The organism is Yersinia alsatica (assembly GCF_025133195.1).
Classification (GTDB): domain Bacteria; phylum Pseudomonadota; class Gammaproteobacteria; order Enterobacterales; family Enterobacteriaceae; genus Yersinia; species Yersinia alsatica.
Genome location: NZ_CP104006.1, coordinates 4,604,924 through 4,662,594, shown reverse-complemented (window position 1 = coordinate 4,662,594; position 57,671 = coordinate 4,604,924). Strand labels below are relative to the sequence as shown.

Below are 57,671 nucleotides of genomic sequence, written 5' to 3'. Positions count from 1 at the left end.
TCGGCCATCGAGATGCCACTCTTTTTCTACCTGAAGCAAAAAGTTATCGGCCAATTTACTGACACGCTTGGCTTGCTCGGTATCAAGTAAATAGCGGCGCTGCAAATTTCGTACCGTTCGGCTACGGATATCTTGCTCAACCGGTAAATGAAGCATGCCATAGACCAGCCCTTCACGCAGCGCGCCGCCAGCCAGTGTCATGCTTTCAATTGCCAATTCCTGGAATATCGCGATTAAAATAGAGAGGCCGCTGGGGAAAACCAGCGCCCGTTCCAGAGTTAAACCCGGAATTTCCAGTTCTTCTAACTTGCCGCACTGAATGGCCCTTTGCTTAAGTTGTTGCAATTTAGCTAAGGTGATCAGCTCGTCCATCCCCTGAGCGACCATGATCTCTTGCAGCGCCTGGACGGTACCTGAGGCTCCGACACAGATTTGCCAGCCATGATCCCGAAAACGTTTGGCGACGGGTTTGAGCATCTCACGGGCAGCCAGTTCAGCACGTTCAAAATTGTCTTTTGCCAGATTGCGGTCACTAAAGTAACGCTCCAGCGAAGTGACACAACCCATTGATAAGCTGACCAGAATATTCGCTTGCGCGCCATTGCCGGTCACGAGCTCAGTGCTGCCCCCGCCAATATCAACCACCAGACGCTGTTCTGGACCGCCGGTGGTATGGGCTACACCGTGATAAATTAGGCGGGCTTCTTCTTCACCACTGATAACCTGGATCGGGCAACCGAGGATCTCGGTTGCAGTTTGCAGGAACTCTTCAGCATTCGAGGCCAGACGCAGAGTGGCTGTCGCAACCACACGGATCTGATCCAGAGGAATATCCTGCAAACGTTCTGAAAAAAGCTTCAGACATTGCCAGCCACGCTCCATCGCTTCTTGCGACAGGTGATTCTGGGTATCCAAACCGGCAGCCAAACGGACTTTTCGCTTGATGCGGGCCAATGTTTGGATACTGCCTGCCACCTCACGTACCACCAACATATGGAAACTGTTGGAGCCAAGATCGATGGCAGCATAAAGTGAGGTGGAACTTAGCATCATTTATCAGCTCGGTCGCTTACGGTTATTCCGTGGTGCACCACTGCGGCGTGGGGCAGAGTTACGGCGTGGGCCATTCCCGGTACGGGTACGGGCCAGACGTTTTGGCGCCGGCAAATCTGTTAATAGCGCATCGCTATTATATTTGCTTACCGGAATGCTATGACCGGTGTAGGTCTCAATAGCCGGTAAGTTTAATGCATACTCTTCACATGCCAGACTGATGGAATGGCCACTTTCGCCAGCACGACCGGTACGGCCAATGCGGTGAACATAGTCTTCACAGTCATCTGGTAAGTCATAGTTGAAGACATGGGTCACCAGTGGAATATGCAGACCACGGGCGGCAACATCGGTCGCAACCAGAATATCCAAATCACCTTTAGTGAAATCTTCCAAAATACGCAGACGTTTTTTCTGCGCGACATCACCGGTCAACAGACCGACACGATGACCATCAGCAGCCAAATGGCCCCAGATCTCTTCGCAGCGATGTTTCGTGTTCGCAAAAATAATGCAGCGATCTGGCCACTCTTCTTCAATCAACGTCTGAAGCAGACGCATTTTTTCTTCATTTGAAGGATAGAACAGCTCTTCCTGAATGCGGTGGCCGGTTTTTTGTAACGGTTCCACTTCAACATATTCTGCGTTATTCATCTGCTCGAATGCCAATTCACGTACCCGGTACGAGAGAGTGGCAGAGAACAACATGTTTAAGCGCTTATCAACAGAAGGCATGCGGCGGAACAACCAGCGGATATCTTTAATAAAGCCTAAATCGTACATCCGATCCGCTTCATCCAAGACCACAACCTGAATTGCGCCAAGATTAATGTAATTTTGTTTTGCGTAGTCGATTAAACGGCCAGTGGTGCCGATCAGAATATCAACGCCACTTTCCAGCACCTTAAGCTGTTTGTCGTAGCCGTCACCACCATAAGCCAAGCCTAATTTCAGCCCGGTCATCTGGGAAAGTGATTCTGCATCGGAGTGAATTTGCACTGCTAATTCACGCGTTGGTGCCATAATCAATGCGCGTGGTTGATTAGTCTGGCGACCCTCTTCTGCCGGGTGAGAAAGCAAATAATGGAAAGTAGACGCTAAGAATGCCAGCGTCTTGCCGGTTCCTGTTTGCGCCTGACCCGCTACATCACGCCCGGATAGGGTGAGTGGCAATGCTAACGCCTGAATAGGCGTACAATATTGAAACCCTTTGTTTTCAAGGGCTTCAACAACTAGCGGGTGCAGGGCGAAGTCGGAAAACTTCTGTTCGGTCAAGTGTGTTTTGCTCATAGTGTGGTAGAATATCAGCTAACTATTGCTTTACGAAAGCGTATCCGGTGAAATAAAGTCATCCTATTGTTGGTTAATGCTACACCAACGAGGTAGACACAATCCTTTGGAGTAGAACATGAGCGATAAAATTATTCACCTGAGTGACGACAGCTTCGACACTGACGTGCTGAAAGCCAGCGGCCTGGTTCTGGTCGATTTCTGGGCTGAATGGTGTGGTCCGTGCAAGATGATTGCTCCGATTTTGGATGAAATTGCTGAAGAGTACGAAGGCAGACTGACCATCACTAAGTTGAATATTGATGAAAACCAGGGCACGGCACCAAAATATGGTATCCGTGGCATCCCTACGTTGTTGTTATTCCGTGACGGTGAAGTTGTGGCCACCAAGGTTGGCGCCTTGTCTAAAGGTCAGCTCAAAGCATTCTTGGATGCAAATCTGTAAGCGGCGTTAAATCGCCTACACCCTACGTCATTGGCGTTACAGGAAGGCAGCAGACAAGCAAGTTCCGATAAGCTGATTGTGGTCGGTGATTCGAGCGAGTAAGAGCTGCTGACAGCGCTGTAGCTTCAAGGCCGTCGGGTGTGTCTAGCGGCAGTTGTGATTTCTCACACTGACCGCTAGACGCCTGCAAAGAAGCGTGTTAAGTTTACCTCACTGCGTATAGAACATTCCTGTGTATTGAGTCCGGGTTTGTAGCATCTAGCTTATTCTTTAGTATCTAAGAAATAGTCTGTAGCATCTAAATAGTTTGAATCTAAAGTTTTACTCTATGTCGAAATAATTTGTGTTGAGAATATGTATGAACTCAATCGGTTTTTGACAGTCTAGTGTTTTACAAAATCAGTCTAAGGCACCTTCAATCTGTATACCGTTGTGTCGCGCAAATCTCGCGTAAGTGATTACTTGCGTAGTTTGTCCAAGGCCGGTGATTGAATGTCCCGTTAAACAGGCACGGATGACGCTGCCATACCATTCACGACCATAGTTCGAGACATACCCCGAGTTTAAGAACCCACCATTATGAATCTTACCGAATTAAAGAACACGCCGGTTTCTGATCTGATAACACTTGGCGAAAATATGGGGCTGGAAAACCTGGCCCGGATGCGTAAACAAGATATTATTTTCTCTATTCTTAAGCAGCATGCGAAAAGTGGAGAAGATATCTTCGGTGACGGTGTGTTGGAGATATTGCAGGATGGATTTGGTTTCCTCCGTTCAGCAGACAGCTCCTACCTCGCCGGTCCCGACGACATCTATGTATCCCCAAGCCAAATTCGCCGTTTCAACCTCCGCACTGGTGATACCGTTGCCGGTAAGATTCGTCCACCGAAAGAAGGTGAGCGTTATTTTGCATTGTTGAAAGTTAACGAAGTTAACTACGACAAACCGGAAAACGCCCGTAACAAAATCCTGTTCGAAAACTTAACCCCATTACATGCCAACTCTCGTTTGCGCATGGAACGCGGTAATGGTTCGACTGAAGATTTAACCGCTCGTGTACTCGATTTGGCATCGCCAATCGGTCGCGGCCAACGTGGTCTGATTGTGGCTCCGCCAAAAGCGGGTAAAACCATGCTGTTGCAGAACATTGCGACCAGCATTGCTTATAACCACCCTGATTGCGTACTGATGGTATTGCTGATTGACGAGCGTCCGGAAGAAGTGACCGAGATGCAACGTCTGGTGAAAGGTGAAGTTATTGCTTCTACTTTTGACGAACCAGCATCCCGTCACGTGCAAGTAGCAGAAATGGTTATCGAGAAAGCTAAACGTCTGGTTGAGCATAAAAAAGACGTTATCATTTTGCTGGATTCGATTACCCGTCTGGCCCGCGCATACAACACCGTGGTACCTGCTTCAGGCAAAGTATTGACCGGTGGTGTCGATGCTAACGCCTTGCATCGTCCTAAACGTTTCTTTGGTGCCGCACGTAATGTTGAAGAGGGCGGTAGCCTGACCATCATTGCCACCGCATTGGTTGATACCGGTTCTAAAATGGATGAAGTTATCTATGAAGAATTTAAAGGTACCGGCAACATGGAACTGCATCTGTCGCGCAAAATTGCCGAAAAACGTGTGTTCCCAGCGATTGATTTCAACCGTTCTGGTACTCGTAAAGAAGAGCTGTTGACCACCACTGAAGAACTGCAAAAAATGTGGATCTTACGTCGTATTCTTCATCCAATGGGTGAAATCGATGCAATGGAGTTCCTCATCAGCAAACTGGCAACAGCAAAAACCAACGATCAGTTCTTCGATAACATGAGACGTTCGTAAGTTTATACCCAATAGATTTCGAGTCGCAGGGAGGTGGCAACTGAGTGAACTCAAAGCGTTGAGATAATTCAATGGTTTGAGTGAATGATGGCTGCTAATAATGTTGCGGCTTGAAAGATGACGGGTATAGCTTATTTTGTTAAAACGCCACGCTCAGCCGTGGCGTTTTTTGCATTTGGAATATACGATAGCCGGGTTTGTTATCAATCATATGGATAAAAAGATCGAACTTACCTCTATTTTTGGACTTATTCTCACTACCAATGAGAAAATACCAAAAATAGAGTTGGGAATAACAAGCAAGGCTGTCATCATATTCAGAAATAACTGAAAGCATGGGGAATGCATGGTATACGCCAAGCCACATGCTAAGCTGTCGTATCTTTTTGCAGAGAGCGGTTAAACGTGAACTTACTCACTATGAGTACTGAAATATTTGTTATTTTCCTGTTTTCTCTGGCATTTTTATTTGTTGCTCGCAAAGTTGCCAAGAAAATTGGATTAGTCGATAAACCTAATTATCGTAAACGCCACCAAGGGTTGATCCCATTAGTGGGCGGAATATCCGTGTTTGCGGGTATTTGTTTTACCTTCCTGATTACTAACCAGCAGGTTCCCCATTTCCGTCTATACCTCGGTTGCGCCGGTTTATTGGTGTTTGTTGGCGCTTTAGATGATCGCTTTGATATCAGTGTAAAAATCCGGGCTTTTGTCCAGGCGCTGGTCGGTATTGCCATGATGGCAATCGGCGGGCTTTATTTGCGCAGCTTAGGCCATGCTTTTGGCCCATGGGAAATGGTGTTAGGGCCGTTCGGTTATGTTGTCACACTGTTTGCGGTATGGGCGGCAATAAATGCGTTCAATATGGTGGATGGTATTGATGGCTTGCTGGGCGGGCTGTCTTGCGTCTCCTTCGGTGCCATGGGTATTTTGCTGTACCAAAGTGGGCAGATGGCATTAGCACTGTGGTGTTTTGCGATGATTGCTGCCATTTTGCCGTATATCTTGCTGAACCTTGGATTATTAGGGCGCCGCTATAAAGTCTTTATGGGGGATGCTGGCAGTACACTGATTGGTTTCACGGCTATTTGGCTGCTGTTGCAAAGCACTCAAGGGAATGCTCATCCGATTAATCCAGTGACCGCATTGTGGATTATTGCCATTCCATTGATGGATATGATTGCCATCATGTATCGGCGTTTACGCAAGGGTATGAGTCCTTTCTCTCCGGATCGTCAGCATATCCATCATTTGATTATGCGTGCCGGTTTTACTTCTCGGCAGGCTTTTGTCTTAATCACTCTGGCTGCGGTGTTGCTGGCGGCAGTAGGTATTATCGGCGAACGGCTGGCATTTGTCCCTGAATGGGCCATGTTGGCACTATTCTTGCTTGCATTTCTGTTGTATGACTACTGCATTAAACGGGCATGGCGAGTGGCGCGTTTTATCAAACGTCTCAAGCGTCGGATGCGCCGTGCATCGCAAAATAAGCATGAATCTTAACCAGAGGCTTTTAGGCAGTGATGAAACCAGAATCTATATCGACTGATAAAACAGGGTCTACCAATAATGAGCCTGCTGTGGATAACGAATTAGACATCCGTAGCCTGTGCCGCACGCTTTGGCGCGGTAAGGTATGGATTATCGGTATGGCAATTCTTTTTGCTGCAATAGCGCTGGGTGTTTCCTATTTGGTGAAACAGCAGTGGAGTGCGACAGCCATTACAGACAGGCCAACTGTCAATAATTTAGGTGGTTATTATTCTCAGCAGCAGTTTTTGCGCAATTTGGATACGCGCATTAATAGTGGCGCGGCTAGTGAGCAGCCAGGTATTTCTGATGAAGCCTACAGCGAGTTTATTACTCAGTTAGCCGCCTACGATACCCGTCGTGATTTTTGGCTGCAAAGTGATTACTACAAACAGCGTCTGGAAGGTGATGCTAAAGCGGATGCCGCATTATTGGATGAGCTGATAAACAATATTGTTTTCACGCCACGTGATGACAAAAAAATACTGAATGACAGTATTAAATTGACGGCAGAAACCGCCAGTGACTCAAATAAATTACTGCGCAGTTATATTGAGTTTGCCAGCCAACGTGCAGCCAGCCATTTGAATGACGAAATTCAGGGCGCTTGGGCAGCCCGGACTCAGTCAATGAAAGCACAGGTTCAGCGGCAAGAAGCGGTAGCTCAAGCGGTGTACAACCGTGAAGTTGCTGCGGTTCAGCAAGCATTGAAAGTGGCGAGTCAGCAAGGGATTAATCGTAATCAAACAGATACCCCGGCGGAACAGTTACCTGACTCCAAAATGTTTATGTTAGGTAAACCGATGCTTGAAGCTCGTCTGGAAACCTTGCAGGCTACCGGCCCAAGTTTTGATATTGATTACGATCAGAACCGTGCAATGCTGGCAACATTGAACATTGGTCCAACGCTGGATAAAACATTCCAAGCTTATCGTTACTTACGTACACCAGAAGATCCGGTAACCCGTGATAGCCCACGTCGTGTATTCCTGCTGATTATGTGGGGTGCCATTGGGGCATTAGTTGGGGCTGGCGTGGTGTTGGTTCGTCGTACCAGTACGCAAGCGTAAGTTCGTACTGTAGAAGAATATTAATTGCTAATGGGCGCATTGTGCGCCCAACTTGCAGGCGTCGTCTGCGGCTAACTGACCTTAAAGAGATTCACTGTGAAAGTGTTGACTGTTTTTGGCACCCGGCCTGAAGCCATTAAAATGGCTCCTCTGGTGCATGCTTTGGCTCAGGATGAAGCCTTTGAATCAAGAGTTTGTGTCACTGCTCAACATCGTGAGATGTTGGATCAGGTGCTGCGTTTATTTGAGATTCAGCCGGATTATGATTTGAATATCATGAAACCGGGACAGGGATTAACGGAAATAACCTGCCGTATTCTGGAAGGGTTGAAGCCTGTTCTGGCGGAGTTTAAGCCAGACGTTATCTTGGTACACGGTGATACCACGACAACGCTGTCGACCAGCCTCGCGGCATTCTATCATCGTATCCCTGTTGGCCATGTTGAAGCAGGCTTACGCACTGGGAATCTCTATTCTCCGTGGCCGGAAGAAGCCAACCGTCAACTGACGGGCCATCTTGCCATGTACCATTTTGCGCCGACAGAAAACTCGCGGCAAAATCTGTTACGTGAAATGGTGCCGGAGAACCGTATTTTTGTCACGGGTAATACCGTGATTGATGCGCTGTTCTGGGTTCGCGATCGGGTGATGAACAATGCAGATTTGCGAGCAAGTTTGGACCAACGTTACCCATTCCTTGATGCCAATAAAAAGATGATTCTGGTCACTGGCCACCGCCGTGAGAGTTTTGGTGGCGGGTTTGAGCGGATCTGTAGTGCATTGGCTGAAATTGCGCGTAAACACCCTGACGTTCAGGTGGTTTATCCAGTACATCTTAATCCGAATGTCAGTGAGCCGGTTAACCGCATCTTGAAAGGGATTGATAATATCATTCTGATCGACCCGCAAGATTATCTGCCATTTGTTTACCTGATGAACCACGCGTATCTGATCTTGACGGATTCCGGTGGTATTCAGGAAGAGGCGCCTTCATTAGGTAAGCCAGTATTGGTCATGCGCGATACCACAGAGCGCCCGGAAGCTGTCGATTCCGGTACAGTTTTGTTGGTTGGCACTAATATTAATAAAATTGTCGATGCAGTGACCCGCTTACTGACTGATGAAACTGCCTATCATCAAATGACACGGGCGCATAATCCTTACGGTGACGGGCACGCCTGTCAACGCATCCTTGAAGCTTTAAAGAATCATCAGGTGACGCTATGAGTTTTGAAACTATTTCTGTTATCGGTCTTGGGTATATTGGCCTGCCAACTGCTGCTGCTTTCGCGTCGCGCAAGAAGAAAGTGATTGGTGTTGATGTCAACGCCCATGCAGTTGAAACCATTAATCGCGGTGCTATCCATATCGTGGAGCCGGATTTAGATAAAGTGGTGAAGATTGCTGTCGAAGGGGGTTACCTACAAGCAGTAACCAAACCACTGGCAGCAGATGCGTTTCTTATTGCCGTCCCGACCCCATTTAAAGGCGATCATGAGCCAGATATGGTTTTCGTCGAATCAGCCGCTAAATCTATCGCCCCGGTGCTGAAAAAAGGCGATTTAGTGATTTTGGAGTCGACTTCTCCGGTCGGCGCGACTGAACAAATGGCGCAATGGCTGGCCGAAGCTCGCCCTGATTTGAGTTTCCCGCAACAAGCGGGTGAAGATGCTGATATCAATATCGCCTACTGCCCTGAACGTGTGTTGCCGGGTCAGGTGATGGTCGAGCTGATTCAAAATGACCGTGTTATCGGTGGTATGACGCCAAAATGTTCTGCCCGAGCCAGTGAGCTGTACAAAATCTTCCTCGAAGGTGAGTGTGTGGTGACTAACTCCCGCACCGCTGAAATGTGTAAGTTGACTGAAAACAGCTTCCGCGACGTTAACATTGCTTTTGCCAATGAGCTATCACTGATTTGTGATGAGCAAGGCATCAATGTATGGGAGCTGATTCGCCTAGCGAACCGTCATCCTCGGGTGAATATCTTGCAGCCGGGACCAGGTGTCGGTGGTCATTGTATCGCTGTTGACCCATGGTTTATCGTTTCTCAAAATCCACAGTTGGCCCGCCTGATTCACACCGCACGTCTGGTGAATGATGGCAAACCACTGTGGGTTGTTGACCGAGTTAAAGCCGCCGTGGCGGATTGTCTGGCGGCGACTAACAAACGTGCATCTGAAGTGAAAATTGCCTGCTTCGGCTTGGCATTTAAGCCCAATATTGATGATCTGCGTGAAAGCCCAGCGGTTGAGATTGCTCATTTGATCGCAGAATGGCATGCCGGCGAAACATTGGTGGTTGAACCCAATGTGGAGCAATTGCCGAAGTCTCTGGCGGGTCACGTGACTCTGAAAGACACAGCAACAGCCTTGCAGCAAGCTGATGTGTTAGTGATGTTGGTAGATCACAGCCAATTTAAGGCAATTAAACCGGAAGATGTGAAGCAATCATGGATTGTTGATACCAAAGGAGTATGGCGTTGAAACGTATTTTAGTGACAGGCGGAGCCGGTTTTATTGGCTCCGCAGTGGTAAGACATATTATCAATGGCACCTCAGATAGCGTGGTGGTGGTTGATAAACTTACCTATGCCGGCAATTTGGAGTCACTGGCTGTAGTCGCGCAAAGCGAGCGCTACGCTTTTGAACAAGTTGATATCTGTGACCGCGCAGAGCTGGATCGAGTTTTTGCGCAGTATCAGCCAGATGTCGTGATGCATCTGGCGGCAGAAAGCCATGTTGACCGCTCTATTGATGGCCCGGCTGCTTTTATCGAAACTAACATCGTGGGTACTTATCAGATGTTAGAGGCAGCGCGTCATTACTGGCAGCAACTGAGCGCTGAGGCAAAACTGACGTTTCGCTTCCACCATATCTCGACAGATGAAGTCTATGGCGATCTGCACGGTACCGATGATCTCTTTACTGAAACTACTCCTTATGCGCCAAGTAGTCCCTATTCAGCCTCTAAGGCATCCAGTGACCATTTAGTGCGCGCCTGGTTGCGAACTTATGGCTTACCCACCTTGGTGACCAATTGCTCAAATAACTATGGCCCGTATCATTTCCCAGAGAAATTGATACCACTGGTTATCTTGAATGCATTGGCGGGCAAACCTCTGCCAGTTTATGGCAATGGCGCGCAAGTTCGTGATTGGTTGTATGTTGAAGATCACGCGCGCGCTCTGTATCAGGTAGTTACTGAAGGCGTGGTGGGTGAAACTTACAATATCGGTGGTCACAATGAGCGTAAGAATATTGAAGTAGTTGAAACCATCTGCACCTTATTGGATGAATTGGTACCTGAAAAACCTGCCGGGATTGCTCACTATCGTGACTTGATTACCTATGTCAAAGACCGGCCAGGGCATGATATGCGTTATGCCATTGATGCTGACAAGATTGAACGGGAATTGGGTTGGAAGCCACAGGAAACGTTCGAAAGTGGCATTCGCAAAACTATTGACTGGTATTTGAGTAATGAATCATGGTGGCGTCGTGTTCAGGATGGTTCTTACGCCGGTGAGCGTTTGGGCTTGAGTGACTGAGTCAATTGGTTCTGACCTATTGTAGGTCGTCCCGTGATAGGCAAGAAATCTATTAATCATTGGAATGACGTTATTGTTTGATTTTAATAACGTCTTGTCCAATGGTTTCAGGAGTGAGTATGAAAGGCATAATTCTGGCTGGTGGCTCAGGCACAAGGCTGCACCCCATCACCCGTGGCGTCTCTAAGCAGCTGCTTCCCGTCTACGACAAACCGATGATTTACTATCCGCTGTCAGTGCTGATGCTAGCAGGGATTCGCGATATTCTGGTTATTTCTACTCCAGAAGATTTGCCATCATTCCAGCGTTTACTGGGCAATGGCGATGAGTTTGGTATAAAGCTAAGTTATGCCGTACAGCCTAGCCCTGATGGGTTGGCACAGGCATTTCTTATTGGCGAAGAATTTATTAATGGTGAATCGTGCTGCTTGGTGCTTGGCGATAATATCTATTTTGGCCAGTCTTTCAGTCCAAAACTAAAAGCGGTCGCTGCTCGTCCGCATGGTGCGACAGTCTTCGGTTATCAGGTCATGGATCCTGAACGCTTTGGTGTGGTGGAGTTTGATGACAACTACCGCGCATTATCTCTTGAAGAAAAACCCAGTCAGCCGAAGTCCAACTGGGCGGTGACTGGGCTTTATTTTTATGATAGTCAAGTGGTTGATTTCGCTAAACAAGTTAAGCCATCCTCTCGTGGTGAGCTGGAAATCACCAGTATCAACCAGATGTACTTAGATCGCGGTGAGCTAACGGTTGAATTGCTAGGGCGTGGTTTTGCCTGGCTGGATACCGGTACCCATGACAGTTTGATTGAAGCCAGTACCTTCGTACAAACCGTTGAAAAACGTCAAGGTTTCAAGATTGCCTGTCTGGAAGAGATCTCTTGGCGTAATGGCTGGTTAGATAACGACGGTTTAAAACGCGCAGCAATTGCGCTGGCAAAAACCGGTTATGGCAAATACCTTTCGGATTTACTTAATGTTCATCCACGCCAATATTGAGCCTCTGGCTTGGGAAAGTGAGTTTTTCCAACGGCCGAGTGCAAAACTTCATTTCTCCGACTCAGCCCCGCAAGTTAGCCCGGCTGAGTTGGACGCTTTTACCCTTACCCAAGCTAAAGTTCCGACCCATCGCCTTGATCTGATTGATGCCCTCGGCCAGCTTGGTTTCAAGCTAGTTGAAGGGGAAGTCGATCTGTCGCTGTCAGTAGAAGATACGATTGGCACGGAAAATGCTTCCTTTAAGGTTGATGCTGGAGCCTATCAACATCGAGTTGCAACCACAGAGGATATTCCACTGTTGCGCAATGTGGCTGGCGCTGCTTTTGCATTGAGCCGTTTTCGTGCCCCGTGGTATGACCCACAGGATAGTGGACGATTTTATGCATTGTGGGCTGAAAAGGCGGTGCTAGGTACATTCGACCATCAATGTTTATTGGTGATGGATTCGTCAAGGCAACCGGCGGGTTTTGTCACATTACGTGACCTGCAAGATGGTAGCGCACGTATTGGTCTGTTGGCGGTATTCCCCGATGTGCAGGGGAAGGGCATAGGTTTGTCATTAATGTCGGCGGCGAAGCAGTGGTGCCAGAGTCACGGGTTACACCGGTTACATGTGGCCACACAAATGAGCAATATTGCTGCTTTACGCCTTTATATTCGCAGTGGTGCCTCGGTTGAGAGCACCGCATATTGGTTATGCAGGGGATGAGATGATTCCATTTAATGCTCCACCGGTAGTCGGTACAGAACTGGGCTATATGCAGGCCGCGATGAGTAGCGGCAAATTATGCGGCGATGGTGGGTTTACCCGTCGCTGTCAGCAGTGGATGGAAAAATATTTCGATTGCCCGAAAGTGTTACTGACCCCGTCTTGCACTGCGTCACTGGAAATGGCTGCGTTGCTGCTGGATATCAAGCCCGGCGATGAAGTGATCATGCCAAGTTTCACCTTCGTCTCTACCGCCAATGCCTTTGTATTGCGTGGAGCGAAAATGGTGTTTGTTGATATCCGTCCAGATACCATGAATATCGATGAAACTAAGATTGAAGCGGCGATTACCGACAAAACCAGGGTTATCGTGCCAGTCCACTATGCGGGTGTTGCCTGTGAAATGGATACCATCATGGCGCTGGCGAAAAAACATAATTTGTTTGTGGTAGAAGATGCTGCTCAGGGCGTGATGTCGACTTACAAAGGCAAGGCGTTGGGGACTATCGGCCATATTGGCTGTTTCAGCTTCCATGAAACCAAAAACTACACCGCCGGTGGCGAAGGTGGTGCGACGCTTATTAATGACCCGTCATTGATTGATCGCGCAGAAATTATCCGTGAGAAAGGCACTAACCGTAGCCAGTTCTTCCGCGGCCAGGTAGATAAGTACACTTGGCGTGATATTGGTTCCAGCTATTTGATGTCTGATTTACAGGCCGCGTACCTGTGGGGCCAGTTAGAAGCAGCAGAGCAAATTAACCAACGTCGTCTGGCGCTGTGGCACACTTACTATGATGCTTTCAAACCCTTGGCGGATGCTGGTCGCATTGATTTGCCGGTCATTCCTGGCAATCTGGCACAAAATGCGCACATGTTTTATATCAAACTGCGTGATATCGAAGAGCGTTCAGCTTTCATCAGCTATTTAAAAGAAGCTGAGATTATGGCGGTATTCCACTACATTCCGCTACATGCTTGCCCGGCAGGTGAAGAGTTTGGCCGCATGGATGGCGAAGACCGCTTTACCACTAAGGAAAGTGAACGTCTGGTTCGCTTGCCAATCTTCTATAACCTGACTGATGTTAATCAGAGCACGGTCATTAATACTGTTCTCAGTTTCTTCGCCTGATATGTCTCTGGCAAAAGCATCGATTTGGACTGCTGGCTCTACGCTGATTAAGATCGGCGTAGGGTTGTTAGTGGTTAAACTGCTGGCGGTGACCTTTGGCCCCAGTGGTGTTGGGCAGGCGGGTAACTTCCGCCAGCTAATTACGGTATTAGGCGTGCTCTCTGGCGCAGGTATCTTTAACGGTATTACTAAGTATGTTGCTGAATATCATCAGCAACCTGAACGTCTGCGGGCCGTGTTGGGGACGTCATCAGCGATAGTGCTGGGGTTCTCTACTTTGCTGGCATTGATTTTCCTGTTGGCGGCCAAGCCCGTCAGCATGGCGCTATTTGGTCACAGTGATTACCAGAATGTGGTGCGAGCTGTTGCACTTATTCAGATGGGCATTGCTTACGCCAACCTGTTTCTGGCCATCCTCAAAGGTTATCGCGATGCCATGGGGAATGCGCTGGCGGTGATCGGCGGCAGCCTGATTGGTGTGGTGGCGTATTATATCTGCTTCCAGATTGGGGGCTATCCTGGTGCCTTGGTAGGGCTGGCGTTGGTTCCTGCGCTGGTGGTTATCCCTGCGGGAATAATGCTCATTCGTCGCAAGACTATTCCCTTAAGTTATCTTAAACTTAGCTGGGATAAAGCCTTGGCGAGCCATTTGGGTAAGTTTACCATTATGGCGCTGATTACGTCGGTGACCTTGCCGGTTGCGTATGTGATGATGCGTAACTTACTGGCTGACCGCTATGGCTGGGATGCGGTCGGGATTTGGCAAGGGGTGAGCAGTATTTCAGATGCTTATCTACAATTTATCACAGCGTCATTTACCGTCTATTTGCTCCCTACGCTGTCGAGACTCAAAGATAAAGCGGCGATTTCCCGAGAAATCCTGCGCTCATTGACGTTCGTCTTGCCAGCAGTGGCAACCGCCAGCTTGATGGTTTGGCTGTTACGTGACTTTGCGATCTGGCTGCTGTTTTCTCACCAGTTCACCGCAATGCGTGACCTCTTCGCCTGGCAGTTAGTGGGCGATGTGTTGAAAGTCGGGTCGTATGTATTCGGCTATTTGGTTATCGCCAAAGCCTCTTTGCGTTTTTATATTTTGACGGAAGTAAGCCAGTTCTTACTGTTGACTGGGTTTGCCCATTGGTTAATCCCAATGAATGGCTCCTTGGGCGCGGCACAGGCCTATATGGCGACTTATATCGTTTATTTCGCACTCTGTAGCTGCGTATTCCTTATGTATCGTAGACATTCATCACCGTAAACACTCTTTACAGTAGAAAAAAATGACAACCCTGATTCATGTACTGGGATCTGATATCCCGCACCATAATCTAACTGTGCTGCGCTTCTTTAATGACGTGCTGGCCACTCGTGTGCCAGCAGAGCAGGTGCGGCATTTTATGGTTGCGGCCAAAGAGACAGCGGCTTTTTCATCATTCCCTCAGTTAGATATCGAGACGCACAGCAATAAGAAAACTTTAGCTGAGGCAGTTATTGCCCGTGCGCAAGCTGACCGCAGCACTCGATTCTTCTGGCATGGGCAATTTAATGCCACTTTGTGGCTAGCCTTGCTGAGCGGGAAAATCAAACGGCACCAAGTCTACTGGCATGTTTGGGGGGCTGATTTATATGAAGATGCCAAAAACTGGAAGTTTCGCCTGTTTTACATCCTGCGCCGCATGGCGCAAGGGCGCGTCGGCCATGTTTTTGCCACGCGTGGCGATTTAATTCATTTCCAACAACGTCATCCGCGGGTGCCAGCATCACTGCTCTATTTCCCAACGCGTATGGACCCGACATTAACGGGCATCAATATTGAAAAGCCTCTTGCTGGGCCAATGACGATTCTGGTTGGCAACTCTGGCGATACCACCAACCGCCACATTGAAGCACTAAAGGCGATTCATCAGCAATTTGGTCCTGATGCCCGCGTGATTTTACCGATGGGGTATCCGGCTAACAATCAGCTGTATATTGAGCAAGTTAGGCAAGCTGGTCTGGCGCTGTTTGCACCAGAGAATTTGCGCATTCTGACGGAGCAGATCCCGTTTGATGATTATCTGAATATCTTGCGTGAATGTGATCTGGGCTACTTTATTTTCAATCGCCAGCAAGGAATCGGCACTCTGTGCTTATTAACCCAGTTTGGGGTGCCTTTTGTCCTAAGCCGCAAGAATCCGTTCTGGCAAGATTTAGCCGAGCAGCATATTCCAGTGCTTTTCTATGGCGATTCATTAGACGAGCCTTTGATTCGTGAAGCACAACGCCAATTAGCTGGATTGGATAAGCACGCTATTGCATTCTTTAACCCTAATTATATTGAGGGCTGGCAACAAGCGCTGGCACTTGCCGCAGGAGAACACCCATGACGCTGGGCCAATTTGGCGGTCTTTTCTGTGTCTATCTGATGGCAGTGATTTTTATCCTGACGTTGACGTATCAGGAGTTTCGGCGTGTTCGCTTTAACTTCAATGTGCTGTTTTCCATGCTCTACTTGCTGACGTTCTATTTTGGTTTCCCACTCACCTGCATGTTGGTGTTCCAGTTTGGGGTCGAGGTGGTGCCGGTTGAGTACTTACTGTATGCCATGCTCTCTGCCACGGCGTTCTACGCTATTTACTATGTGAGTTATAAGACTCGCTTGCGTAAGCCGCGCAGCCAGCCACGGGCGCCGGTATTTACCATGAATCGGGTAGAAACCAATCTGACCTGGATACTGTTGGCGCTGGTGGCCATCGGTACCGTCGGTATCTTCTTCATGCAAAATGGTTTCCTGCTATTTAAGTTGGATTCTTACAGCAAAATCTTCTCCAGTGATGTCTCTGGTGTTGCTCTGAAGCGCTTTTTCTACTTCTTCATCCCGGCGATGTTAGTGGTCTATTTCCTGAAACAGGATATGCGCGCCTGGTTCTTCTTTCTGGCCAGCACCGTCGCATTTGGCATCCTGACCTACGTTATCGTCGGCGGGACTCGCGCGAATATCATCATCGCGTTCTCATTATTCCTGTTCATTGGTATTGTCCGTGGTTGGATAACCCTGTGGATGCTGGCGGCAGCTGGCGTCTTTGGGATTGTCGGCATGTTCTGGTTGGCCCTAAAGCGCTATGGTTTGGATGTTAATGGCGCAGAGGCGTTTTATACCTTCCTGTACCTCACGCGAGATACGTTCTCGCCGTGGGAGAATCTGGGCTTGCTGCTGCAAAATTACGACAAAATAGATTTTCAGGGGTTAGCACCGATTATCCGTGATTTCTATGTGTTTATTCCCAGTTCCCTGTGGCCTGCTCGTCCTGATTTGGTACTGAATACCGCCAATTACTTCACTTGGGATGTGCTGGATAATCACTCTGGGCTTGCCATCTCACCCACCCTGATTGGATCTTTGGTGGTAATGGGCGGCGTGTTGTTCATCCCGCTGGGCGCCATCGTGGTGGGGTTAATCATTAAATGGTTTGATTGGCTGTACGAGCAAGGTAAAGCAGAAACTAATCGCTACAAAGCGGCCATTCTGCAAAGTTTCTGTTTTGGGGCGGTATTTAACATCATCGTGTTGGCACGAGAAGGATTAGATTCCTTTGTCTCGCGGGTGGTGTTTTTCTGCGTGATTTTTGGTGCCTGTCTGGTACTGGCAAAATTGTTGTACTGGTTGTTCGATACGGCGGGTTTGATAACGCAGCGGGTACAGCGCGGCGTTGGTAAATCTAAGAGTCTATCTGGGCCTCAAGTGGGCAGCCAACTGTAAGGATCGTAATGGAACCGAATACTGCTACTCCAAAAGAGATTGAGATTGCTAAAGAACCCGGCATTGCTAAATATAATGTTCGGGGCTTCGACATCTGGGGTTTTCGTGACATGGCCCAGACGCTGGATCATCTGCTGAGCAGTGGCCCGGTGAAGACCGGTACGTTGGTGGCAATGAATGCAGAAAAGCTGCTGAAAGCTGAAGATGATGCCGCGCTGCGTGAACTGATCTGTGAGGCGGAATATCTGTATGCCGATGGTATCAGTATGGTGCGAGCTATTCGGCGTAAATACCCGCAGGCGAAGCTCTCAAGGGTTGCGGGAGCTGACTTATGGGAAGCTCTGATGCAGCGCGCGGGCCAGCAAGGGACGCCGGTATTTTTAGTCGGTGGCAAACCTGACGTTCTGGCAGAAACCGAAGCTAAACTGCGCGCGCAATGGAATGTCAATCTGGTGGGAAGTCAGGACGGTTACTTTACTCCCGAGCAACGTGACGCTCTGTTTGCTCGGATCGCGGCCAGTGGTGCGGCGATAGTTACTGTGGCCATGGGGTCGCCTAAGCAGGAAATGTTTATGCGTGACTGCCGTAAAATACACCCGAATGCGCTGTATATGGGCGTAGGCGGCACTTACGACGTCTTTACCGGCCATGTTAAACGTGCGCCTAAGGTATGGCAGAATCTGGGGCTGGAGTGGCTTTATCGCCTGCTGGCTCAGCCAAGCCGCATTCGCCGTCAGTTCAAACTGCTCAAGTTTGTTGGCTATTATTACAGCGGCCGTCTGTAATCATGTGCCCAAAGCAGGGTCATTCTGGCCCTGCCGTTATAAAACTTCCTCTAGCTATTTCCTCGATCAATACCAACCTGTCTTAATTCCATTATGGAATCAATTTTTATATTTTTATTCCATAAAGTTTTAGTTTCTTGTTTGCTAATCTAGCTCAGATACGGAACGATACGCGCCGGCTAGGGTTTTATGGACATTATTGCTTTTTATTATGAGCTGTTTCCCTATGCTTTAGCCTGCAATCGCTAATGTATTAATTATTAGGCTGGATACTTTAATTCGGCTTTTTTGCATCGCGGCATTCTATTAATAAAAACAACCGGGAATCCGGAACGGACACACACCAGTAAGTTTACAGAGGATATATGGCAGATAACGAAGAGAAAAAAGGATTACACCGAGGGCTGGAAGCCCGGCATATCGAACTAATAGCATTGGGTGGAACTATTGGTGTCGGGTTGTTTATGGGCTCTGCCAGTACATTGAAGTGGGCTGGGCCGTCAGTATTACTGGCTTATATTATTGCCGGTTTGTTTGTGTTCTTCATTATGCGCTCAATGGGTGAAATGCTGTATCTGGAGCCAGTTGCGGGCTCTTTCGCCGTGTATGCACATAAGTATCTCAGTCCCTATTTCGGCTATCTGACCGCTTGGGGCTATTGGTTTATGTGGATAGCCGTGGGAATCTCTGAAATCACCGCTATTGGGGTATATGTCCAGTTCTGGTTTCCAGAGATACCGCAGTGGTTACCCGCCATTGCCGGGGTCGCCATCGTGGCGCTGGCTAACCTGGCCGCAGTCAGATTGTATGGCGAGCTGGAGTTCTGGTTTGCGATGATCAAAGTGACAACCATCATTGTGATGATTCTGGTGGGGCTGGGGGTAATCTTCTTCGGCTTTGGTAATCATGGTCAAGCTATTGGTTTTGATAACCTGACCGCCCATGGCGGCTTCTTTGCTGGGGGTTGGAAAGGCTTCATGTTTGCGCTGTGTATTGTGGTGGCGTCTTATCAAGGGGTGGAGCTAGTGGGGATTACGGCAGGTGAAGCCCGGAATCCTAAAGTGACATTGAAGCGCGCCATCAATAATATTCTCTGGCGTATCCTGATTTTCTATGTCGGGGCCATTTTTGTCATCGTCACTATCTTCCCGTGGGACGGTATTGGGACCACAGGCAGCCCGTTTGTCCTGACCTTTGCCAAGATCGGGATAGTTTCAGCCGCAGGGATTATCAACTTTGTGGTACTTACCGCCGCCCTGTCGGGGTGTAATAGCGGTATGTATAGCGGTGGGCGCATGCTGTATGCCTTGGCGAAGAATCGCCAGCTACCTGCTTGCCTGACAAAACTGTCGGCCAGTGGTGTTCCGGTTTATTGTATTGCCGTTACGATCATCTGTCTGATGGTGGGGTCTAGCCTCAATTACATTATTCCTAATCCACAGCAGGTGTTTGTTTACGTTTACAGTGCCAGCGTATTACCAGGCATGGTGCCGTGGTTTGTGGTGTTGGTGAGCCAGCTGCGTTTTCGTCAGGCACATAAAGAGGCCTTGAAGCAGCATCCGTTTAAATCCATCATGTTCCCGTATGTAAACTACCTCACTATCGCTTTCCTGATTTGTGTCTTGGTCGGCATGGGGATTAACCCGGATACCCGCTTATCTTTATTAGTCGGGATTATTTTCCTTGGATTAGTGACGGCATGCTATTTTGCGCTGGGAATGCATAAAAAGGCTCCGCTCGAAGCAAAACGGCTATAAAACCAGCGAACAAGGCGGAGTGGGGGCTAGTAATAGCTGACTTTTGTGGCAGAGTGAGCAAAGCGTAAGCAAACGCATCATTTCTTCTAAAAAAGCACTAGACAGCCAAGCATTAAAACCGTAGTATCCCCACCCGCAACGGCGCTAAGCGCCCGTAGCTCAGCTGGATAGAGCGCTGCCCTCCGGAGGCAGAGGTCTCAGGTTCGAATCCTGTCGGGCGCACCATTAATTTTGTGTGCAAGAGCTGCGGTGGTAAGATTGCCGCGTAGGACGAAGTAAGCTGTATGAAGTGATGGTGGCTATAGCTCAGTTGGTAGAGCCCTGGATTGTGATTCCAGTTGTCGTGGGTTCGAGTCCCATTAGCCACCCCAAATTTTTGTGGAACATGCGATGGTGGCGGAATTGGTAGACGCGCTAGCTTCAGGTGTTAGTGTCCTTACGGACGTGAGGGTTCAAGTCCCTCCCTTCGCACCACACAAAACATGTAGATTTTATTAAGATTTACATGGACATAGGTCGAGAGACCATGTAGAGTGAACAGTAAGAAATCGGCGAGTAGCGCAGCTTGGTAGCGCAACTGGTTTGGGACCAGTGGGTCGGAGGTTCGAATCCTCTCTCGCCGACCAATTTCAGAAGAAACCCCGCAATGCGGGGTTTTTTTTCGTCTGCATTTTGTCTCCATCACCGTGATTTACGCGGTATGCCCGTTGGGGTCTCTTTCCTTGTTAGCGACTATCCACAATCTCTTGCCAACCCAAAATCCTGACAGCCACAAGCCATATTGGCACCCTTTGATCAAATTGGCCTGATGGCATGAGCAAAGCTGCGGTTTATTGGGCCAAAGTGTGGGTGTTGGCTTTTTGCGACAAAGGATGAATACTTTGTCTCTGATAGGTGACATATAACCAACTGATAAATATTAAGAAAATAATCGGTCAGTTATAACGTCGTTTTGTAGCGACAGATCACTCTAGATGTCGATGTCTTGGTACCGTAGGTGAGGTGCCTAGGGTGGTGGGGAAAAGTAAAAATAAAATTATTATTTATCAGTCAATTAAAAGTCTGTTGATGTTTAGTTGAGTGAAACTCCTGTGTAAGATGCGATTTGGCACGCTAAGTGCAATATCTATTATGTAGATGCTCATCCCACTTATTATGACAGCCTGGTTTTTATAACCAATTGTGCTTCATAAACCCAGGGATGATGCAGAGCCGATTTTAGGGTGCCTATTGTCCATGTAAACGATGTTGAATATCTTCATCACATACCGGGCATAACGTTGAGTGAGGCACCGACATTGTTGTCTGTAGACCTGAAAATTTTAGACGCTTGCCCATATCGGCAAGCGTTTTTTTTTGCAAAAAATAAATAACATAAAGGCCCCCGAAGGAGCCTTTATATTGCAGTTTAAGTTGAACCAAGGAGAAACGTGCTCTTAGGTGCGCTCACTCCTTGGCTCACCGCGGGTTAGCAATCAAAGAGATTCGCCATTTTGCTTTAGTGTCAGCAATAACCCTTCACGGCGAGCCTGTGCGGCATTCTCAGGGCGGTGCAGTTTATCCAAGGCATCTGCCAGCCATGCATAATCATACCCGTCTGGACGCTGTGCAAGCGCAGCTTTGAAGGCTTCACAGGCTTTCTCCCACTCACCGTGTTTGAGCATCAACTGCCCCAAGGTACTGTTGAGCAGCGGTGTTGCACCATGCTGTTTGATTTGCTGGCGCAATGATTTCTCTAACGGATCTGGATTACCAGACTGGAGACGCGGGATCAGCAGCACCAAGCGCTCATCATACTGGCGTTTCAGACTGTCCAGAATGATCTGCTGGGCGACATCGTGATCATCACATTCAATCAAATGCTCAGCCAACGCGACTTGCAGCGGGATCTCATTGCGTACTTTACGGCTTTGATCTTTCCACCAACGTTTTAGGCCATCACTGCCTTCTTCCGCCATACATTGATTCATAATGCCGATATAGGCTTGCTGCTCCAGGGCGGCAATCTCATCTGGGGTATGTACCTGAACCTTGCCCATTGCCGGTAGAATTTCCAACAGTGAGCTGTAAGCTCCAGAACGCAAGTAAGCAAGTTCGGCCAGACGCAGCACTTCAGGATGGCGCGGTGCCTGATCTAATAGACGGTCAACACCGTGGCGTGCCGCGTGGACATGCCCTTGCGCCAGTTGAATTCGCACTCGGGTAATATCCACTGGCAACTGCTCAGTATCGGCGACTTCTGCCGCGCGTTCGAGATATTGATTAGTGCGGAATTCATCACCACGTTGCTGAGCGGCTTCAGCCGCCAGTAAGTAGTTCACCATTGGCTGCTCAGCATGGTCGGCATTGCGGGTCAGTAACTTCTCAACCTGTTTGAAATCACCTTCGGCCAGTTTAATCAATGCCGCTTTGGTCTGCTTGCGGGCGCGGGTACGTTTGCGGCCCATAAACCAGCCACGGGTGCGCGCACCGGTACGGAAAATACGGCGCAGTATCCATTCAATGATCAGGAAGGCTACCAATACCAATATCAGCATGATGACCAAGCCGGTCACACTGGTTTCAACGTTATAGTTGTCGGTTTGGATCAGCACATAGCCCTGATGCCCGGCGAGCATTGGGCCCAGCACTATTCCGGCGGTCAGAATGAGGAATAACAGTAACACTCGCAGCATACTTATTCCCCCTGAGCAGCAACTGGCGTTTGTGCCAGTAAGTTACGGACCCGGGTTTGCATCAATTTTTCCAGCATTGGCTGGCTCTTCAATTGATCAGGCACGTCCATTGAGATTGATTGCTGACTTAGACTCTCCAGTTCATCCAGGAAAGCCTTGGTACTCGGGTCGTTTACATCAAAATAAGCGCGAACCCAGGTGGAGATGGTCTCCAGCGACTGTTTATACACTTCATCTTGGTGGCGGGGCACCGCTTGTGCTGCAACCAGCAGGCGGGAGCGAATATTTTCCCGCAAATAAACGTCCTGATTCGGTGCCAACAGCGGCTCCGCGCTACTATCACGGCGGCGAATAGTAATAAAGTCAGCTATAAAGCTGTGCCAGCTTTTGGCTAGATTCTGACGCCATTCAGATAGCGAGCTGGATAATTCGTCGCTATTGGCATCCATGGGTGAATCATCAATGTTGTTATCTGCCAGGCGTAGGTTATCCACCTGATTCGATAACTGGTTAAGTTTGAGGATGATGCCGTCAAAATCGACCTGACTGACCGCAGAAAGGGCACTGATATCCTCGGTCAATGCTCGGCGAACCTCGATAAGGCTTGGGTCATTCATGTCTGCCAAACTGGCATCAGCACTTTTCAGTAAGGTCGCTGCGGTGGTGACGTCTTGATCACTCCACAGTTTGCGCCCGGCCATTTTTACCAGAAAATCAGCTTGTGCCAGCAGCCAGGTTTTAGCATCGCTACCTGAAATCGTGGCGACTTTCTCCTGCAACTCATTAAGTTGGCGGATCAGCGAAGTCTGTTGGCGATCGGCGGCTTCCAGCGCTTTACCCTGCTGTTGCAACAATGACTCAAGCTGCTGCTTTTCTTGCAATTGGCTCTGTTTAAGTTCCGCCAACTGTTCTTGCAACGCGAGCGTTGCGGCATCTTGTAACTGAGCCTGTTGGTGTCCGTGATAATAAAGCCCGGCACCTAGCGCGATGGCCAGTGCAATAGCAATGGCACCCAGAATGGGGCCGGTTCGTTTCTCCCGGCGGACTTCTGGTGCTGGCTGTTGGTGCCTCTCAGCCGCGGTGGTTGTCTCTTCCACTGGTGCGGATGGGGTATTTTGTTCCGTCATATTGGGCATCCCATAGTCAGGTTTCAGGTTTATTGAAATTCTTGTAGCGCGCGGATCAGCGCGTCATTATCAGCATTCTCTGCTACCCGGATATCACTCCAGCCCATTTGGGCCGCTAAGGCAGCCAAGCGATCACTCACTACCACCAAGCGGCAGCGTAGCAACCAGGAAGAACGATAATAATCAGGAACTAAAGTATAGATCTGTTGCAACATTTCGCCGCTGGTTACCACCAGAATATCGACGCCGGAGCGTTGCCAGTGCGCACTCTGTTCACTGCCATCATAAAAGATCGGGCTGCGCTGATAACATTCACAAAAAGTGACGGTTGCTCCCCGCTCAGCCAAGCTTTCACCCAGTAGCTCGCGCCCACCATTCCCGCGCAATAACAGTGCCTTTTTACCGGACAGTTTTTGCAGGTCGGGCAATGACAGCAGCATCTCGCTGGTCTCTCCCGTTGGTGGGAAAGTGACGTGCAAGCGGCTGGCGGTATGCAGTGCTAATGCAGTGTTACGTCCAATAGCATAATAAGATAACTGCGCGGGCCATGACAGGTTATTTCTTTTTAACAGCGGGTTAGCGTAGCGGATGGCATTCTGTGATAGGGCAAAAACCAAGTCGCCAGCCTGCATTTCTTGCAGTAATGCTGGTAATTTGGGTAGGTCATCACCGGGTGAGAAATCAATCAATGGCGCATGATAGGCAACCCGGCCCAGCGCACGCAGGCGGCTGACTAACTGCTCTCCGGAAGGGGATGGGCGGGTGACCAGAATCGTCATAGCGGCGCATTATCCTGATAAACTTCAGCTAGTATTTCCCGCGCGCCCCGAGATAGCAGCTCATCGGCCAGTTCAATACCCATTTGCTCTGCATTTTCAGCCGGGCCTCGGCGTTCGCCACGAATAATTTCACTGCCGTCGGGTGCTCCCACCAGTGCGCGAAGCCACAATATATCGCCTTCCAACTCAGCATAACTGCCAATTGGCACCTGACAACCGCCTTCAAGACGAGTATTCATCGCCCGCTCTGCACAAACCCGTAATTCAGTTTCGCGGTGATTCAGTGGCGCCAGTAGCTGGCGTGTAAAATCATCATCCAGACGGCATTCAATACCGACCGCACCCTGACCGACAGCCGGCAGCGACTCTTCGGCGGGCATTGCAGAGCGAATACGTGTTTCCAGACCGAGGCGCTTAAGGCCTGCAACAGCCAGAATAATCGCGTGATAATCACCATTATCCAGTTTAGCAAGACGAGTGCCGACGTTACCTCGCAGATCGCGAATAATCAGATCCGGACGGCGTTCACGCAATTGACACTGGCGGCGCAGACTCGAGGTACCGACAATGCTACCCGCGGGCAGGTCGTCCAAGTGCGCATAATTTGTCGAGACGAAAGCATCGCGTGGATCATCACGTTCACAAATAGTGACCAAGCCCAGCCCCTCAGGGAAGGCAATGGGCACATCTTTCATGGAGTGCACGGCAATATCCGCCCGACCTTCCAGTAATGCCAGTTCTAACTCTTTGACGAACAAGCCCTTACCGCCAACTTTTGCCAGTGGCGTGTCCAGAATGATATCCCCACGAGTCACCATCGGGACCAATTCAACTTGCAAGCCGGGGTGATTGGCTTGCAATAAATCTTGAACATAATGTGCTTGCCATAAGGCGAGCGGGCTTTGTCGCGTAGCAATTCGAATAATTTTGTCTAACATTGCTTGTTACCGTTTTATATTTTATGGCCCATCCTACCATCGACCGATGAATACTGTCAGTGCGGTAGCCACAAGTGCAGGGCGGGTAAGAGCATAAGAAAGCAACTATTGTAACAAATGCACGGCGAGATAAGCGGTTTATACCTTTGACGGGTGACTAAACTGCAATACCGATGACTTTGGCTATAGATAGGCATTATAATTGTTGGGATAGCTTTACTTTCTTTACGGTCAATCGGCAAGGTGTTAGATTGATCACGTTTCCAGCAATAATTCGTTAAATATTCTTCAAACAAAATGTTTTTTGGTCACTTCAACAAAATGTACATTCTTTGGGTGAAGGTCAAATAAACAATAAACAAATCTGGAACACGGGTTTCTTTCTAAGCACCGGAACAATCAGGCGAGACGTCTTGTACCTCTACATCGAGACACTGAAACAGCGACTGGATGCGATCAACCAATTACGAGTCGATCGCGCCTTGGCGGCCATGAGGCCAGCCTTCCAAAAGGTCTACAGTCTGCTACCGACCCTATTACATTGTCATCACCCGCTGATGCCGGGTTACCTTGATGGTAACGTTCCCCATGGCATCTGCCTTTTCACGCCTAATGAAACACAGCTGGATTATCTGTCTGAGGTTGAAGCCAAATGGGGCCAGCCTTTGCAGCAGAGTGTCGGCGGCGAATTGCCGATTACCGGCGTTTATTCTATGGGAAGCACTTCATCTATTGGTCAGTGCCATACATCCGATCTGGATATTTGGGTCTGTCACCAAGCCTGGCTTGATTCTGAAGAACGTAACCGCCTGCAAAAAAAATGTAGCCTGCTGGAAAAATGGGCCGCATCAATGGGGGTTGAAGTTAGTTTCTTCCTAATAGATGAAAACCGCTTCCGCCACAATGCCAGCGGTAGTTTGGGCGGTGAAGATTGCGGTTCAACCCAACATATTTTATTACTGGACGAATTTTACCGCAGTGCGGTGCGTCTGGCCGGGAAACGTATTCTTTGGAATATGGTTCCGGTCGAAGAAGAAAATAATTACGATGATTACGTGCTGTCGCTCTACGCGCAGGGCGTATTAACGCCGAATGAATGGCTGGATCTGGGCGGTTTGAGCACCCTGTCAGCGGAAGAGTATTTCGGCGCTAGCTTGTGGCAATTGTACAAAAGTATCGATTCGCCTTATAAGGCGGTACTGAAAACCGTCCTGCTGGAAGCTTATTCTTGGGAATACCCCAACTCCCAACTATTGGCGATGGAAATCAAACAGCGCCTGCATGCCGGTGAAATCGTGGCGTTTGGCCTCGATGCTTACTGCATGATGCTCGACCGCGTCACTCGCTATCTTACTCAAATCAATGACACGACTCGGTTGAACCTGGTGCGTCGCTGTTTCTATCTGAAAGTGTGTGAAAAATTGTCGCGCACGCCAGCGAGTGCGGGTTGGCGACGTGAAATTCTCAGCCAATTGGTCAGTGAATGGGGCTGGAGTGACGAGAGTTTAGCGGTATTAGATAACCGCGCTAACTGGAAAATTGAACGTGTGCGCGAGGCACATAACGAGTTATTGGATGCGATGATGCAAAGTTATCGTAACTTGATTCGTTTTGCGCGCCGCAACAACTTAAGTGTCAGCGCCAGCCCGCAGGATATCGGGGTATTGACCCGTAAACTGTACGCAGCATTTGAAGCTTTACCGGGTAAAGTGACACTGGTTAACCCGCAGATTTCACCCGACCTTTCTGAAGAGCATTTGACCTTTATTCATGTTCCAGCGGGCCGAGCTAATCGCCCCGGCTGGTATTTGTATAATCAAGCGCCGTCGATGGATGCTATCGTCAGCCATCAGCCGCTGGAATATAACCGTTATCTGAATAAATTGGTGTCGTGGGCTTATTTCAACGGCCTATTGACCAGCAAGACCCGGTTGCACATTAAAAGCGCCAATCTGTGCGATACCGTGAAACTGCAAGAGTTGGTGACTGATATTTCTCACCACTTCCCGCTACGGCTACCCGCACCGACACCGAAGGCGCTGTACAGCCCGTGCGAAATTCGCCATTTAGCGATTATCGTCAATCTGGAAAATGACCCGACCGCCGCTTTCCGCAATCAAGTGGTTCATTTTGATTTCCGTAAACTGGATGTTTTCAGTTTTGGCGAGCAGCAGCAGTGTCTGGTTGGCAGTATCGATTTGTTGTACCGCAACTCATGGAACGAAGTGCGAACCTTGCATTTCAGTGGTGAGCAGGCGGTATTAGAAGCACTGAAAACCATTTTAGGCAAAATGCATCAGGATGCGGCTCCGCCAGAGTCGGTGGATGTGTTCTGCTATAGTCAGCATTTGCGTGGTTTGATTCGCACCCGTATCCAGCAACTGGTTTCTGAGTGTATTGATCTGCGCTTGTCCAGTACCCGTCAGGAACCGGGCCGTTTTAAAGCGGTGCGGGTGTCCGGCCAGACTTGGGGGCTGTTCTTTGAGCGCCTGAGTGTCTCGGTCCAGAAATTGGAAAATGCCGTCGAATTCTATGGTGCAATTTCCAATAATAAACTGCATGGGTTATCGATTCAGGTCGAAACTGATCAAATTCATCTGCCACCGGTGGTTGACGGTTTTGCCAGCGAAGGGATTATTCAGTTCTTCTTCGAGGGTACTGCAGATGAAAAAGGCTTTAATATTTACATCCTGGATGAGACCAACCGGGTTGAGGTTTATCACCATTGTGAGGGCAGTAAAGAGGAGTTAGTGCGGGATGTTAGCCGTTTCTATTCATCTTCTCACGATCGTTTTACCTACGGCTCCAGCTTTATCAACTTCAACTTGCCACAATTCTATCAAATTGTGCAGTTAGATGGCCGGACTCAGGTAATTCCGTTCCGCAGCAATACCTTATCTCATCTGCATATTGTTGATAAAGATGCCAGTGCACCCGCACAACAATTTCAGTTACATTGATATGTCTACAAAACATAACCAATAAAAACAGTGTTATTGGTTATGTTTGATGGGCAATAAATTTAATCTAAATCGTGCTGCATTAATTCTCCATCTTTTGATATATTATTTTTAGCATTTTCATTGCAATAATATTCAGAGTAAAACATAACAGTATCAAAGTGTGTTGCTGAGTTCTTTTCTATAAAAGGCTTCTGTTTATCAATTATTTCTTTGTAAATATTGGTCGTTAATCTTTTTTCTTCAATAGCAGTGAGTACCGAACGTGAATTTTTCAGCATGAATTCTAAATGTTTTTGATCAACAGGTTCACTTAAGTACATATAATGAGACATATTGGTTAACATTGAAAAAGGCAATTCACCTAAGTGAAGAGCAAAGCAATCCCGAATAACTTGGCTAACCCTGCCATTAGCATTTGGCAATAAATGCAGATATTGAAAATCTGATGTTAACTTAAATATCCCAGCAATATCACCTTCAGCATGAACATTCACTAATTTACGTGCAAATTGGTGAATTGCGTCTCTTTTTTTCTCAACGGAACCATCCGTTATTCCATTTATTCCTATTAAAGAATTATCATGATTGGTAACAATATCTAATTTATATTTTAATGTATCGAGTGTTAATGTTTCATTTTTTATCTTGTTATCTATGATATCCTTAACATTAAAAATACTTTTGCTCATTGTTATAAATGAGCTGTCACATTTGACGTTTATGATATCTTGGATAGTTAACAGCTCGGCAAGGTTTTCTATACTGTAACCTACTCTTCTTACTTTATCCTCATAGTGGCTATTTTTGTCATTGTAGATAGCATTTAACCTTGAAAGTAAGAGGGTATATCCTTTTATCATAAGGGCATTATCATCTTCCTTGCAGCCCTTAAAACCAGCATCTTTCGTGTTATAGGCAATAATAGGATTTAGCTTGTGGGTGGCTTCAACATATAAGTAAGGAAGCAAAATCTGTAATTGTTTATTATCTAGTTTAGATAATCTTGCTTGCATTTTGCTTTCTGTACCCAAAGAGGCTCTGAATGCATTTATGGCATTATTCTCTTGATGAAGAGTATCATTACTTTTAATTTCCCCTACACACTCTACTATTTTTGCATATTGTTCCTCAGCAGAGAGAGGAAGTAGACGGATATTATCCAGATCTACTCTTGTATCAATAATGTTAGTGTTGTTCCACTGTATGCCCGTTAGTTTTGCGCCGTAAAGAATAGCATGACTCAGATTGGTGTTCGTCATATTGGTAGAACGAAGATCAGCATTTGTGAAATCAATATCGGATAAATTAAGATTGCTTAGGTCCACACCTTGAAGATTACATCCATTATAAACTGTCACTCTACCAGCAGTATTATTTTCGCATTGTTCTTTTATTATCTCTCTTTTTAATGCTCTAAGCGAATTTCGTTCTGCCTCTGTATGACATTCTGATATATCTTCATTTATTATTTTAATTTTTTCGGCGTCGCTAAGAATATGATTTTGAGTATCATAACAATTTAAATTCGGATTTATATTATTTGAAGGACATATCATTTGCACTTGTTCCTATAAATAATTATATGTAGAGAAGGTAAAGAGTTTCTGGGGGTATTATTCCATGGTGTTTCTATTCAATATACCGGGTATTAGCCTTATTTAGTTTCGGCAGCAGTAGATAGGCAGGTTATATGTCAGATGTTGCCATGCCAGCCGGTGATTGGGCTGGCATGGTTTAGTGTGGTTAGCCGAAATGCACTGCTTCGCCCGCTTGGGCGGTGGCCGCTTCAGATAATTTGTGGAAAAACTCTTCGCCGCTGCGCGAACAATACCAGTGCCCTTCACGGTAATCAAAATGGTAGCCGCCGGTTTTAGTCGCCAGCCATACCTGATGCAATGGCTCTTGGCGATTGATCACAATCTTGCTGCCATTTTCGAAAGTTAGGGTCATCACCCCGCCATTAGTTTCATAATCGATATCACTATCGCCGGTAAAACTATCCAGTGTCTCTTCAATGCAAAGCATCAATTGATCGGCTAACTGATGAAACTCGCTATCGTTCATATTCAATTCCTATTGCTTTTCATGATCCACCTGCGATTATAGAGACCTTGGGCGCAAGAATTACAGGCATTAATACGAATACCTGCGTCAAAACGCTTTATTGATATCAAAACAGGTTACAGGCATTAAAAAATGAAAAATAAATTATGTTGGCTGTTAACGGCAATGATGGTGCTCGCGCTCTCCGGTTGTGGTCTGAAAGGCCCACTGTACTTCCCACCATCGGATAAGCCAAAAGTAGAAACAACCAAGCAAGATAGCGGCAACATTGAGCGTAATCAGCAGAATCCGCAGAACCAGAGCATCGCCGGGCCTCAGTGATTATTCCTATCGCAGCCAGACAAAGTCAGTACCGAATTTAGCCAGTACCGAATATTTAGCAGGTAAATGAAAGTCAGCGGAGTATGAAATGCAGTTCTCCAAAATGCACGGTCTTGGCAACGACTTTATGGTTGTCGATGCAGTTACTCAAAATGTTTACTTTTCGCCGGAATTAATCCGCCGATTAGCAGACCGGCACACTGGCGTGGGCTTTGATCAGATGTTGGTGGTTGAGCCGCCTTATGATCCTGAGCTGGATTTTCACTACCGTATTTTTAATGCCGATGGCAGCGAAGTTTCTCAGTGCGGCAATGGCGCGCGCTGTTTTGCTCGTTTTGTCCGACTGAAAGGGCTGACCAATAAGCGCGATATCAGTGTGAGCACCCAAACGGGCCGCATGATATTGAGTGTCACAGAAGATGAACTGGTTTGCGTTAATATGGGTGAGCCCAATTTTGATCCGCAAACAGTTCCTTTCCGTGCAGCAAAAGCTGAGAAAACCTACATTTTACGCGCGGCAGAACACACGGTGCTCTGCGGTGTGGTGTCGATGGGCAATCCTCATTGTGTGATGCAGGTCGATGATGTTTCAGTTGCCAATGTTGCGTTGCTGGGCCCAGTATTAGAAAGCCATGAGCGCTTCCCTGAACGTGCCAATATCGGTTTTATGCAGGTGGTGAGCCGGGAACATATCCGCCTACGGGTGTATGAACGTGGTGCCGGTGAAACTCAAGCCTGTGGTAGTGGGGCTTGTGCCGCAGTTGCGGTCGGGATTCAGCAAGAATTATTGGGTGAAGAGGTTGATGTCGAACTGCCCGGCGGCAGTTTGCATATTAGTTGGAAAGGGCCGGGTCACCCATTGTATATGACCGGGCCAGCGACCCATGTTTACGACGGATTTATCCATTTATAACGGGTGTTACATGAAAAGTTATGAGGAGCAGGCGCTAGCCGGTGTCGAGTTAGATGACGATGCCGTCATGCAGTATTTATTGCAAAATCCCGACTTCTTTATTCGCAACGCGCGTTTGGTTGAACAGATGCATATCCCTCATCCGGTGAGAGGTACAGTCTCGCTGGTAGAGTGGCAACTGGGGCGTCAGCGTAATCAGATAGGCCAGTTGGAAGAAGAAATCACTTTGCTGATGGAGCAGGCGGGCCTGAATGAAGTGCTGTTCAGCCGCTTGCTGCAACTCCAGAGCAATCTTGCTGCCGCCAGTAGCTTGCAAGATATGCTCAACCGTTTGCAGCGCTGGGCCCGAGATTTCGGCCTGGCGGGGGCGAATGTTCGGCTGTTCACTGACCGCTGGCAAATAGGCGCGCCGTCTGATTTCACCCATTTGGGCCTGTCGCGCCATGCTTTTGAACCTATGCGTATTCAGCGTCTGGGCAATGAACGTCACTATCTGGGCAGCCTAAACGGGCCGGAGCTGTTGCTGTTATTGCCGCAAGCTAAGCAAGTGGGGTCTGTGGCGCTGTCAATGTTGGGTAAAGACGGTGATTTAGGGGTGATTATCTTTAGCAGCCGCGATACACAGCACTATCAGCAGGGCATGGGTACCGTGATGCTGAATCAGTTATCAACGTTATTGCCGAGCTTGCTGGAGCGCTGGATAGAGCCGGTATGACCGAATTCAGTGCCTCGCTTGCCCCGCAGGTAGAGGCTTTCCTGCGTTATCTCAAAGTTGAGCGTCAGCTCAGCCCATTGACCATCACCAGCTATCGGCGTCAGCTACAGGCACTGATGGAGATAGGCGAGCAAATGGGCCTTGCGCACTGGCAAACGCTGGATGCCGCTCAGGTTCGCTCACTGGTTTCCCGCAGTAAACGTGCCGGTTTGCACTCTTCCAGCCTTGCTTTGCGGCTCTCGGCATTGCGCAGTTTCCTTAACTGGTTGGTCAGCCAGGGTGTACTGCAAGCTAATCCAGCCAAAGGGGTCAGTACCCCGCGCTCTGGCCGCCATTTGCCGAAAAACATTGATGTCGATGAAGTCGATAAACTGCTGGATATCGATCTGAATGACCCTTTGGCCGTGCGCGATCGGGCGATGCTGGAAGTGATGTATGGCGCGGGTTTGCGTTTATCTGAACTGGTGGGCATGAACTGCAAACATGTCGATTTAGCCAGCGGCGAAGTCTGGGTAATAGGTAAGGGCAGCAAAGAGCGCAAAGTCCCGATTGGCAAAACGGCGGTCACTTGGTTAGAACATTGGTTGGCACTGCGTGAGCTGTTTGAACCGCAAGATGACGCCATTTTCTTGGCCAATACCGGTAAGCGAATTTCAGCGCGTAATGTACAAAAACGCTTTGCTGAATGGGGCGTGAAGCAGGGAGTCAGTAGCCATATTCATCCCCACAAATTGCGCCACTCTTTTGCGACTCATATGCTGGAGTCCAGTGGTGATCTGCGCGCAGTGCAAGAGCTGCTGGGGCATGCCAATCTGACCACCACACAAATTTATACCCATCTTGACTTTCAACATCTGGCAACAGTGTATGATGCTGCTCATCCACGGGCCAAACGAGGCAAATCTTGATGCATTTTTATCGTCCACTGGAGCGGATTTCCGCCATTACTTTCGATTTGGATGACACCCTGTACGACAACCGGCCAGTGATAGCCCGTACAGAGCAAGAGTCTGTGGCATTTTTACAGCAGTACCATCCCAATTTGGCACAGCTACAAGCCACCGATTTTCAACGTTTTCGCAGTGAGTTACTGGCGCAAGACCCTGATATTTACCACGATGTCACCCAGTGGCGCTGGCATGCTATCGAGCTGGGCCTGATTCGTCATGGCCTGAGTAAGTCAGAAGCACAATGTGGCGCTGATGCTGCCATGGAAAATTTCGCCGTATGGCGTAGCCGCATCTATGTGCCGCCAGCCACGCATGACACCTTGAGCGCGCTGGCTGAACATTATCCGCTGGTGGCGATTACCAATGGCAATGCCGATCCTAAAGCTTGCGGTCTGGACAGTTATTTCCAGTTTGTGTTGCGCTCTGGCCCTCATGGCCGCGCCAAACCTTTCCGCGATATGTACCATAAAGCGGCAAACCATCTGGATATTCCACTGAAACATATCTTGCATGTTGGTGATGATTTGACCACCGATGTCGCCGGTTCGCTACGTTGCGGCATGCAAGCGTGCTGGATTAACGATCGGCAACAAAGCTTGATGACCGCGCGTGATAGCCGGTTATTGCCACATATTGAGATTTCACAGTTGGCTTCCCTGACAGCATTGCTATAATCCTCTGCAATAACTCTGTATAAATTCACAGTGGAATGCTGGTAAAATAGTCGGATAACCGGCGATTTAGCTATTTTCTCTTACCCGATGAACGGTGCCTATGGACGTTTCTGATCTGCTCGACAGCCTGAATGAAAAACAACGCGAAGCCGTGGCTGCGCCACGCTGCAACCTGTTGGTACTGGCCGGTGCGGGCAGTGGCAAAACCCGCGTGCTGGTTCATCGTATTGCCTGGCTATTGTCGGTCGAAAACGCCTCTCCCTATTCCATTATCGCGGTGACCTTCACCAATAAAGCTGCCGCTGAAATGCGCCACCGCATTGAGCACTTGATTGGAACCAGTCAGGGCGGGATGTGGATTGGTACTTTCCACGGGCTGGCGCACCGGTTGCTGCGCGCCCATCATATGGATGCCAATCTGCCGCAGGATTTCCAAATTCTTGATAGCGATGACCAACTGCGGTTATTGAAGCGCTTGGTTAAAGCTCTGAATTTAGATGAGAAGCAATGGCCACCGCGTCAGGCGATGTGGTACATCAATGGCAAAAAAGATGAAGGGCTACGTCCGCAGCATATTGAAAGCTACGGTAACCCGGTCGAAGCCACTTGGCTGCGTATCTATCAAGCTTATCAGGAAGCCTGTGACCGTGCGGGGCTGGTGGATTTTGCCGAGCTGCTGCTGCGCGCTCACGAACTGTGGCTGAACAAGCCGCATATTCTTAATCATTATCGTGAACGTTTTACCAATATTCTGGTGGATGAGTTCCAGGATACCAACAACATCCAGTACGCCTGGATTCGCCTGCTGGCAGGTGAGCGCTCCAATGTGATGATCGTCGGCGATGATGACCAGTCAATTTATGGCTGGCGTGGGGCGCAAGTAGAGAATATCCAGCGCTTCCTGAAAGATTTTCCCGGTGCTGAAACTATCCGTCTGGAGCAGAATTACCGCTCGACCAGCAATATTCTGACCGCCGCTAATGCCCTGATTGCCCATAATGATGGCCGCATGGGTAAGAACTTGTGGACGGAAGGGGCGGAAGGCGAGCCTATCTCGCTCTATTGCGCCTTTAATGAGCTGGATGAAGCCCGCTTCGTGGTTAACCGCATTAAAGCTTGGCAAGACAATGGTGGCGCGCTGAATGATTGTGCCATTTTGTATCGTAGTAACGCCCAATCGCGGGTGCTGGAAGAGGCCTTATTGCAGACTGCAATGCCGTACCGTATTTATGGCGGTCAGCGCTTCTTCGAACGTCAGGAAATTAAAGATGCATTGGCCTATTTGCGCCTGATTTCTAATCGCAATGATGATGCGGCCTTCGAGCGGGTGGTCAATACGCCGACGCGGGGTATTGGCGATCGCACCTTAGATGTGGTGCGTCAGACTGCCCGTGACCGCCAGTTAACCTTGTGGCAATCAACCCGCGCCATGTTGCAGGAAAAAGTGCTGGCAGGCCGTGCCGCCTCTGCGTTGCAACGTTTTGTCGAGCTGGTGGACTCACTGTCCCATGAAACCGCCGATATGCCGCTGCACGTGCAAACCGACCGTGTCATTCGTGATTCTGGTTTGTGGTCAATGTACGAGCAAGAGAAGGGTGAAAAAGGCCAGGCACGTATTGAGAACCTTGAAGAGCTGGTCAATGCTACCCGCCAATATAGCTATCAGGACGAAGATCAAGACCTGATGCCACTACAGGCGTTTCTCTCTCATGCGGCGCTGGAGGCTGGAGAGGGGCAGGCCGATGCTTATCAGGATGCAGTGCAACTGATGACGCTCCATTCAGCAAAGGGTCTGGAGTTCCCACAGGTATTCATAGTGGGTATGGAAGAGGGGATGTTCCCAAGCCAGATGTCCTTGGATGAAGGCGGGCGTCTCGAGGAAGAGCGCCGGTTGGCCTATGTTGGCGTTACCCGCGCCATGCAGAAACTGACGCTCTGCTATGCTGAGAGCCGCCGTCTGTATGGCAAAGAAGTCAATCACCGCCCATCACGTTTCATCGGCGAACTGCCGCAAGAGTGTGTTGAGGAGGTGCGGCTACGCGCGACAGTCTCTCGTCCGGTCAATCACCGCCGCATGGGGACGCCGATGCACGAAAATGACAGCGGATTCTCATTGGGGCAGCGAGTGCGCCATCCTAAATTCGGTGAAGGCACGGTGGTTAATCTGGAAGGTAGCGGTGAGCACAGCCGGTTGCAGATTGCTTTCCCCGGTGAAGGCATTAAGTGGCTAGTGGCGGCATATGCACGTCTGGAAGCCGTCTAAACTTACCCTGCGGCCTTGACGCCGCAATGGTGTTAGCGGCATTCACCTACCCGAGTAAGCTTATAACTCAAGGCTGCCGCGGAATTAGCGGCCCTCGCTCTTATCCTGGACAGCCAGACGTGCGTCGGTTTCTGCCTGCAATAAAATGGCTTTGCCCATCCACTGAGTGACATCCTGAATTCCCGCCTCATCTAAATGCCAAATATCTTTCAGCACCATAAAGACTTCTGACCCGTAAATGAGTGAAAAAGCGTGGATCACCCGTTGCAGCGCTTCCGGCTCCAGCTTTCCTTCCAGTGGCTCGACAGCCAGCTTTAACAGCCGCTTACGGTTACCACGAACTAATTTTTCTTCATTATTGGGGTGGTTACGATTATCAGCCCATTGTTGTAACGAGAGATGCAGAGCGGCCCGCAACACACCTTCGTGTTGCAACATGCGCGGATAAGCAAATGAGAGTAATTCAGCAATGCGTTGGCGTGCATCGGGTTGAGTCGGCTGCCATGACAAAATCGGGCCAAGGCTTTCATCAACCATCGCAGAGACCAGCGCACTCTGTGTCGGGAAATAGCGATAAGCCGTAGCACGGGAAAGTTGAGCGGCATTTGCCACTTCGGTTATTGATGGAAACGCGCCTTGCTCATACATCGACATCGCAGTATCGATAAGTAACCGCCGGGTTCTGGCCCTAATGGTGGTCAATGATGGAGAGGAGCTTTCCTGTTTATCCTGATTATTCACGGTCACTCCAGGGCTACAGATCGTATTTGTGCTCACTATAACAAACCGTTTGCACAAATCGCCATGAAAGCACGCCGCATTCAAACTAATTTTGAGACTGTCGTCTCATATTTGAGCTATGATCTTTGCGTAAATGATACGGCAGTCTCAATATGATTCTATCTTAACCAACTCGCTTCATTGTTCGACAGTAAAAGAAAACAAACTTCCCATACAAGTGAGTTGTTCGCGCATTCATAGAAGGATGTTCAGATGCCTCGTCATATTTATATTGCTACCACGACAGATACCAAAGGCGAAGAACTGGCGTATGTCAGTGCATTGATTAAAGCAACCGGCTTGACGACAGTCACGGTTGATTTATCGACGAAAGAAGGTCAGCAGGTCGGTGGTGCGGATATTTCGGCCGAGACCGTGGCGAGCTATCACCCAGATGGGCGTCAGGCAGTTTTCTGTGGTGATCGAGGGCGAGCAATAAGCGCGATGGCGCAGGCTTTTGAGTGCTTTATCAATAGCCGTGAAGATGTCGCTGCGCTGTTAGGTCTGGGGGGATCTGGCGGTACGGCACTGATAACTCCCGCGATGCAAAGTTTGCCCATCGGTATTCCTAAACTGATGGTTTCTACCATGGCTTCGGGTGATGTTTCCGGTTATATCGGCGCGAGTGATATCGCCATGATGTACTCAGTCACTGATATTGCCGGACTTAACCGCATTTCTCGCCGGGTATTGAGTAATGCCGCCCATCAAATTGCCGGTGCGGTTTACTTTGCGAAAGCAGAGACAGCCACGGATGACAAACCGGCGCTGGGGCTGACGATGTTTGGCGTGACCACCCCCTGTATTCAAGCGGTCAGTGCAGCATTATCGTCAGAATATGATTGTCTGGTTTTTCACGCCACCGGGAGCGGCGGCAAGGCCATGGAGAAACTGGCCGAAAGTGGTTTGTTGGCCGGGGCGCTGGATCTGACTACCACTGAAGTTTGCGATTTGTTATTTGATGGGGTATTGGCCTGCGGCCCAGAACGGTTCGATGCCATTGCTCATACCAATATCCCTTATGTTGGCTCCTGTGGTGCTTTGGATATGGTCAATTTTGGTAGCCCGGCAACGATTCCGGCGAAATATGCAGACCGTTTGTTCTATAAACATAATGCGCAAGTCACGCTGATGCGCACCACCGAGCAAGAGAACATCCAAATGGCACGCTGGATTGGCGAGAAGTTAAATCGCTGCCAAGGCGAAGTCCGTTTCTTAATTCCAGAAGGCGGTTTCTCGGCACTGGATGCGCCCGGCCAGCCATTCTGGGATGAAAAGGCGTTAAAAGCTTTTATTCAGACACTGGAAGAGACTGTTATTCAAACCGAAAAACGCCGCTTGGTGCATTATCCATTCAATATTAACGACCCGGAATTTGCTCAGGCTGCGGTAGAAAACTTTAAAGAAATAGCAAAGAGCCCATCCAACCCTAAATAATTCGAGTTGCAGGAAGGCGGCAACTGAGTAAATCCCCAGGAGCTTACACGAGTCAGTGACTGGGGTGAGCGAAGGCAGCCAACGCACATGCAGTTTGAAGTATGACGGGTTTAGGGCCATTTAATTTGTGGAGAAACATATGCCAAAATTTCAACGCCAGGCCATATTGGCTAAATTCCGGGAAATGATTGCCCGCCGTGAGCCGATTATCGGCGGCGGTGCGGGTACAGGGTTGTCAGCTAAATGCGAAGAGGCTGGCGGTATTGATTTAATCGTTATCTATAACTCTGGCCGCTATCGTATGGCGGGCCGTGGTTCGCTGGCAGGGCTACTGGCGTACGGTAATGCGAATGAAATTGTGGTCGATATGGCTAAAGAAGTGCTGCCAGTCGTCAAGAAAACACCGGTGCTGGCCGGGGTTAATGGGACCGACCCATTCTGTCAGTTCGATCACTTTTTGGACCATTTGAAAGACTTGGGCTTCTCTGGTGTGCAGAACTTCCCTACTGTCGGCTTAATTGACGGTAACTTCCGCGCCAACCTTGAAGAGACCGGCATGGGTTATGGCTTGGAAGTCGATATGATCCGCCTGGCCCATGAGAAAGATTTGCTGACGACACCTTATGTATTCAGTGCCGCAGATGCCGTTGCTATGACCCAAGCAGGAGCCGATATTATTGTTCCTCATATGGGGCTGACGACCGGCGGTAACATTGGTGCCGATACTGCACTGAAGCTGGCTGACTGCGTGCCACTGATTAATGAGTGGGCGGCGGCGGCGAAAGCCGTGCGTGAGGATATTATTGTCTTGTGCCACGGCGGGCCAATTTCGACGCCTGAAGATGCGCAATACATCATGGATAATTGCCCGCAATGTGATGGTTTCTACGGTGCCAGTTCTATGGAACGGCTGCCGACAGAGATTGCACTGACCGACACTACTAAACAGTTTAAAAACATAAAGCGTTGATATTTTGCCAATACCAAAGGGAAAGCCTGTTTGTGAATTTCACCTGATTATTGGTTAAATGAATATGCAGGATACGCAAAACCGAAGTCGAAGCTGACTTCGGTTTTTTTACTGATATTATTTCCGGCAGATTTTATTGCTGATAATGCGCCCCAATATCAGCCGTCGCATACCACGCCAATAGATTGCTGACTTCTTCCTCACCCTCGGCGGGTGACCAACTGGCGAAATGTTCGGCAGTGATGGGCTGGTAAGGGCCATGTTTAACTTCAAAAATAACCGCCCCTTCTTCCAGTGAGAGCACGGCGTGCCACACATTAGCGGGGATTTCCATAATAGCGGTTTCCCGGCCCAACAGCGTGCGGTGGGTGACTTTCCCTGCGTCATCAAACAGCAGCACAATAAAGTTGCCGTGCAATGCAGTCAGTAATTCCCAAGTGTGGGGGTGGCGATGTGGGCGGACATACGTCTCTGGCTCCATTGCTATCGCAAGGCGCTGTATCGGGTCATCGAGCTGTGGATGGAAGTTAAGATTGGCTCTCTGACGCGGTGACTGCTGCGCTTGCTGGCTCAACTGCATCAGAGTTTGTTGGGTGATTTGCTTCATTCTGGTCAAATATCCTTAAGAGTGGCTGACTGTAATCTCGCGTAAACAGAGTGATGTTATACCCGTCATACTTCAAGCTGCATATGTGTTGGCCGCCTTTCTGCAACTCGAATTATTTAGGGTATATCGCTGCGCGCTGTGGGATAAAAAATCTTGCCACTCAGAACTGAAAATTGTGCTCATGAATTAACACCTTTTAACCGGTTGACAGTCTTTTTCTTCTCGGCGTAACATGCGCGCACTATTCTTGATGAGGACATTCGCCTTGGACACACCCAGTAGATACTGGCTCAATAACCTGTTCATATGGTGCAACTTCTAAGGCTATCCTCATCTTTGCTGATAGCCTTCGTGGTTGTCAGCGACCCCGCTAAACTGTCGCTGTGAGTCAGATCTCCTTATGGTCTGAAACAAACGGTATTTCTATACTCACCTGTTTCTGTGCTTCAATGCGTTTCCCCTATCCACACCGCAAGGGAGTTTTGGCATATGCTGAGCGCATTTAAATTAAGTAACAATCGCTTATCCCGTTTGGAGCTGGATGAATCAGATGACCTGACTACCTCAATTTGGGTCGATTTAGTCGAGCCAGAAGAGGGGGAGCGGGAACGCGTCCAGTCTGAACTAGGGCAAAGTCTGGCGACTCGGCCAGAGCTAGATGACATCGAGGCCTCCGCCCGCTTCTTTGAAGATGAAGATGGCCTACATATCCACTCCTTCTTCTATTATGAAGATGCCGAAGATCACGCCGGTAACTCAACCGTGGCATTTACTATCCGTGATGGCCGCCTTTATACCCTGCGTGAACGTGAATTACCGGCATTTCGTTTGTACCGTATGCGCGCGCGCAACCAGACACTGGTTGATGGCAATGCCTATGAGCTGCTGCTGGATCTGTTCGAGACTAAAATTGAACAGCTGGCTGATGAAATTGAGAATATTTACAGCGATTTGGAAGCATTAAGCCGGGTTATCATGGAAGGCCAGCAAGGTGATGAATATGATGCTGCGCTGTCTACCTTGGCGGAGCAGGAAGATATCGGCTGGAAAGTGCGACTGTGTCTGATGGATACCCAGCGGGCGCTGAATTTTCTGGTACGTAAGGCGCGTTTGCCTAGCGGCCAGCTAGAACAGGCGCGTGAAGTCCTACGCGATATCGAATCCCTGTTGCCACACAATGAATCCTTGTTCCAGAAAGTTAACTTCCTGATGCAGGCTGCGATGGGCTTTATCAACATCGAGCAGAACCGCATCATCAAGATCTTCTCAGTGGTCTCGGTTGTCTTCCTGCCGCCAACACTGGTGGCTTCTAGTTATGGGATGAACTTTGAATTCATGCCAGAGCTGCGCTGGTCATTTGGTTATCCGGGAGCAATTAGCTTGATGATTATTGCCGGCCTGGCTCCGTACCTCTATTTCAAGCGCAAAAACTGGCTCTAGTCTTGGGGCTTGGAGTTGCAGGGGTTAGCTGCAACTCCAGTTGTGGGGGGATTGTGATGGTTAGGCCCGCAGCTTGCGTTGGGTATAGAGCGCATCTAGCGTGAACAGTAACAATGCCGCCCAGATAAAGGCGAAAGTCACCATTTTATCGTTGCCGATAGTCTCGCCGTAGAAGGTCACCGCCAGAATAAACATCAGTGTCGGCCCCAGATACTGGAAGAAGCCCAATGTCGATAGCCGTAAACGGGTTGCCGCAGCGGTGAAGAATAGCAACGGGATAGTGGTTATCACCCCGGCAGCGGCGAGCAATACATTCAGCGACCAGGTATTGGCGCTCAGATGGCTGGTTGGGCTGTCGGCAACAAAGAACAGATAGACCGCCGCGATGGGCAGCAACCACATGGTTTCCACCAACATCCCGGTTTGGGCATCAATTCCCAGTTTTTTACGTATCAGGCCATATAGGGCAAAAGTAATCGCCAGACCTAAGCCGATAACGGGGAGTGAGCCAAACTGCCACAGCTGAATTAATACACCACCAAAAGCCAGTGCTACCGCGACCCACTGCATACGGCGAAAACGCTCACCCAGAAACAGCATGCCAAATAGCACATTGACCAGCGGGTTTATAAAGTAACCTAAGCTGGCTTCCAGCATATGGTTATGGTTCACCGCCCAGATAAACAATAGCCAGTTACAGGCAATCAATACGGCGGTCACCGCCAGTAAAAGTAGGCGCTTACGATTTCTACAGGCACTGCGAACTTGTGGCCAATTACGGCTGACAGTCAGCAGTATCAGCATAAAGAAAAATGACCAGATAATGCGATGAGTCAAGATTTCATCAGCCGGCACCTGTTGGATTAGCTTGAAATAAGCAGGGGCAATACCCCAAATAAAATAGGCAGCCAGAGCAAAGAAAATGCCCTGACGAGTTTGTTGTTTATCCATGGTGTGGCTCGGGACAAGAAAGGAGATGCGGTGAGTGTACTTAACTTCGAGCGACTAATCATCACCGCTTAAAGTCTAATTACCCCACCAAATAGGTCGCTGTGGCGCTGGCGATATGAATTTGCTTTTCATTATGCAGCTCAACTCTGGCAACTGAGACCTTATTACCGCTACGTAAAATACTGCTGCTGGCGATGAAATGCTCGCCACGGCCCGGGCGCAAATAATCGACTCGTAGGTCGATAGTGCCCATTTTGGCTAGCTTCATTTGCAGTTGTTCTTGAATCAAGGGCTCATGACGAACCAGGCTGTTACCAACACACACCAAACCGGCAGCGACATCCAGTACTGCGGCGATAACCCCGCCATGCAGGATCCTTTGTGCGATATTACCGACTAATTTGTCATTATTATCAAAAGTAATTTCAGCGTAATCTTGCTCGAAGCGGGTTAATTTTAGGCCTAATTCACGATTAAAAGGCATGTGATAGACAAAGATTTCCCCGATGACTTGACGAGCACCTTCCAGCGTTAACGGTGTAACTGACATTGCAGTCTGTTCTCTTAGTGACTATTTATGGGCAATTATCCCACAAGTTAATGAGTTGTTTATTTTATGCTCCTATTTTGTTGTTTTCCAGTCGTTAAATCATAAATATAAACAACACTAATCCAAGATAACATTTGTGTGTAGAATGAGCTGTTTTCATTACAAATAGAAATAATTCGTAAGGGGATGGGGGAGTTATGGGTAGATTTTGGCAGATATTAATAGCGCTATTACTGGCGCCAACCTTGGCACAGGCAGATGTTGCGACGGTTGAGAAGATTCATGATGCACCTGCGGTGCGTGGCAGTATTATCGCGGCAATGTTGCAGGATCACGATAATCCATTCCTGCTTTATCCGTATGAAACTAACTATCTGCTATATACCTACACCAGCGATATCAATAAAGATGCGATCAGCTCTTATGATTGGGCTGAAAATGCGAAGAAAGATGAAGTTAAGTTCCAACTGAGTTTGGGCTTCCCTATCTGGCGTGGTATTGCGGGTGATAATTCATTACTGGGGGCGTCTTATACCCAGCGCTCTTGGTGGCAGGCATCTAACAGCGACGAGTCCTCGCCATTCCGTGAAACCAACTACGAACCACAGATATTCCTGGCGTGGGCAACCGATTACGAGTTAGCGGGTTGGACTTTTCGTGAGGTCGAATTTGGTTATAACCACCAGTCGAATGGTAAAGCCGACCCAACTTCACGTAGCTGGGATCGTGTTTATACTCGTTTGATGGCTCAGCGCGGTAACTTGGAAATTGACCTGAAGCCTTGGTATCGTATTCCTGAAAGTGACGCAAAAGATGACAACCCAGATATCAATAAATACATGGGTTATTACCGTCTGAAAGTCGGTTATGCCTTGGGTGACAGCGTATTCAGTCTTGATGGGCGCTATAACTGGAATACCGGTTACGGCGGCGCTGAAATGGGCTGGAGCTACCCAATCACTAAACATGTCCGTTTCTATACCCAAGTGTTCAGTGGCTATGGTGAGTCAATGATTGACTATAACTTTAGGCAAACACGGGTGGGTGTGGGTATCATGTTGAATGATGTCCTTTAACGTCATCCGGCGTTAGAAAAGTTTCAGACACAGGCCGGCTAACCGGCCTGTGCAGATCTAATAGTTGGGGAAGAGTGTGTCAACCGCAGCAGTGATAAATAGGGAATTACTGGCACAGCAAGTATTGCGCGATACTTTTGGCTATCAGCAATTCCGGCCCGGACAACAGGAAATTATCAACGCCACCCTATCAGGACAAGATTGCCTGGTAGTGATGCCAACGGGTGGGGGTAAATCCTTGTGTTATCAGATTCCGGCACTGGTGACGGATGGGCTGACACTGGTGGTTTCTCCTTTAATCTCGTTGATGAAAGACCAGGTTGACCAACTGCTGGCCTATGGTGTGGGGGCGGGGTGCTTAAACTCGTCGCAAACCCGCGAACAGCAATTGGCGGTGATGGATGGGTGTCGCAGCGGCCAGATTAAGCTGCTGTACATCGCGCCAGAACGTCTGGTAATGGAGAGCTTTCTTGATCAACTGCATCAGTGGCGACCTGCGCTATTGGCCGTGGATGAAGCCCACTGTATCTCTCAATGGGGGCATGATTTCCGCCCGGAATACCGTGCTCTTGGTCAGTTAAAACAACGTTTTCCTGATTTGCCGGTTATTGCACTGACCGCCACGGCGGATGAAGCGACGCGCGGTGATATCGTGCGCCTGCTCAATCTGGATCAGCCATTGATTCAGGTCAGTAGCTTTGACCGCCCCAATATCCGCTACACCTTGGTCGAGAAGTTTAAACCGCTCGATCAACTGTGGCGTTTTGTGCAAGACCAACGCGGCAAAAGTGGCATTATTTACTGCAATAGCCGGGCAAAAGTGGAAGACACCACCGCCCGTTTGCAAAGCCGTGGCCTGAGTGTTGCTGCTTATCACGCCGGGTTGGATAATGAGCGTCGCGCACAAGTGCAAGAAGCTTTTCAGCGCGATGACTTGCAAGTCGTGGTGGCCACCGTAGCCTTCGGTATGGGGATTAATAAACCCAACGTCCGCTTTGTGGTGCATTTTGATATTCCGCGCACTATCGAGTCTTACTATCAGGAAACCGGCCGTGCCGGGCGTGATGGCTTACCCGCCGAGGCCATGCTGCTGTATGACCCGGCAGATATGGCATGGTTACGCCGCTGTCTGGAAGAAAAACCCGCGGGCGCGCAACAGGATATTGAGCGGCATAAACTCAATGCGATGGGGGCTTTCGCTGAAGCGCAAACCTGCCGCCGGTTGGTTTTGCTCAACTATTTTGGCGAGGGCAAACAGCAATCATGCGGCAACTGCGATATCTGCCTTGATCCGCCCAAGCGCTACGATGGGTTAGCTGATGCACAAAAAGCGCTGTCGTGTGTTTATCGGGTTGGACAGCGCTTTGGTCTGGGGTATATCGTTGAGGTGCTGCGTGGGGCCAATAACCAGCGCATTCGTGAATTTGGTCATGACAAGCTATCAGTGTATGGCATTGGTCGCGAACAAAGTCATGAACACTGGGTCAGTGTATTGCGCCAGCTTATTCACCTCGGATTATTGAGCCAGAATATTGCAATGTTCTCCGCCTTACAATTGACGGAAGCGGCGCGCCCGGTATTGCGCGCTGAATTGCCACTGCAATTGGCGGTGCCACGTATTCAGAGCCTGAAAGTGCGCAGCAGTGCTAATCAAAAATCTTATGGTGGCAATTACGATCGCAAGTTATTCGCCAAATTACGTAAGTTACGCAAATCTATCGCCGACGAAGGCAATATTCCGCCTTATGTGGTGTTTAACGATGCCACTTTGCTGGAGATGGCTGAGCAGATGCCAATTACTGCCAGCGAGTTACTGAGTGTCAATGGTGTCGGGCAGCGCAAGCTGGAGCGCTTTGGCGCACCCTTTATGGCCATGATCCGTGACCATGTAGACAATAATGATGACTAACGCCGCTGCGGTTTCAAGCCCGCAGGGTCGATGAGAACCTATCCATGCTAATGCTATTTCTGACGGTCGCACTGGTACACCTGGTGGCTCTGATGAGCCCGGGGCCTGATTTCTTCTTTGTCTCCCAAACTGCTGTCAGTCGTTCACGTGGCGAGGCGATGATGGGGGTGGTGGGGATTTCACTCGGTATTGTTATCTGGGCCGGTGTCGCGCTGATGGGGCTGAATCTGATCTTGCAGAAAATGGCGTGGTTGCATCAGATTATTATGGTCGGTGGCGGCTTGTATCTGTGCTGGATGGGCTGGCAGTTGCTAAAATCTGCCCGCAGCAAACGTGATACCACAGAAACTGAAGTACAGGTTGTGCTGCCTGCACGTGGCCGGACTTTCCTGCGCGGCTTTCTGACCAACCTCTCGAATCCCAAAGCCGTTATCTATTTCGGTAGCGTATTTTCATTGTTTGTCGGTGATGATGTTAGCGCGGGCGCGCGCTGGGGACTGTTTGTCTTGATTGTTGGGGAAACGTTCGTCTGGTTTAGTGTGGTCGCCTGCATATTTGCGTTACCAGTGATGCGCCGTGGCTACCAGCGGTTGTCCAAATGGATTGATGGCTTGGCGGGGGTGTTATTCACCGGTTTTGGCATTCATCTTATTTTGTCCCGCTAATGGATAATCCCAACCGTTTTGTCCGGTTGGGACCATAAACTCTATACTTTTCTGGCGGTTGCCAATAATGCGCCAACCAGCATAAATAAGCCGCCAAATATCCGGTTCAGTAATTTCATTTGATGTGGTGATTTAATCCAGCCAGCAATTCGTGTGGCAAGAGTGGCGTAGCCAATCATCACGATGATATCGACAATCACACTGGTACAGCCGAGAATCAGATATTGCGCCACTTGTGGTTGATGCGGCAGCACAAATTGCGGGAATAATGCGGCCAGGAACACAATGCTTTTCGGGTTGGTCAGGTTAACAAATACCGCGCGTTTAAAGAGTTTGCGCCGAGGCATACTGTTGGCTAATGCATGCAGATCCAGCGCACCGGCGGCACGCCATTGCTGGATACCGAGCCAGATTAGGTAAGCCGCGCCGAGCCATTTTAATATTTCAAATGCCAATAGCGATTGTGAAATCAGTGCGCCAAGGCCGACACCAACCAGCACAATATGTACCGCTAACCCAAGCTGTAATCCGCAAATTGAGGCAACCACCCCACGGGTACCATGGCTGATAGCGGTACTCATGGTGTTAATGGCACCAGAGCCGGGGGACAGACTGAGGATAAGTGTTGTCAGCAAATAAGTTAACCACCAGTCTAAGGTCATCGGCAAAGCTCCCGGAATGCGCAAATTTATGCCACAATACTCTATTGCTAATAGTTGTGCTATGGCTCACAGAATGACTATTTGTTCACTGAACAGCGAGCGACGTTATGCCGTTAGATAATCATATGACTAGCTGGTTGACCCGTGAAGAGCAGTTTGCTGCCTTTGTTAACGGCCCATTGCTAGATTTCTGGCAGCAGCGCGATGAAGACGAGTTTATGGGAGTCGATAATATTCCTATCCGCTATGTCCGCTTTTGTGCCCCGCAACATACTCGTGTAGTGGTTGTGGTGCCCGGCCGCATTGAAAGTTACGTTAAATATCCTGAAGTGGCCTATGATCTTTTCCAGCAAGGCTATGATGTTATTGTGCTGGATCATCGTGGGCAGGGTAAATCCGGGCGCATGCTTGAGGATCACAATCGCGGCCATGTGATCAAATTCGATGATTATATTGAGGATTTTGCGCAGTTAGTGCAGCGTGAAATCACGAATAGCCGTTATCAGCAGCGTTTTGCTTTGGCCCATTCCATGGGCGGCGCCATTCTGACGCGTTTTCTGGCCAGAGAACCTAACGCCTTTGATGCTGTTGCACTTTGTGCGCCGATGTTTGGTATTCATTTGCCGATGCCGGGTTGGCTGGCCCACCGGATTGTCGATTGGGCCGAAGGGCACCAAAAGTTGCGGGATTATTACGCTATCGGAACTGGTCAGTGGCGGCCATTGCCCTATCTGGTCAATATGCTGACCCACAGTCGCGAGCGCTATCGCCGCTATTTGCGTCAATATGCTGATACGCCGGAAATCCGAGTCGGCGGGCCAACATATCACTGGATCCGTGAAAGTCTGCTGGTGGGGGAGCAAATTATCGCCGAAGCAGACAAAATCACCACGCCGGTTCTGCTATTGCAGGCCAGTGAGGATCGGGTAGTCCATAACCCGGCCCACAATGCTTTTTCTCAGGCTATGACTCTGGCGGGGCACCCTTGCGAAGGGGGGCAACCTATGGTCATTCAAGGGGCACGCCATGAGATCCTGTTCGAGCAGGACCAGCTGCGTGCCGAGGCGCTAAGCGCCATATTGCGTTTTTTTGCGCAACCTCACCCTTCTTGCAGCATAAAACAATCAGTCGGCCATTAGACCCCGACGTCACCAGAGGTTAGAACATACCGCTATGTATCATGTTGTTGCTTCCGATTTAGATGGCACCTTACTGTCACCCGACCACATCCTGACGCCGTATGCCAAAGAAACACTTAAGTTGCTGACGCAACGTGATGTGCACTTTGTATTTGCAACTGGCCGCCATCATATCGATGTGGCGCAGATCCGCGATAGCCTGGAGATCAGTGCCTTTATGATCACCTCCAATGGCGCGCGTGTGCACAACACCGCAGGGGAACTGATTTTCAGCCATAACCTTGATGCTGATATCGCCCGTGATTTGTACAATATTGAACACCATAATCCGGATATCTTAACCAACGTCTATTTGAACGATGAATGGTATATGAACCGTGAAAGCCCGGCGCAGAAAGAGTTTTTCCGTGAATCTGTGTTCAACTACCAAGTGTTCGAACCCGCTTTGCTGCCGACCGAAGGGGTGTGTAAGGTCTATTTCACTTGCGAAGATCACGACAAATTATTGATTTTAGAAGAAGCCATCAATGCACGTTGGGGCGATCGGGTTAATGTCAGTTTCTCCTTCCCAACTTGCCTGGAAGTGATGGGTGGCGGTGTCTCTAAGGGCCATGCACTTGAACAAGTTGCCAAGATCATTGGTTATTCACTGAAAGAATGTATCGCGTTTGGTGATGGGATGAATGACTTGGAAATGCTGTCCATGTCTGGCAAAGGCTGCATCATGCGTGATGCTCATCAGCGCCTGAAAGATATGTTGCCGAATCTGGAAGTGATTGGCTCGAATGTTGATGATGCGGTGCCGCACTATCTGCGCAAAATGTTTTTAGGTACTGATAAGTAACTGACTTTTCATTTATGAGAAAAAATGGCGCACTTAATTATCAGTGCGCCATTTTCTTATTCTCGTTAATGTCAGGCCATCAACTTATTGATGCTGCCCCTGTTTTTGCAGGAACTGCACGCCTTTATCTGGGAAGTCAGTAAACACCCCGTCAACTTGCGCCTGATTGTAAATAATATCGAACAGCTGATTAACGTCAGTGGCGTATTTAGGCAGCTTGTCAGCACGGATGGTGTACGGATGAACCATCATATTGCTGGCATGAGCTTCTTTCACCATATTGGTCAGCTTGATGTTATCTGGCGTGGAGCTTTCGACAACCAGCATATGGTAGTCAGGGCCAATGCCGTCAGCATATTGCGCGACTTGCTTCATTGCGCCTGGCTTGAACATCCAGTCGTAACTGTAATTAACCCATTTGCCATCAGGTTTTTGCTCGTAGGTTTCGTTCCAGTCGGTATAGGCCACCAGTTGAACCAATTTCAGGTCCATGCCCATCTTCGGTTCCAGCACATTTTTGATACGTTTTAATTCATTCGCATCAAAGCATTGCAGATAAACTTTGTCAGCTTTGGTGGTGTAACCATACTGCTTGAGCACTTCCAACACCTTGGTGGAAATATCTTTCCCTTCTTGCTGATGGAACCAAGGCGCTTTGATTTCAGGGTAGATACCGATATTTTTACCGGTCGAATGATTCAGCCCCTGAACGAATTCAATCTCTTCCTGGAAGGTATGTACCCGGAAGTCAGATTTGCCCATCGGGAAACGACCCGGGAAGCTCTGCACTTTTTTACCATCTTTACCAATATCAAAGCCTTCGGTAAATTTCAGTGACTTGATTTCCGGCAGCGTAAAGTCAATGGCGTAATAGCGGCCATCTTTACGAGCGCGATCCGGGAAGCGCTCGGCAACATCCGTCACCCGATCCAGATAATGATCATGCAGAACCACTAGCTCATTATCTTTGGTCATCACCAGATCTTGTTCAAGATAATCAGCACCCTGCGCATAAGCCATAGCTTTGGCTGGCAGTGTGTGTTCAGGCAAATAGCCACTGGCGCCACGATGCGCGATCACGACTTTGTCTGCTGAAGGTTTGGTGACTGTGGATTTGTCCGAGGAAGATGACTCTGCCGCGTGCGCCATACCCGCTACCGAAGATGCCAAAATGATGCTCGCTGCCAGGGTTTTTATATGAATTAGCATTGATTGTGCTCCATTTACTCGTAATCTTTCAAGACGCAGCTGCGTTGGTTGCTCTTATTCACTCGAATCACTTACTGATGTAAGCTCATCGGGATTCATTCGTTTGCCGCCTTCCTGCATCTTGAAATCTATTGGGTAGAGAATGAAGGCTGTGGCGCTATACATCCATAGATAACGACACAGCCTATAGAACAACTTAACTAGCCAGACTTATAAGTCTTGCTTTCTCGCCATCTCTTCGTGATGTTTTTTCTCACTAAACATCACCACGAGCAGCAACAGCACAGCCAAGATGCTGCCGCCAATCATCACCATAAAGCCACCGTCCCAACCGAAGTAGTCAACGGTATAACCTACGATGGCACTGGCTGCGACCGAGCCGCCCAGATAACCGAACAGACCGGTGAAGCCTGCCGCGGTACCTGCTGCTTTTTTCGGTGCTAATTCAAGGGCATGTAAGCCAATCAACATCACCGGGCCATAAATCAGGAAGCCGATAGTGATCATACAAGCCATATCGATACCTGGATTACCGACCGGGTTCAGCCAGTAAATAATGGTGGCGATAGTCACTAACGTCATAAAGAACACACCGGTGGCACCACGGTTGCCTTTAAACACTTTGTCGGACATCCAACCGCACAGCAGCGTCCCTGGAATACCAGCGTATTCATACAGGAAATAAGCCCATGACGATTTATCCAGTGCGAAGTGTTTCACTTCTTTCAGGTAGGTCGGTGACCAGTCGAGGATGCCGTAACGCAACAAATAAACAAAAACGTTAGCAATGGCGATATACCACAGCAATTTATTCGGGAACACATACTGCATGAAGATTTGCTTGGCGGTTAGCTCTTCTTCTGCTTCTTTGCTGTAGTCATCTGGATAGTCGTTTTTGTACTCTTCAATTGGCGGTAAGCCCACGGATTGAGGAGTATCACGCATCAGACCAAAGACAATTAATGCCACTAAAATGGCACCGAAAGCTGGCATGTATAGCGCCGCTTTCCAGTCGTTAAACCAAGCCATCCCGAGGAGGAACAGCAATGGTGGCAAACCACCACCCACGTTATGGGCGCAGTTCCAGACAGAAACAATCCCGCCACGTTCTTTCTTCGACCACCAGTGCACCATGGTACGGCCACATGGCGGCCACCCCATACCCTGGAACCAGCCGCACAAGAACAGTAGTACGAACATTACGGCGATACTGGATGTTGCCCAGGGTACAAAGCCCATAAACAGCATCACGGCCGCAGAGAGAATCAAACCGGCGGAGAGGAATACTCGCGGGTTGGAACGGTCAGAAACCGAACCCATGATGAACTTTGAGAAACCGTAAGCGATTGAAATACCGGATAATGCGAAGCCGAGATCCCCGCGAGAGAATCCTTGTTCGATCAAATACGGCATGGCCAGAGTAAAGTTTTTACGTACCAGATAGTAGGCAGCGTAACCGAAGAAGATACCCATGAAGATTTGCCAGCGTAAGCGGCGGTAGGTGGGATCAACCTGGTCTGCGGGAAGCCGTGCCACATGTGGCGCGGGCTTAAAAATACTCAACATGAGTGCCTCCGATGGCTTTTTTGTTGTTTTTGACTCCGGTATAGCCTGGTATCTATCCGGTAGTTAAACGGCGTCCGGTAGCTAAACAGCGAAGCTACTGTCGTTTATGTTCCATAACGAGCGCCATGCTAGATAAATTCTTGCTACTTATCTGTGAGTGATGGCGCATTTGTTACAGTTATATGAAAGCGGCGGCAATTTTGAGCGATTGGTTAACATTTTGAAACCTGTAATCATAAATTACCTGTGACTTTGATCACAATCATGGTTTTTAAACACCATTCTGTTTTCGTTTTTCGTTCGTTTTTGTTCCTTATCAAACAATAACCATAAAGACTGTGGCTCAATAGACTCATAACTAGCCGCCAGACGGCTGTCTGATAATGTGGGGTCTTTCATGACGAACAGTTCTCCTTACACAGAAACGGATGTCATCATCATTGGTGGTGGCGCAACCGGGGCGGGGATCGCCCGAGACTGCGCCCGGCGCGGTTTGGCTTGTACATTGCTGGAAAGGCATGACATTGCCACCGGGGCTACCGGCCGTAACCATGGCTTATTACACAGTGGTGCGCGCTATGCCGTAACTGATAGTGAGTCCGCCCGTGAATGTATTGAAGAAAACCGAATTCTGAAACGTATTGCCCGCCATTGTATTGAGCAAACGGATGGTTTGTTTATCACCTTGCCGGAAGACTCTCTGGATTATCAGGAGCAATTTATTGCCCGCTGTCAGGAAGCTGGAATAGCAGCGCAAGCTATTGATCCGAAACAGGCTTTGCGCCTAGAGCCCGCCGTCAATCCCTCACTCATCGCTGCGGTTCGAGTCCCGGACGGTACTGTTGACCCCTTCCGCTTAACCGCTGCCAATATGCTGGATGCTCGTGAGCATGGCGCTAATGTATTGACTTATCATGAGGTTATTGGGTTATTACGCCAGGGGGATCGCGTCACAGGTGTGCGCGTTTTCGATCATAAGAATCAGCGACAATATGATATTCATGCACAGATCGTGGTAAATGCTGCCGGGATCTGGGGGCAACATATTGCGGAATACGCCGATCTGCGGATCCGCATGTTCCCAGCCAAAGGTGCACTGCTGATCCTGGGCCATCGGATCAATAACATGGTGATCAACCGCTGCCGTAAACCGGCGGATGCCGACATTCTGGTGCCGGGCGATACCATCTCACTGATCGGCACCACCTCCACACATATTGAATACGATCAGATAGATAACATGGTTGTCACGCCACAAGAGGTGGACACCTTAATTCGCGAAGGATCAAAATTATCACCACAACTGGCGCAAACGCGCATTTTACGCGCATATGCTGGGGTTAGACCTTTGGTTGCCAGTGATGATGACCCTTCGGGGCGAAATGTCAGCCGTGGCATTGTACTGCTGGACCACGCCAGCCGGGATGGGTTGGAGGGCTTCATTACCATCACCGGCGGTAAATTGATGACTTACCGGCTGATGGCACAATGGGCGACAGACAAAGTCTGTGAAAAGCTTGGCGTGACGGCAGCCTGTACCACAGCGCAAGAACCACTGCCCGGTTCACAGCAGTCAGCAGAACAGACTCTCAGCAAAGTGATTTCCTTGCCAGCCAGTATTCGCGGCTCGGCGGTTTATCGCCATGGCGACCGCGCGACACAATTGCTGGCGGGTAATCGTCTGGATAACAGCTTGGTGTGTGAGTGTGAGGCGGTGACGGCCGGTGAAGTTCGCTATGCCATTGAATCTCTTTCAGTTAATAACCTATTGGATTTGCGCCGCCGCACTCGTGTTGGTATGGGCACCTGTCAGGGGGAGCTTTGTGCTTGCCGGGCGGCAGGTTTACTCAGCCGTTTTAAGGTGACGACACCGCAACAATCCCGTGAACAGCTGGTGCAATTCCTTAATGAGCGCTGGAAAGGTGTGCGCCCGATAGCTTGGGGTGATGCTTTACGGGAAAGTGAGTTTACTCATTGGGTTTATCAAGGGCTTTGCGGTCTGGATGATACCTCGCGTGCGGCCAATCTTCAGGAGAAACCAGATGAAATTTGATGTGATTATCATCGGTGGTGGGTTAGCGGGGCTGGCCTGCGGTATTCGTCTGGCTGAGCAAGGTAAATATTGTGCCATCGTCAGCGCCGGTCAAAATGCGCTGCACTTTTCCTCCGGTTCCTTGGATCTATTGGCAAAATTACCGGACGGGCGGGCGGTTAGCCAACCCCTCAGCGCGCTTGAAGCATTAGCTGAATTAGCGCCGGAACATCCTTACAGCAAGATGGGGCAAATCGGGCAGGTGGGGGAACTGGCGCAACAAGCGGAATCCCTATTACAACGATGCGGTTTAGAGCTGGTCGGCAGTGCGGCTAAAAACCATTTACGCCTTACCCCATTGGGCAGTTGCCGCCCCACTTGGCTCAGCCCGGTGGATATCCCGGTCGCGCCACTGGAAGGCCCACTGCCGTGGCACAAAGTCGCGGTGATTGGTATTGAGGGGTTCCTCGATTTTCAGCCACAAATGGTCGCCAGTGCCTTGCAAGAGCAAGGTGTCGAGGCCACTCCGGACTATCTGCATCTGCCTGCATTGGATCGCCTGCGGGATAACCCCAGCGAATTTCGTGCAGTAAACATTGCCCGCGTATTGGACCAACCAGAAAATCTGCAACCGCTGGCCGACGAGTTAGCGCGTTTGTCATCCGCGGCGGAAATGATTTTACTGCCTGCCTGTATTGGTCTGGATGAGTCAGCGCCACTGGAAGCGCTACGAGCCGCCGTGGGAAAGCCCATTCAACTGCTACCGACATTACCACCGTCGTTACTTGGTATGCGCCTGCATCAAGCCCTACGCCAGCGTTTTCAGCAACTTGGCGGCATTGTGATGCCGGGTGATGCGGTGCTACGTGCCGAACTGGTGGGGAACCGAATTACCGGACTTTATAGCCGTAACCACGGGGATATTCCATTGCGTGCTGCCCAGATGGTTCTGGCCAGTGGCAGCTTCTTCAGTAATGGGTTGGTGGCGACCTTTGAGCATGTCTATGAGCCCATATTGGATCTGGATATTTTATCGCTGCCAAACCGTGCCGATTGGAGCCACAGCAATATGTTTGCGCCACAACCTTATTTGCAGTTTGGCGTGAATACCGATAACCGACTCCGGGCGCTACGTGGCGGCATTGCACTGGATAATTTGCATGTTATTGGCGCAGTACTGGGTGGTTACGATCCGCTGCAACAAGGCTGCGGGGCCGGAGTTTCGCTGACCAGCGCCCTGTTCGTTGCAGAGCAAATTGTCAGCGCTATGGAGGTGACACTATGACATGGTTACCACAGGACGGAGACATTCAGGATAAGCATTTGGCACGTGATAACAGTTTTGAAAGCTGCATAAAATGTACGGTTTGTACCACTTATTGCCCGGTAGCCAAGGTTAATCCGCTTTATCCGGGGCCAAAACAGGCCGGTCCTGATGGTGAGCGTCTGCGCCTGAAAGATCCGGCACTGTATGACGATGCCTTGAAATACTGCACTAACTGCAAACGCTGCGAAGTGGCATGCCCGTCAGATGTGAAAATCGGTGACATCATTCAGCGCGCGAAAGCCAGTTACAGCAGCCATAAACCCAAACTGCGCGATGCTATTCTCAGCCATACCGACATCATGGGCACGTTATCGACACCTTTTGCCCCGGTGATTAATGCGGTTACGGGTTTAAAACCGGTGCGGGTCTTGCTGGATAAAGCACTGAAAATTGACCATCGGCGCGAATTACCTAAATACTCATTTGGCACCTTCCGCCGCTGGTATCACAAACAAGCGCAAAAACAGCAGCAATATGCTGAACAAGTAGCCTTTTTCCATGGTTGCTTTGTTAACTATAACCATCCGCAGCTAGGCAAGGATTTAGTCAGCGTATTCAACGCGATGAACATTGGTGTCCAGTTACTTAAGCGGGAAAAATGCTGTGGTGTGCCGCTGATTGCGAATGGATTTATCGAGCAGGCAAAAAAACAGGCGCGAGTGAATCTCGAGTCACTGACTGATGCGGTAATTGGCCGGGATATCCCGGTGGTAGCCACCTCTTCAAGCTGTACTTTTACCTTGAGAGATGAGTATCCGCATTTGTTGGATGTGGATACCGCCCCAGTGCGTGACAGAGTAGAGCTGGCGACTCGCTACATTTACCGCTTATTGGATCAAGGACGAGAGTTACCGCTAAAACCTTTATTCTCTAAAGAAAACAAACCATTGCGCATTGCTTATCACACACCTTGCCATATGGAGAAAATGGGTTGGACGGCTTATACCTTGGCATTGTTGCAGCGTATTCCAGGTATTGAGCTGGTGGTCTTAGATTCCCAATGTTGCGGGATTGCTGGGACTTATGGTTTTAAATCAGAGAACTACGCAACAGCTCAAGGAATTGGGGCAACATTATTCCAGCAGATTGAGGAGAGTGGTGTTGATCTGGTGATTACCGACTGCGAAACCTGCAAATGGCAGATTGAGATGTCGACGAGTAAGAAATGTGAGCATCCGATTACGTTGCTGGCACAATCCCTCATCGGATGATGCAGACAGCGCGCGGTTTAGCCGCGCGCTATCAAGGTCGATTATTTCAGTTTCAAGGTACTGATGATGGACTCTGCTTCAGTTTGCGCTTGTTGCTGATTCTCAGCTGGCAGCGTAATTTGCATTGTTATCAAATGATTATCAACTTTCCCCATCAATACTGATGAATAGGCTTTATCACCACCACTGGTAATAATGCTGTCCAGTTGCTGGAAGGGTTGCCCATCAACTTTAATCGCTTTATTCGTCACAACCTGAAGATTGGCATCGCGGGCGCGCTGCTGTTCAGCCAAGCGCTCAGTCAGGACATCCAAACCTTCATCGGTGTTATCACCTAAAATCACGATAACCGCTTTATCGCCAGTTTTATTGGCATAAACGTGCATATTGTTAGCTTGGTTGCCCATTTTCCCGCTTTGGTCTGATAAATCAGCTGGCAAGCTAAAAGCAACTTTGCCTTCCAACAGACTGACTGGCTGGCCTACATTGTTATTGCTGTTACCATCACAGGCACTTAATCCGGCAACTAGCAGGCCGACGGCGAGAAACTTGGTTATTTTATGCATGAGAATCCCTTATTGATGATTAATCGTCTTATCGCACCTTATTCAGACGCCAAAAGCAATCTATTGTTCAGCGGGACTCATCTGATTTAGCGCTTGCTGACTAGTTTTCCGGGCAAAATATTTCAGTAACACATTGAGCATCACGCCATAGGCTGGCAGGAAGAATAACATGCAGATCAGTAGCTTGAAGCTATAATCTACTAAGGCGATTTCCACCCAGTTTGCCGCCATAAACGGGTCAGTGCTGCGATAGAACGCAATAAAGAAGAACGCCATGGTGTCACTGATATTGCCGAAGAACATCGCCGCAGTCGGGGCGACCCACCAAGCACTGCGCTGACGTAGGCGGTTAAATACTTGAACATCAAGAATTTGTCCAAGCACATAGGCCATAAAGCTAGCCACTGCAATGCGCGCCACAACCAAATTAAAGCTGGTTAACGCCGGG

51 protein-coding genes and 4 tRNA genes (2 of these 55 running past the window's edge) are annotated in these 57,671 nt (G+C 49.0%); 37 read left to right on the top strand and 18 right to left on the bottom strand.

The features are described from left to right. Positions 1 to 1,050, bottom strand: partial view of an exopolyphosphatase gene (ppx, locus tag N0H69_RS21100; RefSeq protein ID WP_050152168.1) — the 5' portion only. 444 nt of this gene lie to the left of the window's left edge; the window shows 1,050 of its 1,494 coding nt (coding positions 1-1,050); it begins with the start codon at positions 1,048 to 1,050; its stop codon lies beyond the left edge, outside the window. A 6-nt stretch (positions 1,051 to 1,056) separates the two neighbouring features. Further along, positions 1,057 to 2,343, bottom strand: coding sequence for an ATP-dependent RNA helicase RhlB (gene rhlB, locus N0H69_RS21095; protein ID WP_050110871.1), 1,287 nt, complete (start codon positions 2,341 to 2,343; stop codon positions 1,057 to 1,059). 118 nt (positions 2,344 to 2,461) lie between these two features. Here rhlB and trxA point away from each other — a divergent pair, with 118 nt between their 5' ends. From trxA to N0H69_RS21000, 19 genes are all read left to right on the top strand, one after another. Further along, positions 2,462 to 2,788, top strand: coding sequence for a thioredoxin TrxA (trxA, locus tag N0H69_RS21090; protein ID WP_004710101.1), 327 nt, complete (start codon positions 2,462 to 2,464; stop codon positions 2,786 to 2,788). Between the two features lie 579 nt (positions 2,789 to 3,367). Continuing rightward, positions 3,368 to 4,627 carry a transcription termination factor Rho gene (rho, locus tag N0H69_RS21085; protein ID WP_004704159.1) on the top strand — a complete coding sequence of 420 codons (1,260 nt, stop codon included), beginning with the start codon at positions 3,368 to 3,370 and terminating at the stop codon, positions 4,625 to 4,627. A 405-nt stretch (positions 4,628 to 5,032) separates the two neighbouring features. After that, a complete protein-coding gene (gene wecA / locus N0H69_RS21080; RefSeq protein ID WP_072077681.1) occupies positions 5,033 to 6,130 on the top strand; it encodes a UDP-N-acetylglucosamine--undecaprenyl-phosphate N-acetylglucosaminephosphotransferase in 1,098 nt (365 codons plus the stop codon). 20 nt (positions 6,131 to 6,150) lie between these two features. Then, entirely contained in the window at positions 6,151 to 7,227 is a 1,077-nt protein-coding gene (gene wzzE / locus N0H69_RS21075) for an ECA polysaccharide chain length modulation protein (RefSeq protein WP_050123917.1), read from the top strand. 96 nt (positions 7,228 to 7,323) lie between these two features. Next, a complete protein-coding gene (gene wecB / locus N0H69_RS21070) occupies positions 7,324 to 8,454 on the top strand; it encodes a non-hydrolyzing UDP-N-acetylglucosamine 2-epimerase (RefSeq protein WP_050110879.1) in 1,131 nt (376 codons plus the stop codon). Beyond that, positions 8,451 to 9,713, top strand: a complete 1,263-nt coding sequence (gene wecC / locus N0H69_RS21065; protein WP_050123916.1) for a UDP-N-acetyl-D-mannosamine dehydrogenase — start codon at positions 8,451 to 8,453, stop codon at positions 9,711 to 9,713. The genes wecB and wecC overlap by 4 nt, the downstream gene beginning before the upstream one ends. Further along, positions 9,704 to 10,777 (top strand): dTDP-glucose 4,6-dehydratase, encoded by a 1,074-nt coding sequence (gene rffG, locus N0H69_RS21060; protein WP_172665472.1) that lies wholly within the window; start codon positions 9,704 to 9,706, stop codon positions 10,775 to 10,777. The genes wecC and rffG overlap by 10 nt, the downstream gene beginning before the upstream one ends. Positions 10,778 to 10,896: 119 nt before the next feature. Then, a complete protein-coding gene (gene rfbA, locus N0H69_RS21055) occupies positions 10,897 to 11,778 on the top strand; it encodes a glucose-1-phosphate thymidylyltransferase RfbA (protein WP_050152157.1) in 882 nt (293 codons plus the stop codon). Then, the gene (gene rffC, locus N0H69_RS21050) at positions 11,756 to 12,487 is read left to right on the top strand and encodes a dTDP-4-amino-4,6-dideoxy-D-galactose acyltransferase (protein WP_050152156.1); all 732 of its coding nucleotides are present in this window, start codon (positions 11,756 to 11,758) and stop codon (positions 12,485 to 12,487) included. The genes rfbA and rffC overlap by 23 nt, the downstream gene beginning before the upstream one ends. A gap of 1 nt (position 12,488) precedes the next feature. Continuing rightward, on the top strand, positions 12,489 to 13,619 hold the full coding sequence (gene rffA, locus N0H69_RS21045; protein WP_050123913.1) for a dTDP-4-amino-4,6-dideoxygalactose transaminase: 1,131 nt from the start codon (positions 12,489 to 12,491) through the stop codon (positions 13,617 to 13,619). A gap of 1 nt (position 13,620) precedes the next feature. Continuing rightward, a complete protein-coding gene (gene wzxE / locus N0H69_RS21040) occupies positions 13,621 to 14,877 on the top strand; it encodes a lipid III flippase WzxE (protein WP_050152155.1) in 1,257 nt (418 codons plus the stop codon). A gap of 22 nt (positions 14,878 to 14,899) precedes the next feature. After that, a complete protein-coding gene (locus N0H69_RS21035; protein ID WP_050123911.1) occupies positions 14,900 to 15,985 on the top strand; it encodes a TDP-N-acetylfucosamine:lipid II N-acetylfucosaminyltransferase in 1,086 nt (361 codons plus the stop codon). After that, positions 15,982 to 17,358 (top strand): ECA oligosaccharide polymerase, encoded by a 1,377-nt coding sequence (wzyE, locus tag N0H69_RS21030; RefSeq protein WP_050152154.1) that lies wholly within the window; start codon positions 15,982 to 15,984, stop codon positions 17,356 to 17,358. Before N0H69_RS21035 ends, wzyE begins: the two co-directional genes overlap by 4 nt. 8 nt (positions 17,359 to 17,366) lie before the next feature. Further along, positions 17,367 to 18,143 (top strand): lipopolysaccharide N-acetylmannosaminouronosyltransferase, encoded by a 777-nt coding sequence (gene wecG / locus N0H69_RS21025; protein ID WP_050152153.1) that lies wholly within the window; start codon positions 17,367 to 17,369, stop codon positions 18,141 to 18,143. Between the two features lie 365 nt (positions 18,144 to 18,508). Then, the gene (gene thrP, locus N0H69_RS21020) at positions 18,509 to 19,900 is read left to right on the top strand and encodes a bifunctional threonine/serine APC transporter ThrP (protein WP_050152152.1); all 1,392 of its coding nucleotides are present in this window, start codon (positions 18,509 to 18,511) and stop codon (positions 19,898 to 19,900) included. A 148-nt stretch (positions 19,901 to 20,048) separates the two neighbouring features. Then, positions 20,049 to 20,125 (top strand) — tRNA-Arg (locus N0H69_RS21015). Between the two features lie 70 nt (positions 20,126 to 20,195). Further along, positions 20,196 to 20,271 (top strand) — tRNA-His (locus N0H69_RS21010). A 16-nt stretch (positions 20,272 to 20,287) separates the two neighbouring features. Then, a tRNA-Leu gene (locus tag N0H69_RS21005) sits at positions 20,288 to 20,374 on the top strand. 75 nt (positions 20,375 to 20,449) lie between these two features. Then, positions 20,450 to 20,526 (top strand) — tRNA-Pro (locus tag N0H69_RS21000). 849 nt (positions 20,527 to 21,375) lie between these two features. Here N0H69_RS21000 and hemY read toward each other — a convergent pair. Genes hemY through hemC form a run of 4 tightly spaced genes read right to left on the bottom strand, consistent with a single transcriptional unit; the run spans position 21,376 to position 25,419 of the window. Beyond that, positions 21,376 to 22,575, bottom strand: a complete 1,200-nt coding sequence (hemY, locus tag N0H69_RS20995) for a protoheme IX biogenesis protein HemY (RefSeq protein WP_151420007.1) — start codon at positions 22,573 to 22,575, stop codon at positions 21,376 to 21,378. Positions 22,576 to 22,577: 2 nt separating this feature from the next. Further along, a complete protein-coding gene (gene hemX, locus N0H69_RS20990; protein ID WP_050152150.1) occupies positions 22,578 to 23,702 on the bottom strand; it encodes a uroporphyrinogen-III C-methyltransferase in 1,125 nt (374 codons plus the stop codon). Between the two features lie 29 nt (positions 23,703 to 23,731). After that, positions 23,732 to 24,481, bottom strand: coding sequence for a uroporphyrinogen-III synthase (gene hemD, locus N0H69_RS20985; protein ID WP_050135683.1), 750 nt, complete (start codon positions 24,479 to 24,481; stop codon positions 23,732 to 23,734). Then, positions 24,478 to 25,419 carry a hydroxymethylbilane synthase gene (hemC, locus tag N0H69_RS20980; protein ID WP_050152149.1) on the bottom strand — a complete coding sequence of 314 codons (942 nt, stop codon included), beginning with the start codon at positions 25,417 to 25,419 and terminating at the stop codon, positions 24,478 to 24,480. The genes hemD and hemC overlap by 4 nt, the downstream gene beginning before the upstream one ends. Positions 25,420 to 25,832: 413 nt before the next feature. On the opposite strand from hemC, the gene N0H69_RS20975 reads away from it, so the two are divergent. Then, entirely contained in the window at positions 25,833 to 28,379 is a 2,547-nt protein-coding gene (locus N0H69_RS20975; RefSeq protein WP_050123906.1) for a class I adenylate cyclase, read from the top strand. A 62-nt stretch (positions 28,380 to 28,441) separates the two neighbouring features. Here N0H69_RS20975 and N0H69_RS20970 read toward each other — a convergent pair whose 3' ends face one another. Together N0H69_RS20970 and cyaY are read right to left on the bottom strand one after the other, a co-directional pair. Beyond that, entirely contained in the window at positions 28,442 to 29,938 is a 1,497-nt protein-coding gene (locus N0H69_RS20970; RefSeq protein ID WP_050152148.1) for a pentapeptide repeat-containing protein, read from the bottom strand. Between the two features lie 187 nt (positions 29,939 to 30,125). After that, positions 30,126 to 30,446 (bottom strand): iron donor protein CyaY, encoded by a 321-nt coding sequence (gene cyaY / locus N0H69_RS20965; protein WP_050147113.1) that lies wholly within the window; start codon positions 30,444 to 30,446, stop codon positions 30,126 to 30,128. Between the two features lie 132 nt (positions 30,447 to 30,578). On the opposite strand from cyaY, the gene lptM reads away from it, so the two are divergent. From lptM to uvrD, 6 genes are all read left to right on the top strand, one after another. Continuing rightward, positions 30,579 to 30,767: an LPS translocon maturation chaperone LptM gene (gene lptM, locus N0H69_RS20960; protein ID WP_050109686.1), complete on the top strand. Its 189-nt coding sequence runs from the start codon at positions 30,579 to 30,581 to the stop codon at positions 30,765 to 30,767. 88 nt (positions 30,768 to 30,855) lie between these two features. Beyond that, a complete protein-coding gene (gene dapF / locus N0H69_RS20955; RefSeq protein ID WP_050123904.1) occupies positions 30,856 to 31,680 on the top strand; it encodes a diaminopimelate epimerase in 825 nt (274 codons plus the stop codon). A gap of 10 nt (positions 31,681 to 31,690) precedes the next feature. Then, entirely contained in the window at positions 31,691 to 32,395 is a 705-nt protein-coding gene (locus N0H69_RS20950; protein ID WP_050123903.1) for a DUF484 domain-containing protein, read from the top strand. After that, complete coding sequence (xerC, locus tag N0H69_RS20945; RefSeq protein WP_072077679.1) at positions 32,392 to 33,303, top strand: tyrosine recombinase XerC; 912 nt, start codon at positions 32,392 to 32,394, stop codon at positions 33,301 to 33,303. Before N0H69_RS20950 ends, xerC begins: the two co-directional genes overlap by 4 nt. After that, a complete protein-coding gene (gene yigB, locus N0H69_RS20940) occupies positions 33,303 to 34,019 on the top strand; it encodes a 5-amino-6-(5-phospho-D-ribitylamino)uracil phosphatase YigB (protein WP_050109689.1) in 717 nt (238 codons plus the stop codon). The genes xerC and yigB overlap by 1 nt, the downstream gene beginning before the upstream one ends. A 100-nt stretch (positions 34,020 to 34,119) precedes the next feature. Continuing rightward, positions 34,120 to 36,282: a DNA helicase II gene (gene uvrD, locus N0H69_RS20935; protein ID WP_050109690.1), complete on the top strand. Its 2,163-nt coding sequence runs from the start codon at positions 34,120 to 34,122 to the stop codon at positions 36,280 to 36,282. 84 nt (positions 36,283 to 36,366) lie between these two features. Here the strand turns inward: uvrD and N0H69_RS20930 are convergent, their stop codons facing one another. After that, entirely contained in the window at positions 36,367 to 37,023 is a 657-nt protein-coding gene (locus N0H69_RS20930) for a TetR/AcrR family transcriptional regulator (RefSeq protein ID WP_050109691.1), read from the bottom strand. A 252-nt stretch (positions 37,024 to 37,275) separates the two neighbouring features. Between N0H69_RS20930 and N0H69_RS20925 the strand changes: the two genes are divergently transcribed. Both N0H69_RS20925 and N0H69_RS20920 read left to right on the top strand, forming a co-directional pair. After that, positions 37,276 to 38,499 (top strand): Tm-1-like ATP-binding domain-containing protein, encoded by a 1,224-nt coding sequence (locus N0H69_RS20925; protein ID WP_050109692.1) that lies wholly within the window; start codon positions 37,276 to 37,278, stop codon positions 38,497 to 38,499. Between the two features lie 139 nt (positions 38,500 to 38,638). Continuing rightward, on the top strand, positions 38,639 to 39,469 hold the full coding sequence (locus N0H69_RS20920; protein ID WP_032911361.1) for a phosphoenolpyruvate hydrolase family protein: 831 nt from the start codon (positions 38,639 to 38,641) through the stop codon (positions 39,467 to 39,469). Positions 39,470 to 39,602: 133 nt separating this feature from the next. On the opposite strand, the gene N0H69_RS20915 is transcribed toward N0H69_RS20920, so the two are convergent. Beyond that, entirely contained in the window at positions 39,603 to 40,076 is a 474-nt protein-coding gene (locus N0H69_RS20915; protein WP_050109693.1) for a WbuC family cupin fold metalloprotein, read from the bottom strand. Between the two features lie 489 nt (positions 40,077 to 40,565). On the opposite strand from N0H69_RS20915, the gene corA reads away from it, so the two are divergent. Then, complete coding sequence (corA, locus tag N0H69_RS20910; protein ID WP_050109694.1) at positions 40,566 to 41,516, top strand: magnesium/cobalt transporter CorA; 951 nt, start codon at positions 40,566 to 40,568, stop codon at positions 41,514 to 41,516. Between the two features lie 60 nt (positions 41,517 to 41,576). Here the strand turns inward: corA and rarD are convergent, their stop codons facing one another. Beyond that, complete coding sequence (gene rarD / locus N0H69_RS20905) at positions 41,577 to 42,467, bottom strand: EamA family transporter RarD (protein WP_050135693.1); 891 nt, start codon at positions 42,465 to 42,467, stop codon at positions 41,577 to 41,579. Between the two features lie 79 nt (positions 42,468 to 42,546). Then, positions 42,547 to 43,017 carry a thioesterase family protein gene (locus N0H69_RS20900; protein WP_050109696.1) on the bottom strand — a complete coding sequence of 157 codons (471 nt, stop codon included), beginning with the start codon at positions 43,015 to 43,017 and terminating at the stop codon, positions 42,547 to 42,549. 197 nt (positions 43,018 to 43,214) lie between these two features. Here N0H69_RS20900 and pldA point away from each other — a divergent pair, with 197 nt between their 5' ends. The 3 genes from pldA to rhtC all read left to right on the top strand — a co-directional run bounded on the left by pldA (position 43,215) and on the right by rhtC (position 46,667). Continuing rightward, a complete protein-coding gene (gene pldA / locus N0H69_RS20895) occupies positions 43,215 to 44,093 on the top strand; it encodes a phospholipase A (protein ID WP_050123898.1) in 879 nt (292 codons plus the stop codon). 76 nt (positions 44,094 to 44,169) lie between these two features. Continuing rightward, positions 44,170 to 46,002, top strand: a complete 1,833-nt coding sequence (recQ, locus tag N0H69_RS20890) for an ATP-dependent DNA helicase RecQ (protein ID WP_050123897.1) — start codon at positions 44,170 to 44,172, stop codon at positions 46,000 to 46,002. A gap of 44 nt (positions 46,003 to 46,046) precedes the next feature. Then, entirely contained in the window at positions 46,047 to 46,667 is a 621-nt protein-coding gene (gene rhtC, locus N0H69_RS20885; RefSeq protein WP_050109700.1) for a threonine export protein RhtC, read from the top strand. 41 nt (positions 46,668 to 46,708) lie between these two features. Here rhtC and rhtB read toward each other — a convergent pair whose 3' ends face one another. After that, the gene (gene rhtB, locus N0H69_RS20880) at positions 46,709 to 47,329 is read right to left on the bottom strand and encodes a homoserine/homoserine lactone efflux protein (protein WP_050123896.1); all 621 of its coding nucleotides are present in this window, start codon (positions 47,327 to 47,329) and stop codon (positions 46,709 to 46,711) included. A gap of 107 nt (positions 47,330 to 47,436) precedes the next feature. On the opposite strand from rhtB, the gene pldB reads away from it, so the two are divergent. Both pldB and yigL read left to right on the top strand, forming a co-directional pair. Beyond that, a complete protein-coding gene (gene pldB, locus N0H69_RS20875) occupies positions 47,437 to 48,468 on the top strand; it encodes a lysophospholipase L2 (RefSeq protein ID WP_050123895.1) in 1,032 nt (343 codons plus the stop codon). Positions 48,469 to 48,502: 34 nt separating this feature from the next. Continuing rightward, positions 48,503 to 49,312, top strand: a complete 810-nt coding sequence (gene yigL / locus N0H69_RS20870) for a sugar/pyridoxal phosphate phosphatase YigL (RefSeq protein WP_004710162.1) — start codon at positions 48,503 to 48,505, stop codon at positions 49,310 to 49,312. Positions 49,313 to 49,396: 84 nt separating this feature from the next. Here the strand turns inward: yigL and glpQ are convergent, their stop codons facing one another. The 3 genes from glpQ to N0H69_RS20855 all read right to left on the bottom strand — a co-directional run bounded on the left by glpQ (position 49,397) and on the right by N0H69_RS20855 (position 52,486). Then, a complete protein-coding gene (gene glpQ / locus N0H69_RS20865) occupies positions 49,397 to 50,521 on the bottom strand; it encodes a glycerophosphodiester phosphodiesterase (protein ID WP_050123894.1) in 1,125 nt (374 codons plus the stop codon). Positions 50,522 to 50,731: 210 nt separating this feature from the next. Continuing rightward, a complete protein-coding gene (gene glpT, locus N0H69_RS20860) occupies positions 50,732 to 52,087 on the bottom strand; it encodes a glycerol-3-phosphate transporter (protein ID WP_004710164.1) in 1,356 nt (451 codons plus the stop codon). A 240-nt stretch (positions 52,088 to 52,327) separates the two neighbouring features. Next, positions 52,328 to 52,486 carry a hypothetical protein gene (locus N0H69_RS20855; RefSeq protein ID WP_172665471.1) on the bottom strand — a complete coding sequence of 53 codons (159 nt, stop codon included), beginning with the start codon at positions 52,484 to 52,486 and terminating at the stop codon, positions 52,328 to 52,330. Between N0H69_RS20855 and glpA the strand changes: the two genes are divergently transcribed. From glpA to glpC, 3 genes are read left to right on the top strand one after another with little or no spacing between them, the layout of a single operon-like run. After that, the gene (gene glpA / locus N0H69_RS20850) at positions 52,485 to 54,140 is read left to right on the top strand and encodes an anaerobic glycerol-3-phosphate dehydrogenase subunit A (protein ID WP_050152147.1); all 1,656 of its coding nucleotides are present in this window, start codon (positions 52,485 to 52,487) and stop codon (positions 54,138 to 54,140) included. The two genes, N0H69_RS20855 and glpA, sit on opposite strands and share 2 nt — an antisense overlap. Next, on the top strand, positions 54,130 to 55,404 hold the full coding sequence (gene glpB / locus N0H69_RS20845) for a glycerol-3-phosphate dehydrogenase subunit GlpB (RefSeq protein ID WP_050147099.1): 1,275 nt from the start codon (positions 54,130 to 54,132) through the stop codon (positions 55,402 to 55,404). The genes glpA and glpB overlap by 11 nt, the downstream gene beginning before the upstream one ends. Beyond that, positions 55,401 to 56,657, top strand: a complete 1,257-nt coding sequence (gene glpC, locus N0H69_RS20840) for an anaerobic glycerol-3-phosphate dehydrogenase subunit GlpC (protein ID WP_050109710.1) — start codon at positions 55,401 to 55,403, stop codon at positions 56,655 to 56,657. The genes glpB and glpC overlap by 4 nt, the downstream gene beginning before the upstream one ends. A gap of 41 nt (positions 56,658 to 56,698) precedes the next feature. Here glpC and N0H69_RS20835 read toward each other — a convergent pair whose 3' ends face one another. After that, positions 56,699 to 57,223, bottom strand: coding sequence for a DcrB family lipoprotein (locus N0H69_RS20835; protein ID WP_050109712.1), 525 nt, complete (start codon positions 57,221 to 57,223; stop codon positions 56,699 to 56,701). 60 nt (positions 57,224 to 57,283) lie between these two features. Next, positions 57,284 to 57,671: the 3' portion of a 7-cyano-7-deazaguanine/7-aminomethyl-7-deazaguanine transporter gene (locus N0H69_RS20830; protein WP_050109714.1), read on the bottom strand. Its footprint extends 293 nt past the window's final position; only the last 388 of its 681 coding nucleotides appear in the window; its start codon lies off the right edge, out of view; the stop codon is at positions 57,284 to 57,286.

What these genes read in the sequence shown, in the direction of transcription:
- rhtB (WP_050123896.1), bottom strand. Translation starts at nt 47,329, where the DNA reads ATGACCTTAGACTGGTGGTTAACTTATTTGCTGACAACACTTATCCTC.
- xerC (WP_072077679.1), top strand. Translation starts at nt 32,392, where the DNA reads ATGACCGAATTCAGTGCCTCGCTTGCCCCGCAGGTAGAGGCTTTCCTG.
- N0H69_RS20900 (WP_050109696.1), bottom strand. Translation starts at nt 43,017, where the DNA reads ATGTCAGTTACACCGTTAACGCTGGAAGGTGCTCGTCAAGTCATCGGG.
- hemD (WP_050135683.1), bottom strand. Translation starts at nt 24,481, where the DNA reads ATGACGATTCTGGTCACCCGCCCATCCCCTTCCGGAGAGCAGTTAGTC.
- N0H69_RS20920 (WP_032911361.1), top strand. Translation starts at nt 38,639, where the DNA reads ATGCCAAAATTTCAACGCCAGGCCATATTGGCTAAATTCCGGGAAATG.
- pldB (WP_050123895.1), top strand. Translation starts at nt 47,437, where the DNA reads ATGCCGTTAGATAATCATATGACTAGCTGGTTGACCCGTGAAGAGCAG.
- N0H69_RS21035 (WP_050123911.1), top strand. Translation starts at nt 14,900, where the DNA reads ATGACAACCCTGATTCATGTACTGGGATCTGATATCCCGCACCATAAT.
- hemC (WP_050152149.1), bottom strand. Translation starts at nt 25,419, where the DNA reads ATGTTAGACAAAATTATTCGAATTGCTACGCGACAAAGCCCGCTCGCC.
- glpT (WP_004710164.1), bottom strand. Translation starts at nt 52,087, where the DNA reads ATGTTGAGTATTTTTAAGCCCGCGCCACATGTGGCACGGCTTCCCGCA.
- hemY (WP_151420007.1), bottom strand. Translation starts at nt 22,575, where the DNA reads ATGCTGCGAGTGTTACTGTTATTCCTCATTCTGACCGCCGGAATAGTG.
- trxA (WP_004710101.1), top strand. Translation starts at nt 2,462, where the DNA reads ATGAGCGATAAAATTATTCACCTGAGTGACGACAGCTTCGACACTGAC.
- wecC (WP_050123916.1), top strand. Translation starts at nt 8,451, where the DNA reads ATGAGTTTTGAAACTATTTCTGTTATCGGTCTTGGGTATATTGGCCTG.
- N0H69_RS20915 (WP_050109693.1), bottom strand. Translation starts at nt 40,076, where the DNA reads ATGAAGCAAATCACCCAACAAACTCTGATGCAGTTGAGCCAGCAAGCG.
- wecG (WP_050152153.1), top strand. Translation starts at nt 17,367, where the DNA reads ATGGAACCGAATACTGCTACTCCAAAAGAGATTGAGATTGCTAAAGAA.
- yigB (WP_050109689.1), top strand. Translation starts at nt 33,303, where the DNA reads ATGCATTTTTATCGTCCACTGGAGCGGATTTCCGCCATTACTTTCGAT.
- glpQ (WP_050123894.1), bottom strand. Translation starts at nt 50,521, where the DNA reads ATGCTAATTCATATAAAAACCCTGGCAGCGAGCATCATTTTGGCATCT.
- glpB (WP_050147099.1), top strand. Translation starts at nt 54,130, where the DNA reads ATGAAATTTGATGTGATTATCATCGGTGGTGGGTTAGCGGGGCTGGCC.
- N0H69_RS20855 (WP_172665471.1), bottom strand. Translation starts at nt 52,486, where the DNA reads ATGAAAGACCCCACATTATCAGACAGCCGTCTGGCGGCTAGTTATGAG.
- pldA (WP_050123898.1), top strand. Translation starts at nt 43,215, where the DNA reads ATGGGTAGATTTTGGCAGATATTAATAGCGCTATTACTGGCGCCAACC.
- rffG (WP_172665472.1), top strand. Translation starts at nt 9,704, where the DNA reads ATGGCGTTGAAACGTATTTTAGTGACAGGCGGAGCCGGTTTTATTGGC.
- yigL (WP_004710162.1), top strand. Translation starts at nt 48,503, where the DNA reads ATGTATCATGTTGTTGCTTCCGATTTAGATGGCACCTTACTGTCACCC.
- rfbA (WP_050152157.1), top strand. Translation starts at nt 10,897, where the DNA reads ATGAAAGGCATAATTCTGGCTGGTGGCTCAGGCACAAGGCTGCACCCC.
- dapF (WP_050123904.1), top strand. Translation starts at nt 30,856, where the DNA reads ATGCAGTTCTCCAAAATGCACGGTCTTGGCAACGACTTTATGGTTGTC.
- wzyE (WP_050152154.1), top strand. Translation starts at nt 15,982, where the DNA reads ATGACGCTGGGCCAATTTGGCGGTCTTTTCTGTGTCTATCTGATGGCA.
- thrP (WP_050152152.1), top strand. Translation starts at nt 18,509, where the DNA reads ATGGCAGATAACGAAGAGAAAAAAGGATTACACCGAGGGCTGGAAGCC.
- glpA (WP_050152147.1), top strand. Translation starts at nt 52,485, where the DNA reads ATGACGAACAGTTCTCCTTACACAGAAACGGATGTCATCATCATTGGT.
- rhtC (WP_050109700.1), top strand. Translation starts at nt 46,047, where the DNA reads ATGCTAATGCTATTTCTGACGGTCGCACTGGTACACCTGGTGGCTCTG.
- lptM (WP_050109686.1), top strand. Translation starts at nt 30,579, where the DNA reads ATGAAAAATAAATTATGTTGGCTGTTAACGGCAATGATGGTGCTCGCG.
- uvrD (WP_050109690.1), top strand. Translation starts at nt 34,120, where the DNA reads ATGGACGTTTCTGATCTGCTCGACAGCCTGAATGAAAAACAACGCGAA.
- N0H69_RS20925 (WP_050109692.1), top strand. Translation starts at nt 37,276, where the DNA reads ATGCCTCGTCATATTTATATTGCTACCACGACAGATACCAAAGGCGAA.
- N0H69_RS20950 (WP_050123903.1), top strand. Translation starts at nt 31,691, where the DNA reads ATGAAAAGTTATGAGGAGCAGGCGCTAGCCGGTGTCGAGTTAGATGAC.
- N0H69_RS20970 (WP_050152148.1), bottom strand. Translation starts at nt 29,938, where the DNA reads ATGATATGTCCTTCAAATAATATAAATCCGAATTTAAATTGTTATGAT.
- rho (WP_004704159.1), top strand. Translation starts at nt 3,368, where the DNA reads ATGAATCTTACCGAATTAAAGAACACGCCGGTTTCTGATCTGATAACA.
- glpC (WP_050109710.1), top strand. Translation starts at nt 55,401, where the DNA reads ATGACATGGTTACCACAGGACGGAGACATTCAGGATAAGCATTTGGCA.
- rhlB (WP_050110871.1), bottom strand. Translation starts at nt 2,343, where the DNA reads ATGAGCAAAACACACTTGACCGAACAGAAGTTTTCCGACTTCGCCCTG.
- hemX (WP_050152150.1), bottom strand. Translation starts at nt 23,702, where the DNA reads ATGACGGAACAAAATACCCCATCCGCACCAGTGGAAGAGACAACCACC.
- corA (WP_050109694.1), top strand. Translation starts at nt 40,566, where the DNA reads ATGCTGAGCGCATTTAAATTAAGTAACAATCGCTTATCCCGTTTGGAG.
- wzxE (WP_050152155.1), top strand. Translation starts at nt 13,621, where the DNA reads ATGTCTCTGGCAAAAGCATCGATTTGGACTGCTGGCTCTACGCTGATT.
- rffC (WP_050152156.1), top strand. Translation starts at nt 11,756, where the DNA reads ATGTTCATCCACGCCAATATTGAGCCTCTGGCTTGGGAAAGTGAGTTT.
- cyaY (WP_050147113.1), bottom strand. Translation starts at nt 30,446, where the DNA reads ATGAACGATAGCGAGTTTCATCAGTTAGCCGATCAATTGATGCTTTGC.
- wzzE (WP_050123917.1), top strand. Translation starts at nt 6,151, where the DNA reads ATGAAACCAGAATCTATATCGACTGATAAAACAGGGTCTACCAATAAT.
- N0H69_RS20835 (WP_050109712.1), bottom strand. Translation starts at nt 57,223, where the DNA reads ATGCATAAAATAACCAAGTTTCTCGCCGTCGGCCTGCTAGTTGCCGGA.
- rarD (WP_050135693.1), bottom strand. Translation starts at nt 42,467, where the DNA reads ATGGATAAACAACAAACTCGTCAGGGCATTTTCTTTGCTCTGGCTGCC.
- rffA (WP_050123913.1), top strand. Translation starts at nt 12,489, where the DNA reads ATGATTCCATTTAATGCTCCACCGGTAGTCGGTACAGAACTGGGCTAT.